This is a genomic window from Leptospira bandrabouensis (genome assembly GCF_004770905.1).
Lineage (GTDB): Bacteria > Spirochaetota > Leptospiria > Leptospirales > Leptospiraceae > Leptospira_A > Leptospira_A bandrabouensis.
On the sequence record NZ_RQHT01000012.1, the window covers coordinates 283,332 to 341,002 of the forward strand.

At 37.6% G+C, this 57,671-nt stretch carries 48 protein-coding genes and 1 tRNA gene (2 of these 49 cut by a window edge); 21 read left to right on the forward strand and 28 right to left on the reverse strand.

Going from position 1 to position 57,671, the window contains the following annotated elements; all coding sequences use genetic code 11:
• The 6 genes from EHR07_RS05045 to EHR07_RS05070 all read right to left on the reverse strand — a co-directional run.
• Nucleotides 1–530, reverse strand: the start of a protein-coding gene (locus tag EHR07_RS05045; protein ID WP_135744071.1) for a TRAP transporter large permease. 772 nt of this gene lie to the left of the window's left edge; the window shows 530 of its 1,302 coding nt (coding positions 1–530); it begins with the start codon at nucleotides 528–530; its stop codon lies beyond the left edge, outside the window.
• Entirely contained in the window at nucleotides 530–1,225 is a 696-nt protein-coding gene (locus EHR07_RS05050; protein WP_135744072.1) for a TRAP transporter small permease, read from the reverse strand. The genes EHR07_RS05045 and EHR07_RS05050 overlap by 1 nt, the downstream gene beginning before the upstream one ends.
• 21 nt (nucleotides 1,226–1,246) lie before the next feature.
• Nucleotides 1,247–2,254: a TRAP transporter substrate-binding protein DctP gene (gene dctP, locus EHR07_RS05055; protein WP_135744073.1), complete on the reverse strand. Its 1,008-nt coding sequence runs from the start codon at nucleotides 2,252–2,254 to the stop codon at nucleotides 1,247–1,249.
• 22 nt (nucleotides 2,255–2,276) lie between these two features.
• Nucleotides 2,277–3,179: a TRAP transporter TatT component family protein gene (locus EHR07_RS05060; protein ID WP_135744074.1), complete on the reverse strand. Its 903-nt coding sequence runs from the start codon at nucleotides 3,177–3,179 to the stop codon at nucleotides 2,277–2,279.
• A 170-nt stretch (nucleotides 3,180–3,349) separates the two neighbouring features.
• Nucleotides 3,350–3,832, reverse strand: a complete 483-nt coding sequence (locus EHR07_RS05065) for an LIC11661 family lipoprotein (protein ID WP_135744075.1) — start codon at nucleotides 3,830–3,832, stop codon at nucleotides 3,350–3,352.
• Nucleotides 3,829–4,449 carry a DedA family protein gene (locus EHR07_RS05070; RefSeq protein WP_135744076.1) on the reverse strand — a complete coding sequence of 207 codons (621 nt, stop codon included), beginning with the start codon at nucleotides 4,447–4,449 and terminating at the stop codon, nucleotides 3,829–3,831. The genes EHR07_RS05065 and EHR07_RS05070 overlap by 4 nt, the downstream gene beginning before the upstream one ends.
• Nucleotides 4,450–4,498: 49 nt before the next feature.
• Here EHR07_RS05070 and EHR07_RS05075 point away from each other — a divergent pair, with 49 nt between their 5' ends.
• Together EHR07_RS05075 and EHR07_RS05080 are read left to right on the forward strand one after the other, a co-directional pair.
• Entirely contained in the window at nucleotides 4,499–5,659 is a 1,161-nt protein-coding gene (locus EHR07_RS05075) for a deoxyguanosinetriphosphate triphosphohydrolase (RefSeq protein WP_135744077.1), read from the forward strand.
• Nucleotides 5,660–5,713: 54 nt separating this feature from the next.
• The gene (locus EHR07_RS05080) at nucleotides 5,714–6,325 is read left to right on the forward strand and encodes a glutathione S-transferase family protein (RefSeq protein WP_135744078.1); all 612 of its coding nucleotides are present in this window, start codon (nucleotides 5,714–5,716) and stop codon (nucleotides 6,323–6,325) included.
• Here EHR07_RS05080 and EHR07_RS05085 read toward each other — a convergent pair.
• Nucleotides 6,311–6,907, reverse strand: coding sequence for a nucleoside phosphorylase-I family protein (locus EHR07_RS05085; protein WP_135744079.1), 597 nt, complete (start codon nucleotides 6,905–6,907; stop codon nucleotides 6,311–6,313). The genes EHR07_RS05080 and EHR07_RS05085 overlap by 15 nt on opposite strands.
• Nucleotides 6,891–7,916 (reverse strand): N-acetyl-gamma-glutamyl-phosphate reductase, encoded by a 1,026-nt coding sequence (argC, locus tag EHR07_RS05090; protein ID WP_135744080.1) that lies wholly within the window; start codon nucleotides 7,914–7,916, stop codon nucleotides 6,891–6,893. Before argC ends, EHR07_RS05085 begins: the two co-directional genes overlap by 17 nt.
• Before the next feature lie 181 nt (nucleotides 7,917–8,097).
• On the opposite strand from argC, the gene EHR07_RS05095 reads away from it, so the two are divergent.
• The 3 genes from EHR07_RS05095 to EHR07_RS05105 all read left to right on the forward strand — a co-directional run bounded on the left by EHR07_RS05095 (nucleotide 8,098) and on the right by EHR07_RS05105 (nucleotide 14,864).
• On the forward strand, nucleotides 8,098–8,661 hold the full coding sequence (locus EHR07_RS05095) for a Tll0287-like domain-containing protein (RefSeq protein ID WP_135744081.1): 564 nt from the start codon (nucleotides 8,098–8,100) through the stop codon (nucleotides 8,659–8,661).
• Between the two features lie 24 nt (nucleotides 8,662–8,685).
• Nucleotides 8,686–11,397: a PAS domain S-box protein gene (locus EHR07_RS05100; RefSeq protein ID WP_135744082.1), complete on the forward strand. Its 2,712-nt coding sequence runs from the start codon at nucleotides 8,686–8,688 to the stop codon at nucleotides 11,395–11,397.
• Between the two features lie 305 nt (nucleotides 11,398–11,702).
• Nucleotides 11,703–14,864, forward strand: a complete 3,162-nt coding sequence (locus EHR07_RS05105; protein ID WP_135744083.1) for an efflux RND transporter permease subunit — start codon at nucleotides 11,703–11,705, stop codon at nucleotides 14,862–14,864.
• Nucleotides 14,865–14,953: 89 nt separating this feature from the next.
• Here EHR07_RS05105 and EHR07_RS05110 read toward each other — a convergent pair whose 3' ends face one another.
• Nucleotides 14,954–15,286 (reverse strand): YkvA family protein, encoded by a 333-nt coding sequence (locus tag EHR07_RS05110; RefSeq protein ID WP_135744084.1) that lies wholly within the window; start codon nucleotides 15,284–15,286, stop codon nucleotides 14,954–14,956.
• A gap of 385 nt (nucleotides 15,287–15,671) precedes the next feature.
• Between EHR07_RS05110 and EHR07_RS05115 the strand changes: the two genes are divergently transcribed.
• On the forward strand, nucleotides 15,672–16,133 hold the full coding sequence (locus EHR07_RS05115; RefSeq protein WP_135744085.1) for a VOC family protein: 462 nt from the start codon (nucleotides 15,672–15,674) through the stop codon (nucleotides 16,131–16,133).
• Here the strand turns inward: EHR07_RS05115 and EHR07_RS05120 are convergent, their stop codons facing one another.
• From EHR07_RS05120 to EHR07_RS05145, 6 genes are read right to left on the reverse strand one after another with little or no spacing between them, the layout of a single operon-like run.
• Entirely contained in the window at nucleotides 16,134–16,754 is a 621-nt protein-coding gene (locus EHR07_RS05120; protein WP_135744086.1) for a lipocalin family protein, read from the reverse strand.
• Between the two features lie 44 nt (nucleotides 16,755–16,798).
• Entirely contained in the window at nucleotides 16,799–17,755 is a 957-nt protein-coding gene (locus EHR07_RS05125; RefSeq protein ID WP_135744087.1) for a lysylphosphatidylglycerol synthase transmembrane domain-containing protein, read from the reverse strand.
• Between the two features lie 10 nt (nucleotides 17,756–17,765).
• Entirely contained in the window at nucleotides 17,766–18,110 is a 345-nt protein-coding gene (locus tag EHR07_RS05130) for a histidine triad nucleotide-binding protein (protein WP_135744088.1), read from the reverse strand.
• A 1-nt stretch (nucleotide 18,111) separates the two neighbouring features.
• Nucleotides 18,112–19,008 carry an ROK family protein gene (locus EHR07_RS05135; RefSeq protein ID WP_135744392.1) on the reverse strand — a complete coding sequence of 299 codons (897 nt, stop codon included), beginning with the start codon at nucleotides 19,006–19,008 and terminating at the stop codon, nucleotides 18,112–18,114.
• Between the two features lie 2 nt (nucleotides 19,009–19,010).
• The gene (locus EHR07_RS05140) at nucleotides 19,011–19,682 is read right to left on the reverse strand and encodes an ABC transporter ATP-binding protein (RefSeq protein WP_135744089.1); all 672 of its coding nucleotides are present in this window, start codon (nucleotides 19,680–19,682) and stop codon (nucleotides 19,011–19,013) included.
• Complete coding sequence (locus tag EHR07_RS05145; RefSeq protein ID WP_135744090.1) at nucleotides 19,682–20,290, reverse strand: ABC transporter permease; 609 nt, start codon at nucleotides 20,288–20,290, stop codon at nucleotides 19,682–19,684. Before EHR07_RS05145 ends, EHR07_RS05140 begins: the two co-directional genes overlap by 1 nt.
• Between EHR07_RS05145 and EHR07_RS05150 the strand changes: the two genes are divergently transcribed.
• The gene (locus EHR07_RS05150; protein WP_135744091.1) at nucleotides 20,284–21,828 is read left to right on the forward strand and encodes a tetratricopeptide repeat protein; all 1,545 of its coding nucleotides are present in this window, start codon (nucleotides 20,284–20,286) and stop codon (nucleotides 21,826–21,828) included. The genes EHR07_RS05145 and EHR07_RS05150 overlap by 7 nt on opposite strands.
• A complete protein-coding gene (locus tag EHR07_RS05155) occupies nucleotides 21,828–22,460 on the forward strand; it encodes a hypothetical protein (RefSeq protein WP_135744092.1) in 633 nt (210 codons plus the stop codon). Before EHR07_RS05150 ends, EHR07_RS05155 begins: the two co-directional genes overlap by 1 nt.
• 1 nt (nucleotide 22,461) lies before the next feature.
• Here the strand turns inward: EHR07_RS05155 and ruvA are convergent, their stop codons facing one another.
• Nucleotides 22,462–23,061: a Holliday junction branch migration protein RuvA gene (ruvA, locus tag EHR07_RS05160; protein ID WP_135744093.1), complete on the reverse strand. Its 600-nt coding sequence runs from the start codon at nucleotides 23,059–23,061 to the stop codon at nucleotides 22,462–22,464.
• A gap of 165 nt (nucleotides 23,062–23,226) precedes the next feature.
• Between ruvA and EHR07_RS05165 the strand changes: the two genes are divergently transcribed.
• From EHR07_RS05165 to EHR07_RS05175, 3 genes are read left to right on the forward strand one after another with little or no spacing between them, the layout of a single operon-like run.
• On the forward strand, nucleotides 23,227–25,101 hold the full coding sequence (locus tag EHR07_RS05165) for a patatin-like phospholipase family protein (protein WP_167483356.1): 1,875 nt from the start codon (nucleotides 23,227–23,229) through the stop codon (nucleotides 25,099–25,101).
• Between the two features lie 23 nt (nucleotides 25,102–25,124).
• Complete coding sequence (locus EHR07_RS05170; protein ID WP_135744094.1) at nucleotides 25,125–26,372, forward strand: C40 family peptidase; 1,248 nt, start codon at nucleotides 25,125–25,127, stop codon at nucleotides 26,370–26,372.
• A 1-nt stretch (nucleotide 26,373) separates the two neighbouring features.
• Nucleotides 26,374–27,264 (forward strand): patatin-like phospholipase family protein, encoded by an 891-nt coding sequence (locus tag EHR07_RS05175; protein ID WP_135744095.1) that lies wholly within the window; start codon nucleotides 26,374–26,376, stop codon nucleotides 27,262–27,264.
• A 1-nt stretch (nucleotide 27,265) separates the two neighbouring features.
• Here EHR07_RS05175 and EHR07_RS05180 read toward each other — a convergent pair whose 3' ends face one another.
• Genes EHR07_RS05180 through EHR07_RS05190 form a run of 3 tightly spaced genes read right to left on the reverse strand, consistent with a single transcriptional unit; the run spans nucleotide 27,266 to nucleotide 32,956 of the window.
• A complete protein-coding gene (locus EHR07_RS05180) occupies nucleotides 27,266–30,013 on the reverse strand; it encodes a PAS domain-containing sensor histidine kinase (protein WP_238777755.1) in 2,748 nt (915 codons plus the stop codon).
• Nucleotides 29,922–31,379 (reverse strand): OmpP1/FadL family transporter, encoded by a 1,458-nt coding sequence (locus EHR07_RS05185; RefSeq protein WP_135744096.1) that lies wholly within the window; start codon nucleotides 31,377–31,379, stop codon nucleotides 29,922–29,924. Before EHR07_RS05185 ends, EHR07_RS05180 begins: the two co-directional genes overlap by 92 nt.
• A gap of 38 nt (nucleotides 31,380–31,417) precedes the next feature.
• The gene (locus EHR07_RS05190) at nucleotides 31,418–32,956 is read right to left on the reverse strand and encodes a hypothetical protein (RefSeq protein WP_135744097.1); all 1,539 of its coding nucleotides are present in this window, start codon (nucleotides 32,954–32,956) and stop codon (nucleotides 31,418–31,420) included.
• 99 nt (nucleotides 32,957–33,055) lie between these two features.
• On the opposite strand from EHR07_RS05190, the gene EHR07_RS05195 reads away from it, so the two are divergent.
• The 3 genes from EHR07_RS05195 to EHR07_RS05205 are packed head-to-tail and all read left to right on the forward strand — an operon-like array spanning nucleotide 33,056 to nucleotide 38,311.
• Entirely contained in the window at nucleotides 33,056–34,282 is a 1,227-nt protein-coding gene (locus EHR07_RS05195) for a M48 family metalloprotease (protein WP_135744098.1), read from the forward strand.
• Nucleotides 34,279–36,447 (forward strand): adenylate/guanylate cyclase domain-containing protein, encoded by a 2,169-nt coding sequence (locus EHR07_RS05200; protein WP_135744099.1) that lies wholly within the window; start codon nucleotides 34,279–34,281, stop codon nucleotides 36,445–36,447. Before EHR07_RS05195 ends, EHR07_RS05200 begins: the two co-directional genes overlap by 4 nt.
• A 58-nt stretch (nucleotides 36,448–36,505) precedes the next feature.
• Nucleotides 36,506–38,311, forward strand: a complete 1,806-nt coding sequence (locus EHR07_RS05205; protein WP_135744100.1) for a methyl-accepting chemotaxis protein — start codon at nucleotides 36,506–36,508, stop codon at nucleotides 38,309–38,311.
• Nucleotides 38,312–38,405: 94 nt separating this feature from the next.
• On the opposite strand, the gene EHR07_RS05210 is transcribed toward EHR07_RS05205, so the two are convergent.
• The 5 genes from EHR07_RS05210 to EHR07_RS05230 form a co-directional block, all read right to left on the reverse strand.
• A complete protein-coding gene (locus EHR07_RS05210) occupies nucleotides 38,406–39,215 on the reverse strand; it encodes a PhzF family phenazine biosynthesis protein (RefSeq protein WP_135744101.1) in 810 nt (269 codons plus the stop codon).
• Nucleotides 39,216–39,324: 109 nt separating this feature from the next.
• Nucleotides 39,325–40,329, reverse strand: coding sequence for a PAS domain S-box protein (locus EHR07_RS05215; RefSeq protein ID WP_135744102.1), 1,005 nt, complete (start codon nucleotides 40,327–40,329; stop codon nucleotides 39,325–39,327).
• A 147-nt stretch (nucleotides 40,330–40,476) separates the two neighbouring features.
• Entirely contained in the window at nucleotides 40,477–41,046 is a 570-nt protein-coding gene (locus EHR07_RS05220; RefSeq protein WP_135744103.1) for a hypothetical protein, read from the reverse strand.
• A gap of 2 nt (nucleotides 41,047–41,048) precedes the next feature.
• Nucleotides 41,049–42,419: a Kelch repeat-containing protein gene (locus EHR07_RS05225; protein ID WP_135744104.1), complete on the reverse strand. Its 1,371-nt coding sequence runs from the start codon at nucleotides 42,417–42,419 to the stop codon at nucleotides 41,049–41,051.
• Complete coding sequence (locus EHR07_RS05230) at nucleotides 42,419–43,327, reverse strand: LA_3334 family protein (RefSeq protein ID WP_135744105.1); 909 nt, start codon at nucleotides 43,325–43,327, stop codon at nucleotides 42,419–42,421. Before EHR07_RS05230 ends, EHR07_RS05225 begins: the two co-directional genes overlap by 1 nt.
• 85 nt (nucleotides 43,328–43,412) lie before the next feature.
• On the opposite strand from EHR07_RS05230, the gene EHR07_RS05235 reads away from it, so the two are divergent.
• On the forward strand, nucleotides 43,413–50,441 hold the full coding sequence (locus EHR07_RS05235; RefSeq protein WP_167483353.1) for an RHS repeat-associated core domain-containing protein: 7,029 nt from the start codon (nucleotides 43,413–43,415) through the stop codon (nucleotides 50,439–50,441).
• A gap of 31 nt (nucleotides 50,442–50,472) precedes the next feature.
• Entirely contained in the window at nucleotides 50,473–50,931 is a 459-nt protein-coding gene (locus tag EHR07_RS05240) for a hypothetical protein (protein WP_135744107.1), read from the forward strand.
• Nucleotides 50,932–51,192: 261 nt separating this feature from the next.
• Here the strand turns inward: EHR07_RS05240 and EHR07_RS05245 are convergent, their stop codons facing one another.
• From EHR07_RS05245 to EHR07_RS05255, 3 genes are read right to left on the reverse strand one after another with little or no spacing between them, the layout of a single operon-like run.
• The gene (locus EHR07_RS05245) at nucleotides 51,193–51,933 is read right to left on the reverse strand and encodes a UDP-galactose-lipid carrier transferase (RefSeq protein WP_135744108.1); all 741 of its coding nucleotides are present in this window, start codon (nucleotides 51,931–51,933) and stop codon (nucleotides 51,193–51,195) included.
• Nucleotides 51,930–52,685, reverse strand: a complete 756-nt coding sequence (locus tag EHR07_RS05250) for a polyphosphate kinase 2 family protein (RefSeq protein ID WP_135744109.1) — start codon at nucleotides 52,683–52,685, stop codon at nucleotides 51,930–51,932. The genes EHR07_RS05245 and EHR07_RS05250 overlap by 4 nt, the downstream gene beginning before the upstream one ends.
• Nucleotides 52,686–52,744: 59 nt before the next feature.
• Entirely contained in the window at nucleotides 52,745–53,101 is a 357-nt protein-coding gene (locus tag EHR07_RS05255; protein WP_135744395.1) for an HIT family protein, read from the reverse strand.
• 32 nt (nucleotides 53,102–53,133) lie between these two features.
• Between EHR07_RS05255 and EHR07_RS05260 the strand changes: the two genes are divergently transcribed.
• From EHR07_RS05260 to EHR07_RS05275, 4 genes are all read left to right on the forward strand, one after another.
• Complete coding sequence (locus tag EHR07_RS05260) at nucleotides 53,134–53,976, forward strand: hypothetical protein (protein WP_135744110.1); 843 nt, start codon at nucleotides 53,134–53,136, stop codon at nucleotides 53,974–53,976.
• Nucleotides 53,977–53,994: 18 nt separating this feature from the next.
• Nucleotides 53,995–54,069, forward strand: a tRNA-Arg gene (locus EHR07_RS05265).
• A gap of 853 nt (nucleotides 54,070–54,922) precedes the next feature.
• A complete protein-coding gene (locus tag EHR07_RS05270; RefSeq protein WP_135744111.1) occupies nucleotides 54,923–55,450 on the forward strand; it encodes a hypothetical protein in 528 nt (175 codons plus the stop codon).
• Between the two features lie 750 nt (nucleotides 55,451–56,200).
• Complete coding sequence (locus tag EHR07_RS05275; RefSeq protein WP_135744112.1) at nucleotides 56,201–56,413, forward strand: hypothetical protein; 213 nt, start codon at nucleotides 56,201–56,203, stop codon at nucleotides 56,411–56,413.
• Nucleotides 56,414–57,236: 823 nt separating this feature from the next.
• Here EHR07_RS05275 and EHR07_RS05280 read toward each other — a convergent pair.
• Entirely contained in the window at nucleotides 57,237–57,494 is a 258-nt protein-coding gene (locus tag EHR07_RS05280; protein ID WP_135744113.1) for a hypothetical protein, read from the reverse strand.
• Between the two features lie 85 nt (nucleotides 57,495–57,579).
• Here EHR07_RS05280 and EHR07_RS05285 point away from each other — a divergent pair, with 85 nt between their 5' ends.
• Nucleotides 57,580–57,671 carry the 5' end (the start) of a MarR family winged helix-turn-helix transcriptional regulator gene (locus EHR07_RS05285; RefSeq protein WP_135744114.1) on the forward strand. It continues 379 nt past the right edge of the window, so only the first 92 of its 471 coding nucleotides appear in the window; its start codon is at nucleotides 57,580–57,582; the stop codon falls past the right edge of the window.

A 57,671-nucleotide genomic window follows, 5' to 3' on the forward strand; every position in this document is an offset into this window, starting at 1 on the left:
AATAGATCGGTTACAGAAACTCCCACCATAATCGCATACACGATCATAGGAATACTCGGAGGGATGATGATCCCAAGAGTTCCCCCAGAAGCGAGTAGACCCATAGAGAATTGAGTAGGGTATCCTGCTTTGGTTAGAGAAGGATACATGAGTCCACCGATCGCAATGAGTGTTACAGGAGAAGATCCAGAAATAGCCGCAAAGATCCCACAAGAAAAAACACCTGCGATTGCAAGTCCTGCAGGGATGGGAGCAGTCATGGCTTGTGCAATCCGAATGAGTCGTCTTGCAATACTTCCATGAGTCATTAAGTTTCCTGCAATGATAAACAAAGGAATCGCAAGAAGGATTTCTTTATCTCCCGCAAAAAACAAATCCCCGATGATACTATTCAGTTCTTGTAAAGACTCAAGAGGTGGATCTGGTAAAAAGTAATAACAATACACTGTGATGGCACCCATCAGTACAATCAGTGGTTGTCTAAGCAGAATTAAAGCAAGTAAGAGTAGGAGTATTCCCCAAGAACCCATTATTGATTCCCCCGTGAATTAGATTCGGAAAGTTCTTTTTCCGCAAGTTCCAAAGCTTCTGTGGCTTCATTGATGTCGGAAGGAATGAGGGCAGGAAAAATTCCATAACACAAATGTCTAAAACCCATAGAGAGAAAGATATAAGGGAAAATCAATTGAACTTTCCACAAATGAATTTCTGTAACTGGATTCACTTCATCTAAACTAATACTTTCTAGAACATAAATGACAGAGAGATAAGCTAAGAATAAAAAGAAAAAAGAGATCACCCACTGTTCGATTACCTTTATATAAGGTAAAAAATTCTTTGGTAATACTTTATCTGCGATTTCTGGGCGTAGGTGAGAACCTTTGGCACTAGCGAGTGCAGATCCGAAAAGACCACCCCATAACATAAAATAGAGGGAAAGTTTTTGTGCCCAAATGATTCCACCAAGGCCTAACCACTCTAAAAATCCGGAAGTTCCTCCGTGAATGGATTCGGCAATGTAAACACTCCAATCACCAACAAAACCGGCAACACTAGTGTTCGGATAGGCTTCTGAGATTTTCATTACCCAACTAAGAACTTTATCGATGACTTCCCTTTTGGAAACGTCAGCAATCATGAGAAGTGTGAGCAGAAGGAAACAAATTCCCCCCGCCCATTTCTCGCCGAAACTCAAAGTATTTAGAATTCGTTCGACGAATTTCATTTATCAATATCCTTCCTTAACTTATCCGCCGCAAGCTGCTTTTGCTTTTTGGATTTTGTCGTAGATCATTTTGGACTGACCACCGATTTTACCTACCACTTGGCCGGATACCGCATTCGCAGCAGCTTTAAATCCCGCCAAATCAGCATTAGAAGGTTCGTATACTTGAACATCTGCTTTTTTAAGCGTAGCAATCATGTTCTTTTCGATCGAACGAACTGCTTGTCTTGCGCCTGGAGCTAGTTTATTTCCTTCACCCATAAGCGTTTTCTTTTGTTCGTCATTCAGAGTGTCCCAAAACTTTTTGGAATAAAGAATCGCTGCTGGTTGGTAAATATGGCGAGTTAATGTGAAATATTTAATCGCTGTTTGCCATTCTGCTGCCAAAGTAAAGAGAGGAGTGTTATCGAATCCTTCTACCACACCTGTTTGGAGGGATGGAAGAACTTCTGGGATCGCAATCGGAATTCCACTCACACCCAATTGTTTCCAATAGGCTATATGAACGGGAGACTCTTGGATTCTGATTTTGATTCCTTTTAGATCATCAGGAGTTTTAACAGGAGCAGATTTGGTTCCAATGGAACGGTATCCATTTTCTGCCCAAGTCACAAAGATGAGTCCTTTGGATTCAAAAAGTTTGCGAAAGTCTTCCTGTAAGTGATCATCAAGAACGCAATCTGCTTGTGCATAAGAACTGAATAGGTAAGGAATTTCCAAAACATTGAGTTCTTTGACTGTATTGGCAAGTGCCCCTGCAGTAAGACCAGCACCTTGCAGTTTTCCTCGGATGACTTGTTGGAGGATTTCGTTTTCTCCACCCATTTGTCCACCAGGGTAAATTTTAAACTTAATTTGACCTTGTGATTCCGTTTCAATTTTCTTTTTGATTTTAGCAAGTTCGTTTGCCCACGGAGATCCTTCCGGTGCCACGGTTGCTAACTTAACGGTTGTTTGAGCAAATAAACCCCCACTGATGGTGAGGGTAATACTTACACAAACTAAATACTTTAATTGTTTTAAAAACATCTAGTTCTCCTAGTAAATTTGATTATAGTTCGTCGAGTAATTTCTTAGCTTTACGTTGTTCTACAATTTGATCTGCTTCGATTTCAGGAAGGGAAGATGCTTTGCCTTTGATTACAAATTCTAATTGTTTTTTGAATTTGTCTTCATTTCCTTTGAGGCGGCTTTCTGCATACAATACACGTACGGCAAAGTAGTTAGGATGTTTTGCAATAGCTTCTTCGAACAATTTGTCCGCTAGTTTTTTATCTCCAGTGGGAGAAAGTGCGTTACTTGCTGCATCATATCTAAGGGTTGCTGAGTAAAAATACTCTTTACCCATTGCTTTTTCGATTTCTTTTGCACGGTTGATCATTGCTGAAAATTTAGAACGATTGGATAGAAGAGTTGTAAAACCTACCATTCTTGACCACTTTGCAAGAGATGCATATCTCCAATAAAGAGCATCGATATCTTGTGGTCCAAGCGCATCCAATGCTTTTTCGATCTCTAGTTTTTCTTTCACAACTTTGTCACGAAATTTAGGATTCATCGCGAGAGCGGCTTCACACCAAGTCACTGCAGCATCGTAGTACTGGATGGATTCTTCTTTTACTTTTTCATCTGTATCGGCATCACCTGTAAGTTTTAACCAAAGGTGTCCGTCACTTAAGAGATAGTTTCCACGGCAAAGTAAGACTTTTACATCAGAGTACTGAGGGTTCTCTAAAGCGAATTTTTCTAAACCAACAAGGGCTTGTCTTAGGTCTTGTTCGTTTTGACGGTTCTTCCAAAGTTTTTCAAGGTCCGCTGGAAGTTTTGCTGGGGTTGTTGCTCTTTCTACATTTGAGTCAGAGATTTTTACCGATCTTGATTTTCCACAAGCAACCACAGACAAAAGTACGAGACCTGCCATTGCTATTTTTGACCAATGTTTTGTTTGGTACATTTTGTATCATCCTCCAAAGATTTTTGGGATGGAAACATCCCTTTCTATTTGTATCCTCATGTTTGGACTTTGGGGCAAAAATTTAGAAAAATTCTAAAAAAAGCACAAAGAATTCCCATGATTCCGGAAAAAAATACATGCATTTGACTTAAATGCAAGAAAGTTTTATTTTAAGGGACAATAAGAGCATTAGAGGAAGGGGAAACCTTAAAGGAACTATTGCTATTTTGGAGATTGACAGCAAGGCCCAGGGTTCGCATGGCGATGTAGGTTCCCGGCGTCAGCGTGGCAAAAATCCTACAACTGACTCCTGTTGCATTGTCCTTTTGTGAGGGATCAATCTCAAACGTGTATTCCACTGGTTGGACGATCGTAGAGGAGGCCAAAACACAATCGGTTCCTAAGTTGAGATCAGTGGGGTTTTGGACTTCTTTTTCCGAAATCCCAGAGTAGAGACGGTATCCCTGGAAGATAAATTCAGGGTTTTGGGCTCTGACTTTGATCGTAAAATTGGAGTTTCCATTATTGGTAATGGATATGAGAGTCGGGGGGGCTTGGACCGAGGCCGTTGTGGAGTAGTTTGTACATCCAAACCCGAAAAGGAACACTAATACCGCAAATGAGTAGCGGGAAAAAAAAGATACAATCTTCATTTTTCTCCTCTTTCTTCCCGGTGTTTCCTCCGCCACCATAAGAAGGCAAGGACTAGAATGGCTAGGGCCACAAGACTGAGGATGATGGTTTGGCCGTTTCGAACCCAACCCATTAGTTCTTCAAAATTATGAGCAAAATAATATCCCAAGTAGACCCAAATGGGGACAGAGATGAGAGCAGCAAATCCGTCCGTCAGTAAAAACAATAGAAAACTAATTTGTTTGGAAGTGCCGGCGGTAAAGAAAATAGGCATTCGCAGTCCTGGCATAAAACGTCCGAAAAAGACCACCCAACGACCATATTTTTTGAATTGTTCACGCACTTTGTCAAATCGTTCGGGATGGAGGACAGTTCTGAGTATGGGAAGAGTGAGGGCTTTTTCGCCGTAGTAACTACCTAACCAAAATACAAAACTATCTCCAAGAAGGACACCGGCCATTCCCACAAAAAACATAATGTGAACATTGGCATAACCTAGGCCAGAGATGACTCCGCCGGCAGTAAGAGAAATATCTTCAGGAACCGGAAGACCGAATCCACAAAGGATCAGAATTCCAAAAACGGCAAAATAACCGTATTGCATAAAAATGGAAACTAGAGTTTGTAGAAAGTCCATGAGGGATTTATACTGATTTTATGGTTTCGTTGAAAAAGGAAAGAGATTTATGAAGAAAGGGAGAAACTGGCTCCTAGAGGAAGAAGAAAAAATCCTTGCTCCTTATGCTGTGCACAGCAAAAATCCTGGAGAAAGGGAGTATTCTGAACCGGAACATCCCTACCGACTTCCTTTTCAGAGAGATCGCGATCGTATCATCCACTCACATGCCTTCAAACGTTTGGAATACAAAACACAGGTTTTTGTTTATTCTGAAGGGGATCATTTTCGTAACCGACTTACCCATACATTAGAAGTGGCTGGAATTTCTAAAACCATTTCCAAAGTTCTTGGACTCAATGAAGATTTAAGTGAAACCATTGCTCTTGCACATGACCTAGGCCATTCTCCGTTTGGTCATGCCGGCCAAGAGGCACTTTCTGATTTGATGCGAGGTAAAGGCGGGTTTGAACACAACAAACAATCACTGCGTGTGGTTCAGAAATTGGAACGTCGTTACCCTGATTTTCCTGGCCTTAATCTTTGTGGAGAGACATTGCTTGGAATCATGAAACATGGTGGCGATTATGAAAAATCGGAACTACTTGATGTTAGGCGTGGATTCGGTCCTTCTTTAGAAGCAATGGTGGTCGATTGTTCTGATGAAATTACTTATAGTGCACATGATTTAGAAGATGGATTGGAAAGTGGACTTCTTAAACTCTCCGATGTTAAGGATTTAAAAGTTTGGAAACGAATGGAAGATTCCCTTCCTAAAACAAATCTTTCTAATATCAATTCTATTTCTCGATCTGCAGGACGGGTAATACTGAACCTAATGGTTTCTGATTTAATTGAAAGTATCGAATCTCTTTTACAAAAATATTCTATAAATTCAAGAGAAGATGTTTCTTTGGCATTTCAAAACCAATGGAAGTTAGTCCAGTTTTCAGAAGAATTTCAAATCGAATTTTTGGAGCTTAAATCCTATTTGTTTTCAAAACTCTATCGCCATCCAGAAGTATCTCGTATGAGTGAAAGAGGGAAAGAAACAATTCACTTACTCTTTAAACATTTTGAATCGAATCCAGAATCCATTCCCGAATCTTATCGGAATCGTGAAGATGAAGAAGGAAGGGCGCGAGTCATTTGTGATTACATTGCAGGAATGACGGACCGGTATGCTATTGAGAAATTAAAACGAGAAGGGATTCTTTGGTTTCCTTATTAAGGGATTAAAATCATAGGTAGGATTATCGAATTTTATTTTTTTGGAGAAATTTGAATGTATCAGTTATATGCTCATCCCCGTTCCACTTATAGTATGCGTGTACATATCTATTTGCGATATAGAAATCTTCCTTATGAAACGATAACGATTGCTTTAGACAAATTAGAAAATAGGAAAAGACCATTTTTACAAATTAATCCTTATGGGAAAGTTCCCGTATTGAAAGATGATGATTTTTTACTTGCAGAATCTTCAGCTATTATCCGTTACCTGGAAGAGAAACATTCATTTACGAATCCTTTTTTTTCGGAAGATTTGCGGTCAAGAGCACTTCTCAACCAAGCCATCAACCGTTGTGAGTCAGAGTTTTGTTTTCCTGGTAGTGTTATTTATTTTTCTAAAAAATTTGTTTCACCTGAAAAATGGGATACAAATCGGATGAAAGATTCTTCCAAACGAATCGGAAGGCATTTGGATATTTTAGAAGGGATTTTGGAAACAAATGAGTATCTTCACGAAAACCAATTTGGGTTTTTAGAGATTCTTTATGCTCCTTTTATCAAAAATATAGATATGATGGAAACTAAACTTCCACTTCCCGTTGAAAATTGGATCAAACGAGTGTTAGCAAATGAAAGTGTCAGTGAGGTTTTAGGTAAGGGATAGAATTTTATTTTGTAATGAGTGGGAGAGACTTTTCCAGTTTTTGACCCAATCATTGGATCCATTTGGCCCCACAAGATTGGTCACGGCTAAATAGGCTGTTACGGTCACGGAAAATTTACTGGCAACTTTAGAAATTCCAAAAAGTTCCAAATTTTCAATTTCTAGATTTTTCCACGATTCTTCTGGAGGATTTTTTAAATCGATTAGGGTGATGGTTGTGGGAGCATTACATGTTGTGATTTGTAGCGATTTGTCTGGTGTCATCTCGTAAAATTCGGGAGATTCAGGGATTTGTTTGGATAATTTTAGGGCATGGGAAATTTCTTTCGAATATACTCTGTTTGGTGAAATAAAGGATCCGATTCTGATTCCACTCCATTCGTAAGCACCACAAGATCCAAAAAAAACAATGTGTCTGATGTTTCTGTTTTTAGAAATATATTCTGAAAGTTGGACTGCCGCTTCTAAATTTCCAATTCCCATTACCTCTAAATAAGGAAACTGATTTGAAGCCTTAAGGAGATTAATTTCTCCTTCAAAGGCTCCAGTAACAAGTGTTTGGTTTTTAATAAAGGGTAACAAGTCCCTCTGTTTCTGGATATCCATACATCAAATTGAGGTTTTGTAGTGCTTGGCCTGCTGCCCCTTTCACTAAATTGTCGAGTGCTGAGGTAATGACCAGTGTGTTCCCTTTGATGCGATATCCTAAATCAAAAAAGTTAGTATTTTGTACCTTTCTGATTTCAACTTCTTCCGGAGTTTTGTATAACCTAATAAAGGGTTCTTTCTCATTTGCAGTTTCCAATTTCTCTTGGACTTGTTCTGCGCTAATTCCCTTGGGAAAGGAAATGTAAATGGTTGCAAGGATTCCTCTGTAGATTGGAAGTAAATGTGGTGTAAAAAGAATTTCTTTTTCTTCGGTTCCCACAAATCCATATTCTTCCATTTCTGGTTCATGTTGGTGGGTTAAAATTTTATAAGCACGGAAATTTTCATATACATTGGTATATGCATATTTGATTTCCTCAGTCCTTCCTCCAGCACCGCTGACACCCGATTTTGCATCCACAATGACAGGTCCTTGGATTTCTTTTCTAAGATTTCCAAGTAGGGCAATGGGTAAAATAGCAGAGGTCGCATAACAACCAGGATTCGAAACAAAGTTCGCATTTTTTAGTTTTTCTCTAAAGAGTTCTGGTAACCCGAAAACCACTTGGTCCATCAAAGAGAACTGTGTATGAGTAAACTGATAGGCTTTTTCGAATTTGTTTTGATTGTGGAGTCGGAAGGTTCCAGAGAGGTCGATTACCTTTCTTCCTTCGTTTAAAAACTCAGGTGCTTTTTCAAGGGATACTTCATTGGGAGTGGCAAGGACAATTCCAACATCCTTAGGAACCGGTGTATCATGTTTATGAAATTCTAAATCAGGTAAATGGCTTAGGTCAGGAAAAACTTCTCGAATGTGTTTCCCGTTCACTTGATTGGATGTGACATGCACCAACTCAAAACCGGGATGATGAGCAAGAAGTTTCGTAAGTTCTTTCCCGGTAAGACCACCAGCACCAATGATTGCAATTTTTGTTCGTTTCATAGAGGGAACTTAAAGTCAAGATTTAAAGATTGGTTTGTGTTGTCAAACGGCTCTATTCTCGAATTGTGTTGATTTTTTTAATACTTCCTGTCTTTTCAAAGAGTTTTTGAAACAGCTGGGGCTTTGTATTTAAACTTGCAGAAGAGAAAAAAAGGATTAAGATTTTATTTGAGAGGTTGGGATGAATAGAAATTCGAAAAAAACGTTGGGATCTGTGGTAACGGTTTTTATCCTTTTGGCAAACTTCGGTTGTCGAAAGCCAGACTATGAGGCAATGGCAATGGATATCACCAAAGAAGCCAAAACCAATTTGGTCCAAAAATTAACGAATGCGCTTGCCGAGGGTGGCACCAAACAGGCCATCCCATTTTGCAAACAAAATGTTATGGCTTTTACCAGTAACTTAGGTTCGAAAAAAGGGGTTCTTCTTCGTCGAATCTCTGATAAACCAAGGAACCCTATGAATCTTGTTACAGACGAAGAAAAAAAAATATTTTTAGAGATCAGTGGAAACCCCACAAAGGAAGGTGAGTATCCAGTAAAAACGGTAACAGCGGATCATACGGTCACCGTTTATGTTCCGATTCCTACTGTTGGTTTGTGTCTACAGTGTCACGGGGAGCCAAATGTAGACATCAAAAAAGAGACCTTAGATGTTTTACAAAAAGAATATCCTGGTGATCTTGCACGTGGGTACAAGGTAGGAAATTTACGAGGACTATTTTCCGTGCAGTTTACCAGGTAAAGTTACTATCGCAAAAAAGTAACAATGAATCCAATTACATTAATTTCAGGCAAACAGGAGTTATGTGAACTTGTTTTAGAATATGGTTTACATGGGTTTTTGGTATGGGATACATCCATTGGAGTGGTGTATCCAAGTCCTGTGGCCTCCAAGTCTATGGGACTTCCCCGCGAACAGTCTTTTCCTGTAGAATGTATTCTGACTCATTCAGGTGTTTTATTAGATACTGCTTTCACAAATAAACAATCTCTCATTGGTCGAATTTGTTTTGATCCAAGTAATAGTGCAGGTTTTCCCTATCGTTTTCATTCCAAAGAATTTATGGAAGCTGGGAAAAAGTTTATTCTTCTTGCTTTGGACACAACGATCGATGGTTCAATAAGTCAAGATCCGCATATCATTCAATCAACTGAGTTTTCAAGGGATTTGTTCTCCTCTTCTTTTCGTAATTCCAGTATTGGTATGGAAATTGAAAATCCGCATGGAGAAGTGATTGAGGTAAATTCAACTTTTTGCCAATGGCTTGGATATACGGACAAAGAATTAAAAACAAAATCAATTTCTGATATAACGCATCCAGAGGATTTAGATTTAGAACTTTCTTATTTAGAAAAACTAAGTCGTGGTTTGATTCAGAATTTTCAGATTAAAAAACGTTACATTACAAAAGACAACCGATTGATTTGGGCAGTGTTGAATAAATCGATCATTCGCGATTATTTAGGAAATCCTGTTTATTACCTCTCCCAAATATTAGATATTTCTGAATCCTTACAAGCAGAGATGGAGTTACAAAATATTTCTAGGTTACTCGACCAAGTTGCAGGTCTTGCAAAAATTGGAGGTTGGGATTTAGACTTAAGGACGAATAAGGCAAATTGGACAAACGTAACAAAACAAATTCATGAGGTAGATGAAAATTATATTCCGAGTGTGGGTGAAGGTCTTCAGTTTTTTCAGTCAGAAGAAAGTAAACAAAAGATATCAGATGCAGTTTCCTTACTTCTTGCGGAAGGAAAAGAATACGATTTAGAATTGGAAATGGTCACTGCAAAAGGGAACCAAACTTGGATACGAACCATTGGGCGTGCCGAGTATGAAGCCGGAAAAATTGTAAAAATTTACGGGATCATCCAAGATATCAATGAACGTAAAAAATGGGAAATGACATTAGCTGCCCAAACATCGATTTTGTGGTCTTTTGTGGAACATGCACCTGCCGCCGTAGCCATGTTAGACCTAGAGATGCGTTATGTTGCACTCAGTCAAAGGTGGATTGAAGATTATAAAATCCCCCTTTCTAAAGAAGAAATCATTGGAAAAAGTCATTATGAAATTTTTCCAAATATTAGTCAGGAATGGAAAGAGATCCACTCTAGAGGTTTACGTGGAGAAGTTTTAAAAAGAGATGAGGATGTATGGAGGCCACCTGGTTGGGATAAAGACCAGGTGATCCAATGGGAAATTCGTCCTTGGAGTAAACTTGGTGGTGGAGTTGGTGGGATATTAATGTTTACGCGAGATATTACCGAAGCGTATGAAACCAAACTAGAGTTAAAAGCTGCTAAAGAATTTGCAGAAAAAGCATATAGTGCCAAATCAGAATTTTTGGCAAATATGAGTCATGAAATTCGAACACCTCTCAACGGAATCATTGGTTACTCCGATTTACTTGCAGAGACATTGGAAGATTCTTCTTATAATGAATATGCACAAATTGTAAAACAATCGGCGCATGCCTTATTAAATATTGTTAACGATGTTTTGGATTTTTCCAAAGCAGAAGCAGGTAAGTTAAAACTAGCAGAAGAACCCTATAATTTGAAAAAATTAGTTTTAGAGGCAATCAAAATTATGAATATCCAAGCCCTCATTAAGGGACTTGATATTCATTTTCATATTGATGAAAATATTCCGCCACTTCTCATGTTTGATGCGAATCGATTAAGGCAGATTCTTTTAAACTTACTCGGGAACGCCATCAAGTTTACAGAAACAGGTTTTGTTGAATGTAAAGTAACAAATCTAGAAAATTCAGATACTAAATCTGTAAAACTTAGAATCTCTATTCGGGACACAGGAATCGGAATCGCGAAAGAAAGCCAGGAAAAGATTTTTGATTCTTTTACTCAAGAAGATTTCTCCACCACACGTCGGTTTGGTGGTACTGGTCTTGGGTTAGCAATTTGTAAACAATTACTTGCGCTGATGAAGTCTGATTTGCACTTAAAAAGTGAATTAAATCAGGGTAGTGAGTTCTATTTCGATATAATTTTACGAATTCCTGAATTTGATCCGCAACTAAAACCAACAGAATCACAAAAAAATGATTTGCAACTAAGTGGAAATCATTCGAACGAAATGGATGGAAATTCAAAAATCTTAGTGGTGGAAGATAATCCCGTGAATTTGGGACTTATGCGAAATTTTATCAAAAGAATTTTTCCTGAGGTGAAAATTTTAGAGGCGCAAAACGGCGAAGAAGCCATTCAAGTTTTTTTAGAAGAATCTCCATCGCTCATCCTTATGGACATCCAGATGCCCGTGATGAATGGATATGATGCAACCAAAGAAATTAGAAAACTCCCAAATGGTAAAAATATACCAATCATTGCGGTGACCGCAGGGATCATTGCCGGGGAAAAAGAAAAATGTTTTCAATTGGGAATGGATGATTACGTCAGTAAACCCGTTCATAAAGAAACACTAAAACAAACCCTCTTAAAATGGTTATGAACTTTAATAACCTTTTTTTTCGAAAAATGGAAGATAAAACAAAAACACCAGGACAGAAGTTTCCTTTGTTCAGTTTATGAAACAACGACTAAAATCAGTTTTGTCGATTTGCTAAATTACGACAAAGAAATGACACAACTTGCTTTGTGGACACTTTAGGACACCGTGTTTTCCTTTGTTTTGACCCTTAATGTTCAGAAATTCCGTTCCAAAAAACAAAATCTGTTGTTTTTCCAATGTTCCATTAAAAACTGACTAGTTAGTCAACATTTTTGTTTTTAGATACACTTTTTGGGAAGTAGCGAATGCAGAACATTGCAAAATTCATTACCGATAAAACTCTTATCGTTCAGTTCATTTTAGTCCTACTCGTTTTGATTGGACTTTCCCGTTTACTTTCAATGCATAGGGAAGCATTCCCGAATGTGGCTCTAGATAAAATTGTCATCGAAGCACCATTACCGGGAGCCACTCCTGAAGAGATTGAACGATTGGTTGCGATTCCCATTGAAAAGAAATTACGTGCTGTCGCAAAGATTGATAAAATCAGAAGTTATAACTTAGAAAATGTTAGTGTGATTATGATCTTCATTGTAGAAGGGACAAAAAACACAAAAAAAGTTTTGGATGATGTGAAAGACGCCGTAGATTCTGTGCGGCTTCCCGATAACGCACAAAAACCTAAGGTGCGAGAAATTACCACTGAAAAACAGGAAGTTATCAGCCTTTCACTTACTTTAAAAGATAACTCCAAAGATTCAATCGCCGATTACCGCGTGTTACGTGATACAGCCAAGGCTTTTGAGGATAGATTTTTCCAGGTAAAAGAAATCGCCGAAATTGAAAAAATTGGATATCGGAACCGTGAGTTCCTTGTAGAAGTAGATCCAAAAGTTTTAAACGCAAAAGAAGTTGGTTTGAATACGGTTCTGAATGCCTTGGGTTCACGGAATATAAACATTCCTTCTGGAAGACTTAAAGTGAATGGAACCGAATATCTTTTGCGTACCCGAGGGGATTTTGAAGAAGCGAAAGATATGTTATCTGTTCCGATTCTTGGAAATGAATTTGGTTTTGCTACCGTTTTAAAAGATATTGCTAAAGTCGTAGATGGTTTTGAAGAAGAAAAAACTTATGAAAAACTAAATGGAAAACACAGTATTATTTTGAGGGTTTGGAAAACAGACCAAGCGGATATCATTACCACTGCCGATACAGTGAAAACTTTAGTAACTTCGATGCAGGGAAACTTCCCAGATGTAGATATTCAAATCTATGATGACAAAAGTAAGGACGTTCGTCGCCAACTTGGAGACTTAATTTTAAATTTTGAGACAGGTCTTGTTCTCGTACTTTTATCACTGATTTTTATATTAGGAATGAGATTAAGTTTAATGATTAGCGTTGCGATCATATTTATTTTTCTCATAGCATTTATCTTTTTGAAGCAGTTTGGTTTTACGATCAATACGATTACGATTTTTGGAATGGTAATGGTTTTAGGTATGATGGTAGACAATTCCATTGTTGTAGCTGAAAACACATACCGGCTCATGCAGGAAGGAAAGGAAAGGCGAGAGGCCATCTTACAAACATTTAAAGACGTACTCGTGCCTCTTTTAGTATCGTTTTTAGTCATTTCTGCTGCTTTTTTCCCACTTTTGTTTATGAGTGGGGTGATCGGAAAGTTTATTTTAGGAATTCCAGCCGTTGTTCTTGTAACGCTTGCTAGTTCTCTACTTTTTGCTCTAGTGTTTTTACCAAATTGGCTGAATTTATTTTTGCCGAAATCATTTCAAGGAGCCATCAAAAAGAACGAATCAATCGAAGAGAAGGAAGGGGCATTTGGATATGTCATTTCTGCTTACAAACGAACTATGGGTTTTGCTCTAAAACATAGAGTTTTTGTTCTCGCTATTTTTACTTTTATCTTTTTCTTCACTTTGTTCCTTGCGGGAAGATTTTTACCTTTTGTGATGTTTCCGTCTGGTAGCGAAGAAGATATCGAAGTTAAAATTTGGATGCCAATCGGAACCACACTTCAGAAAAACCTTGATATCATTGAAAAAATGGAACCTGTGATTACTACAATGGCAGGTAAAGATTTTGTGCATCTTCGTAGTCGAATTGGAATTCATGAAAATCCGATTACAGATCCAAAACCTGGACAAGAGGTTCATAGATCTCACCTAACAATGAAACTAGTCACTGCTGCAGATAGGAAAGAATGGGAAGATGCAAGGGCTCTTGTAAAAAAAATTCGCGATTATATTGAAGAAAACAAAGTATCGGGAAACTTCCCTAAAGACATGATTTATGATGTGAATGCCAAAATCAAAGGACCACCCGTTGGAAAACCTGTGAGTTTGGAGATTCGCGGTGCTGAGTTTGGTGTCATTCAGGAGATTGCAGATCTTTATACCAAAGAACTTAAAAAAATGGAAGGCGTTTCTGACATTCGGATCGACCTGGAACTTGGAAAAGAAGAATACCGATTCTTTGTTAAAGATGAAATTGCTGGTAGAACCGATGTAAGTGCAAGAGATATTGCAAGATCGGTTCGCACTGCCTTTAACGGTGAAGTTGCCTCCACGATTAGTAAAGGGGAAGATAAAATTAATATTTTAGTGAGGTTCCCTGAAAAAGAAAGACAGTCTGTTTCTAGTTTGAATTTAGTAAAAGTGGAAAACAGAAACAGAAGGTTGATTCCTTTAAACCAAGTGGCGTATTTTGAAAAGGATCGCGATTATTCGATGATCAACAGGCAAGATTTACAACGTGTCGTTCGTTTGGAAGCTTCTGTTGATACAGATAAAACGACTTCACTTTTTGTGAACCGACAACTAAAGAATCTTGTGAATATAGATAAATATACTGCGAAATCTTATTCGGTGATTTTTGGTGGGGAACAAGAAGATGCGGGTAAGTCATTTCGTGATTTAGGAATTTCCATGTTACTTGCAGTGGCTGTAATTTTTGGAATTTTTATCGTGTATTTTAATTCCATAGGAACAACGACAGTGATCATCGGTTCCATTCCTTTTGGAATTGTGGGAGTTCTTTTTGCTCTTATGACACATGGAATGCCACTTAGTTTTATGAGTACTTTAGCCATTGTCGCACTCAGTGGATCGATTGTTGCCAACACTCTTATTCTCATTACCTTCATCGAAGAACTTAGGTTACAAGGAATGTCGATTGAAGATGCGATCATCAATGGTGGAGCCATTCGTTTGCGTCCCATTTTTTTAACTACCATTAGTACAGTGATTGGTCTTGTTCCAAGTGCTTACGGAATTCCGACTTTGGATCCATTTGTCCAACCGTTATCACTTGCTTTTGGGTGGGGATTGTTTTTTGCCACAGGTGTGACTTTGATTTTTGTTCCGGTGTTGTACAGAATCAAAGAGGATTTTAAACATATTTTTTCTAAGATTTCTTTTGCTAAGTTTGTAAGAAAAGTTTAGAATCTGATTGGTAAGAGAAAATGACTTAGAGAACTAGTCCCTTGTTTCTTTTCTTTGGTGAGAAGAAAAGGGGACTAGTACAATAGAATTTATTTTTCTTTATCTTCCGAAAGAGCTTGGTCTGCCTTCTCATAATGTTCGGTCTTTAGTTGAGATTTGATGAGTAAAAGGGTACTTGCAATCACTCCTGCATCGTCCGTATAACCTAAAGCCAAAATGATATCGGGAATGGCATCCACTGGGGAAATAAAATATAACAAAGCGAAGGCTATGGATGCTTTGGCTGTGAGTGAAGTTTTTTCATCCAACAAACAATAATACATGGCGATCACATCCCTTACAAAGGGAATCTTTTTTCCTGTGTCTTTCACCTTTTTCCAAAAATTGGCTTTGATGAATTGTAGTTTTTGATTTTCGTCCATAAATTCCATTTATGATATCGGCTTCTCGTTTGTGAAGGAAATTCGGTAATGAAAAAAATTCAAAAAAGAAGGAAGCTTCGAAACGAAAAAAATCTTTCCATTTGATTTCGGTTCCATGGAAATTTTTGCAAGAGGGATACGGAGGGCATTGGTCTGCCTTTTAGGCAGACGGGAGCGAACGCGAACCCCGAAGTAGCCCGGCCCCCGCTTGGAAGATTTTTTATTTAGTCAAAGGCTATGAAAGGTTTTCTTACGAAATGAATCGGGGACTTGCCCAGAATTCAGAAAAATAGGGTAGAAAAATAATTTTCCAAACAAGGTCATTCAAAGAAAGTGGTGAGGTAGAAATTATATTTTTTGCAAATGAAAACAAGCGAGGTAAGTCATGTCCCGTCCTTTTAAAGTATTAGGAATCCAACAAGTTGCCATTGGTGGTGAGTCAAAAGAAAAATTATCCAAGTTTTGGGTAGATGTTATGGGACTTACGAAAGTTTCAGATTACAAAAGTGAAAAAGAAAATGTGGATGAGGACATTTTGTCAATGGGGAATGGTCCATTTAAAGTAGAGATTGATCTGATGCAACCCATTGATCCAAACAAAAGCCCTAAAGTACATGATCCAAAACTCAATCATATTGGTTTGTGGATTGATAAATTGGAAGAATGTGTAGAATATCTCACCAAACAAGGTGTTAGGTTTACTCCTGGTGGAATTCGTAAAGGTGCTGCAGGATATAATGTTTGTTTTATTCATCCCAAAGGAAATGAAGAGTTTCCACTTTGTAGTGAAGGGGTTCTTGTGGAACTTGTACAAGCACCGGATGATGTGATTAAAGCTCTCAGTTAATTATCGAAAAGGTAACAATCGATCGGTGAAATACCCGATCGATTTTGCATATTGAATGTAAGAAGTTTCCACTTCTATCGGAAGGGAATCTGTCCTAGAAAAAAGCCAAAGGAAATTGGGATCGGGGCCTCCGATCAGTGCGGTTTGGTATCCATTGCGGTCAATTTTCAAAATCAAATAATCACCAAAAAAGAAGGGGTAAAAAAAACTTACCTTAAGTTTTCCCACCTTGGGATTGGGTAGGAGTGCCTTGCCAACGAGTACATTTGTTTCACCCGTTTCTGTGGTCCCTTGGTTTGTTACACGGATCGAACCATCTTCTAACAGGCTGTAGTCTGCTGTGACTTGTTTGAGCCCTTTTTGAAAACTGGTATCAATGCGTTTGATTTCTTTCCATGTTCCTAAAAACCGGCTCCAATCGATATCTTTTTCGGCATAAGAATCAAAGTCAGAAGTAGAAAGATAAGTGAGTACACCGATGGTTAAAAAAGGATAGAGGGGATTTTCTTCCAAAGAATTTTTTTTGTCTTTGGGGATAGAGAAGTTTGTACAACCAGATACGAGGAGAATGGAAAGAGATCCCTGTATGATAAACTTTAATAAATCGGATCGGTAAACCATCTCTCTTTAGAGAGAGTTGGTTTACGAAATGAGGGTTAAAAATTTTATTTTAAGGAATTTTTTTCATGGGTCCATTTCCAATAAAAATAGGCCACAAGTGCTAAACTCGTTGTGATGATAAACTGTGTGAGATGGACCACTGTTGCATATACAAGTCCTTCGCCGGGATCTCGTCCAAGGATGATAAATCCAGAAATAATGGCCGCATGGAAAACTCCAATTCCAGAGGGGGCTGAAGGAATGGCGACACCCATTCCCCCCAGGAACATAAAAAGGAGAGCCTCTGGAAATTTAAGAGGCATGTCTATGAGTAAACCCGCAAGGGAATAGGAGATGGCATAACCCAAAACCCAAGTGGGAATGGAGTAGAGGACGGGTTTTAATAATTTGTCACCTTTTAAAAAGGATGAGAACTCCACTAAATGATGGTCTAACTTTTCTTCGTATAAACCATGTTTGCCGATGATTCCAAATATTTTTTTTGCCAATTGGCGTAATGGTTCTAAAAAATAACGAACTAAAACTAGGCCCACAATCATTCCTAAAATGACTAACGTGGAGATCAGTAAAAGACTTAAGTTTTTGGATTGCCCAAGTCCCATATAAAAAAGGGCAGCGGCTCCAATCACCACAACAGAACCCAAATCCATAACCTTCTCTAAAAAGATTCGGCTAAATAAATGCGTGAGTGGAAGTTCTGTATCTCGTTTGTTCATAATGAGTCGAACAAGATCTCCTCCTCTGGCAGGAAGCACCATATTGAGTCCCACACCGATGATGGCTGTGGTAAAGGCTTGCGAGAAACTAATTTTTTTCTCTAATAAATAATACCAACGAATGGAGAAGGGAACAAAGGCCCATAAATTGGAAAGAAAGAGCAGTGGAAAAATCCACCAATTGATTTTTCCTTCCAATCGTTCAAATTCGGTTAGGTCAAAGTTTTTTGAAAGGAAATAAACCGCGATGCCTGAAACTAAGATTCCAAATATTAATTTTCTCATTCTGTCCTTTTTAACCTGGTGGCCATTTTAGGTGACGACCACCTAGCAAGTGAAAGTGGATATGGTTGACTGTTTGGCCACCAAAATTTCCACAATTGTTTACCAATCGATATCCTTTTTCCGAAATTCCATTTTGTTCCGCAATTTTGGGAATGGTTTGAAATATTTCTGTAAGTATTTTGGGATCTAATTCTCCAATTTGATTCATACTTGTGATATGCATTTTGGGAATGATTAAAACATGGAACGGAGCTTGTGGAGTAATATCATGAAATATTAATATGTTTTCCGATTCGTACTCTTTTTTACTTTGGATTTCTCCACTGGCAATTTTACAAAAAAGACAATTTTCCATACTATACTTTCTCCTTTGAGAACACGAGAGATGCGGCACCTAAGGCTCCAGACAAACTTCCTCCCGCACCAATTTTTAATCTTTCATTTAATACAGGAAAGATGGAGGATCTGATTTCGGTTTCTAGTAATTTTCCGAATAGATCGTAAGATTTTGTAATTCCACCAACAAAGACCACCGCTTCTGGATTGAGTAAATGCACGGCATTTCTTACAGCATGGGCGAGGGCCAAGGTTCCAAAATGCAAAATTTCTTTGGCGATGGGATCTTCTTTTCTGACCAATTGAAAAAATTCCTCAGCATTCGCCAGGGACTTACCTGATTTTTCTAAATACCTACCAAAAAATCCTTTGGTAGAAAAATAACTTTCCACGCAGCCCTGAACCCCACATCCGCAAAGGGCTCCCCCAATGACAGAGGTAGTATGACCTATTTCAATTCCATTTCCCAAATATCCAGAATACAAAATGCCTCTGTTGACGAATCCACCACCCACACCGGTTCCTAAGGTCAGGATGAGTTGCGATTCTGTATTTTTATAATCCCCGAAGTAGGCTTCGCCTAAGGCCGCACAGTTGGCATCGTTTTCATACCAAACGGGAAGAGAGAATTCTTTTCTGAGTGATTCGGTTATGGGTAGGTTTTTTAAACCTTGCATATTGGCACTTGCGATCAAAACCCCTCGTTCATTGTCTAAGGGACCGGGCGAACCTACACCAATTCCTATTCCTTCTTTTGCCAGAGGACGGATGGTATCTTTTAAGATTTTTAAAAAACTTTCATTGTCTAAATGAATGGGTGTGGGAGAAATTTCTGTTTTTTGTTCCTTTCCTGTTTCATCGAAGAGGCTCGCACGAATGCTTCCCCCGCCGATATCCACTCCAATGGCTTTTCGCAAACTCATTCTCCTTTAATGACCTGCGAAAACTTTCCATTTTTCATTTCGTAAACCGTTTGAGCATCAAATGCTAACTTCATATCATGTGTGACAAGGATGATGGAATGATTTCGTTTGTTGTATTCTGCAAGCAGGAGTTGGACAAGATAACTGTTTTCAGGATCCAAATCTCCTGAGGGTTCATCAGCAAAAAGAATCGCCGGATCATTGATGAGGGAACGGGCAATAGCTGCCTTCTGGATCTGTCCCCCAGACAAGGTTCGGGGAATGGAATTCTGAATGTCACCTAACTTTAAATGTTCGATCAAATAATCGCATTTACGAATATAGTCTGCACTAGAAAACTTACGAGTGAATAGTCCCGGTAAAAGAATGTTTTCTCTGATGGTAAGATTTCCTACCAGTTCAGAGAACTGAAAAACAAGTCCAAGATCACGTGCTCGAATTTCTGCCAGGTTTTGTTTGGAAATTTGAGAAAGTTTGATTTGGTCATAAAGAATGTCACCTTCTGTGGGGGATAACATTCCCGTTAACATCGATAACAAAGTGGTTTTACCCGATCCAGAAGGTCCAATGATGGCCACATAGTCACCTTGGTTCACATCGAAACTGACTGAACTTACGGCTTCGTCTTTGCCGAATCGTTTGGTTAAGTTGTGGACACGGAGTAACATTATTTCTGTCTCCGGATCGATTTGTAAGGATCGATATAGGAACTAATTCCAATTGTGGGAACTGAAACTAAAAATCCAAGGGCAATAAAAAGAACCAAACATGTGAAAATGGATTTGATTTCGTTGGTCAATCCAAAGTCAGTAGGTGAATTTATATATCCAATGTTAATCATGATTGCCAGTAGGAAACTGGGTAAAAATAGGAAAAATAAGGACAAAGAATGAAGCCAAATGCAACCTAATCTGTTTCCTCCTATGGCCATCATGACTCCAATGTCACCCAGTCCGTGAAGGCAATGGAAGAAAAAGAGGGTCATCAAAGCAAAACTCGTAGAATAAAAAAGAATCTGCGGAGATTGGTCAAAGGAAACGATACTAGTAAGGGACACCCCAGAATACAAATGGAAGTGGATCCTTATAGCGAGTAAAAAGAATGTAAAAACCAGGGCTCCGACGAGGCCATAGGCCACCGAGTAGAGTCGATCCCGGAAGAGAAGTCGCAGCGCAAAGGAAATGTAGGTGAGTTGTATCACTTCCAGGACAGAATTGACGTAAGACTCTTTTTTACCAACTAAAATAGGAAAATAGGAAGTAGGCGAATTTGGCATTTTTTATCTTTGTGGGAGCAGCAGTGATTATGCTCGGGTTTCTCTTGACCTTCATTGTCGGTCAGAGACGGGATAGTTATGCCAAGGCTTTGAGCCTTGCCACTCTTGGGAACTTTTTAGATGCGAGGGCTCTAGTTCGGGAAAAACTCGAAGAAGACCACCAAAACCCCTATGGTCACTACGTCATGGCAAAGATTTATGCTATGGAGAACGATCCCTTAAACGAAGCCAAACACCTTGAAATCATTAAAAAGAACAACCGGTATACAAAAGAAATCGATTCGGTAACGGTTTCTAACCGCATTGCAGATATATATTATAACAAAGATTTTTTTGAAGAGGCCTTCTTTCATTATTTGGACACCATCCAAGCGGACAGATCCAACCCAGTGGCCTGCCTGCGTTTAGGGTTTATGGCTCTCGGACAAAAGGAATTTAAAATTGCAGAACATTTTTTTTCACGGATTCCGGAAGAGAAAATCAACCTTTCCTCTTACTTCATTGCCCGAGGGGTGATCTCCGGTGTGACCGGTGGGGGAAAGGAAAGAGAGTATTTTGAAAAAGCCTACAAACTTGAAAAATCACCTGTTTCCGGTTTTTTATATGCCCTCTCTTTATCTCGGGAGAACAAACACAAAGATGCTGTAAAAACTGCTGTTGCTGTCAGCGAGCAGATTGAAGACGAGTTTGTTCGGTTTACGCTCTTTCAGTTTTTAATGACAGAAGCCATTCTTATGCAAAACTTTCCAGAGGCTTTAAAGTATGGACGCCTTTGTATGGAAATGGCCAGACTCAATGCCTGGCCAAGTGAAATTATAGAAACTAGCATCCATTTTGCGATGATTACCATTTATATGGGTAGGCTCGATGATGCTTCCGAATATTTGATTGAAGCAGAAGCGGAAAGGTTAGATGACCCTGATGTAGTGGCTCTTGCCAATTTAAAATATAGATTGGAACGAGGGACTGGAACTGTTGAATCCCTAACTCATGAATACGACCTAACACGCGAACTTAATTTATTATCTGTGAACTTATTTCCGAACTCTCGTTATTTTGAGTTAAGCGGAATGCGTTCTTCCAAACCTTTTAATATCAAAGGGATGGTGGACGACAGTGGAAAAAAACTTACTTCCAAACTTGATATGTTGGGTTTGGATAAATTCGAAAAATTCATTAGCCTTCCTGGAACCAATTTTAAAAACCAAGCCACACGAATGGTAATGAGTTTGGGATTTCGAGTCACAAAAGAAATTTCGAATCCAGAAGCCGATGGTGTAAATTTACTGGCGTCATCCAAAGAAGATGTAAACAAAAGAGCGTTATTCCGTGTACGTAAATGGAAAGATGCAAAAGTATCTGATGTATTTTTACGTGAAATGACAAACCAAATGGAAGAGTTAGGTGCAAGCAAAGGATATGTGATTGGAAATTTTGATGTCACCGAAGCCGGTAAAAAAATCATAGCTGCCAGTAACGGTGCCCTTGAGATGTATAGCGGAGATTTGTTTGAGGACCTTCTCAACAAAACAATGTAATGCGATTTCAATACAAGCGAATTTGTCTTTTCGTTTTAATTTTACCTGTTTTTTACCATTGCCAAATCCAAACGAGTGAATCTGCAAAGGAAATTAACAAACTTCCGAAGTTATCGGAATCTAAAAACCTTAATTCTTCAATAAATTCTGAAACAAAAGAACTAAACTGTTTCATACCTATCAGAATGGGAAAGGTGTATGGAACTGGTCTTTCTAAATTTGACCAAACTTTTATATTAACCGAACTAAAAATTTTACTTTCTGATCTTTGTGAAAAGAAGTTTAGTCATCTTATTTCTCTTATCCATCCGACCCAAGGTTTGTATGTCGATGCGAAAGGGTATTGGACCATTGAGGAAGTAAAAAATGACCTAAAGGATCCGAATGGATACTTTCAGGTTTATTATTTTGACCAAGAGAAGTTGGACCAAAAAAAAGGAAGTGCGGGGAATTTGACGGTTCGCGAGGTTTTTATATCCGCAAAACAAGTATTTGTTGATTTTTATGTAAGTTCTAGTGAAGAAGTAGAAGTGAAATTTCGGTTTGAGGAAAATCCGAAACTAGAAAGGTATTTAATTAATCCCAGTTTTATGAAATCGGAGGGGAATTGGTATCTCCTCCGAATGTTTTGATTTAACGACTTCCTGTAATCACTTGTTTGACAATTTCAGAAGCAGTTGCTAGTGGATTGAGTTTTTTAGCATCTGATACTTGTTTTGTGGCCGTTTTTTCATCATATCCTAACTGGATGAGGGCAAGAGTTGCCAAATCCGTTTCTCTGTCTTCTTGGTCAGGTTTTTCCGATTCATCACTTAAAAAAGTTTCTAGTTTCTTTAAGTTTTGTTTGATTTCAAAAAGTATTTTTTCAGAAGTTTTGCCTTTCACTTTGGGAATTTTTTCCAAAGTTTTTCTATCATCTTCTTTTGCGATTTTATACAAATCATCCGCTTGAAAAAAAGATAAAATTTTTAAGGCAGTGAGTTCTCCGATACCGTGCAATGATTTGATGAGTTGAAAAAGTTCACGGTCTTTTCTTGTAGAAAATCCAAACAAACGTTGTCCTCTGTCTGTGATGGAATGAAAGATATGTAAAAATATCTCTTCTTTCATTTTATCCTTACATTCTAAATGTAAAGGGAAAGGAATATGGACTTCGTATCCGACACCTGCAACATCAAGGACCAGGTGATCCATTTCTAATTGAATTAATTTTCCACGTAAACTTGCAATCATCGTATTGGTTCCGCTTCCAAATTCTAGGAATCCATCTCTCTGGCGACAACTCTTTTGTTTCCTTCACGGGAACAATAGGACTACCGAAACATGTGGTTCTTCTTTGCCTGGTTTTATATAGAAAAGGAGGTTGAATTTTTGTCTTTCTTTAGTAAAACTTATGGAGTGAAACGAATCCGGTTATCAAAAAATCCAAGTCTAGCACAGTATCTGACTTTGGCAGACCTATTTAAAAATTTACCACATACGGTTCTTCGGGAAATGAAGGACAATACAGTTCGGGAATTTTTAGCGGGTGGTGAGGTATTATTCGAAGAAAATTCGGAAGGAAACGATTTATATATTTTAGCTGCGGGTAAACTTCGTTTCGAAAAACGGGGAGCTGATGGTTCGATTATCGATGTAGGTGAATTCAAAAGGCTTGATATCATTGGAGAACTTAGTTTATTCACGGGAGAAAAACGTTCGGCCACAGTAAAAGCAATCCGAGATTCGGAACTCATTCGGGTTCCGCGAGATGTGGCTTTGTCCATCTTACTCAAATACCCCGAAAGTCTTTTGCAAATTACAAAAATCATCGCAGAACGTTTGGCAAATGCCAAAAAAGAAAGTAGAGGATTTGTTTCGCTTCCCCGCACTTATTCAATTTTATCTGCACTTCCTAAAAATGTTTTGGATGAAATCATTCACAATCTTGGCCTTGTTTTTCTTCGTTATGGATCTTTTTGTGTTGTGGATGAATCTTTATTTTTAGATAGAACTAGCGAATTACAATCATTAGCTGAAAAAGACAGGGAACCATGGATCATTCGTTTTTTCTCTCAAATGGAAGCAGAATATGATTTTGTTTTTTACCTCTTAGAAGACAAAAAAGAATTTACCACTTGGGCAGAAAGAGCCCTTAGACAGTCCGATTCCATTCTATTTATCAAAGAAGCAACAGCAGATCCAAACTGCATTCAGTTAGAATCTTTATTAGATAAAAAACAAATCAAAGATAGAAACCAAATACTAGTGCTTCTCCAACCAAACCCAGTGGATGTGGTACAAGGAACTATCAAACATTTAGAAAAGAGAAAGTTCCATCGCCACTATCATGTACATTTTGACCGGTTGGATACCTGGGAAAGATTGGGGAGAGGGTTACTTGGAAAATCCGTGGGCCTTGCTCTTGGCGGAGGTGGTGCCAAAGGGTTTTCTCATTTAGGCGTGCTACGGGCTTTGGAAGAAAACCAAATTCCCATTGATATGGTTTCTGGAACTAGTGCGGGTTCCATTTTTGCTGCATTACTCGCAATGGGTGAAACGAGCAAAGGAAGTGAAGAAAAAGCCAAAGCCTTTTGGATCTCTAAAGACTTGTTAAATGAATATACGGTTCCTGTGTTATCTCTGACCACAGGAAAAAAATACACAGAAGCCATTCGGCAATTTTTTGGATCCATTCAAATTGAAGATTTATGGATTCCATATTATGCCATTGCCACTAATTTATCTCATTCAGAAATCACTGTGTTTGACAAAGGGGATTTATGGAAGGCGATTCGAGCAAGCACATCCATTCCAGGTATAGTACCTCCCTTTGTGGAGGAAGGAGTCGTTTATGTGGATGGAGGAGTTCTTGACAATGTGCCTGGAATTGCCCTAAAAGAACAAGGGGCAGGGAATGTTATCTCCGTAGATGTGTTTGGTGATATTTATCCTGACCAAGACCGGGAATTGTCTTCTTATTTTGACAAAACAAACCCAGGTGTGATGGCAAACCCATTCACTCAAATCACAAACCTAATCAACTTTAATGAAATCCTTAGGCCCAAGTTTCCACCCATTGGCGACATCATCATTCGTTCCATCCTTGCATCCAGCAGGGAAAGAATCCGACAAACAGAAAAAATATCTGAATTGTTTTTACAAATTCCTACTAATAATTTTGGGTTATTGGATTGGTTATCTTATGAACGACTCATTGAACTCGGATATATTTCTTCTATAAATAAAATCAATCGTAACAAAGAGAAATTTCTAAATCCTACTTTACAATAGATTTGATCTGTTATCATACAAATATGATTCAGAATCTTATTTTACGTTTGGTTTTTCTTTGTTTTTTATTATTTGGTTCGGTAACTTCAATATTTTCGCAAAACTTGGATTTGCTGGTAGAATCAGTTTATAATAAACAAGAATCACTACTAGTCCGTAATGAAATACGTAAACGTTTGGGCGATCGTGCCAATGATCCAGCCATCAAAGAAATAGTAAAATCTCTTCGAGTTTGGGCAGCATTTGAATCGATGCCACCATCGGAGTTTGCAGAGGATGTAGAACGATTTGTGATCTTAAAAGATTACGGTTTCCAGTGGGAAGACACAGAAGAATTAATTCCTTATTTTATCACTGCAAAACCAAATAAAAAAGACATTCCTTACTTAGGGAAATTTTTTAAGGAAATGAATCTTTCGAAAGTTTCTGAAGATTCAGTTCTAGAAATCTTACGAGTTGCTAAATCCAAACAATGGAGTGGTGCCTCAGTTCTTTTAGCTGGGCGGTTAGTTGTTTTATCTCAAAAAAAAGTACCAAATTCAATGACAACTATCAAAAGTTTGGAATTGGTACTTCCCAAACAATTTGAAACTTTAAGTGATACAAAAAAAACAAAGTTTCTAAAAGACTGGTATGCGGCATCTCCAAGTGCAATTGATGAAAAACAGTGGGAGATTGTTGCAGCAGATACCATTCAATTGAGTTCTAAAACTTTAGCAAAAGAAACCTTTCAATCCTCAGAAAGACGAACAGAAATTATTTGGAATGAACAAGGGGAATGGGTCACCAAAGAACGTCCCAAACTCGATCCCAATCTTATTTTTTTAGAAGAACAAATGACGAGTCCTTTATCAAATACAGCCAGCGATAAGGATAAACGTAAGTTAGTTGATCCTATAGGTCGTCAGTGGATCGGCACTCCTTACCTATATGGTGGGTATTCGAGAAGAGGTGTCGACTGTTCTGGACTGACAAAATCAATACTCACCGATCCAAAAATTGGTATGAATGAAAAAATAATTCCTCGTTCTGCCAGAGACCAATCACAGATTGGGAAGTCTGTTTCAAGAGAGAAACAACAGATTGGTAATTTAGTATTTTTCTCTGCTTCACCAAACACGAGTAAGATTACTCATGTGGGGATGGTTTTAGACAATGGCAATTTTATTCATGCCTCCACAAGCCGGGGTGTAGTCATTCAATCCTTAAACGAAAAATGGTGGAAAGAAAGGTATGTGACGGGCAGAGATATTTTTACGGTGGGAAAATAGTATGGGAAAAAAAAGAGCACTCGTTTTATCAGGGGGAGGTGCGAGAGGTGCTTACCAGGCAGGTGTTTTGCGGTATTTAGAAGAAATCCATTGGAAACCAGACATCATTTGTGGAACCTCTGTTGGTGCCATCAATGCTTGTGCCATTGGTTCGGGAATGGATTCCAATAGATTGTCTGAGTTATGGCTTAAACTCAACCAAAAACATATTATGAGGTATTCCATTTGGAATATGTTAAAAGGATTATTTCGAAGAAGATATTATCCTTTAGTGGAAACTGATCCCTTAAAAAAATTTATCCATGAGAACTTGGATTTTTCAAAGTTAAATGAATCTAAAACAAAAATCATCATATCTGCTGTGAATATTTTAACATCAGAACTTAAATTTTTTGAAAATCCCAATTTAAGAATTGAACATATTTTAGCATCCTCAGCCATACCAATGATTTTTCCTTGGCAGATGATTGATGGAGAACCTTATTGGGATGGGGGAGTGATGGCTAACACTCCGATCCTTCCTGCGCTCACTCATGAAGCTTCAGAAATTGTGGTAGTTTTACTTTCTCCTGTGGGAGGGGTTCAAATGATGGATGTTCCAGAAACCAAAGACGAGGCCTTAGAACGATTGTTTGAATTGTATCTTCTCGGTTCATACCGAAGCATAGAACAAGGTTTGGAGTATCGAAAGGCTGTGATGAAAGGCCTTACTCCCATTGAGAATTTTTTATTAGGTTTACGAACCCAGTTTAAAAATGCAAAAATTTCAGTCATTGCCCCCAAACGAATGTTAGGGCTAGTGAGTATTCTTAATTTTAAAAAAGAGCAGGCAGAATTACTACTGCGACATGGTTATGAAGATGCCAAAGAATTTTTTTTAACGAAACCCTAGTTCAGAGTATAGTTTTTGGGAAGGTTAAATAAAAAGTACAACCTTTCCCTAATTCACTTTTTACTTCAATCGATCCTTTCATGGCTTCTATTTGGTGTTTGGCAAGGAATAATCCCATCCCTTTCCCTTCGATGTCTTGGCGCAATCGGAAATTCATTTTGAATATTTTGTCGCCATGCCGACTAATATCAATTCCTGGACCATTGTCAGTGATTTCAATTTTTAAAGAATCTTCAGTTTCTTCATACGAAACAAAAATTTTGCAAACTTGATTTGTATTGGAATACTTAATGGCATTGTTTAGAATATTATTCACGATGCTATCGAAGTAGGCTTGAAAACCTAAAAGTTTTAGATCTTCTGGCAATTGATTGGTAAACTCTATTTCACGATTGGCTCCATTTTTTAAGAGTAAAAGTTGGGCATCGATACTTTCTTTGATTAAGATTGTTGATTTTGGAAGTTCCTTTGAATCTTTCTCAATATTCAATAGTTCATTTAAATTACGAATGATTTGATCCAATTGATAGGATGAAGATTCAATAAGACCTAATAATACCATATTGGAAGGTGTTTCCTTTAACATCGAAGTAAGGCTTATTAAATTAGCAATTGGTGCCCTGAGGTTATGCGAAGTAATATAAGTATATTCTTTTAATCTATCGTTTTGTTTTTTTGTAATTTGAACTAGGGATTCCAATTCTTTATTTTTTGTTAAAAGTAATGTTTCTTTTTCTAGAAGTGAGTCTTGGATGAGTTTTTGATCATGGATGTTTTGAATGGCTCCATAAAATCCAATACATGTATTTTCCAAAAATTTTGGTGTGGCAATGATTCGAATCCAAAATTCATATCCTGATCCCGCACGGACAAGGCATTCTAAATCAAAATTGTCCTTAGTTTTGATACAGTGACTTTCTTTTTGATTGATAATGGTTCGAAATAATTCCGTTCCGAAAAAACTTAAATCAGCTCCTTCAATGTGATTGGAGGACTGAACTAGGATTTCAGTGGCGACAATGGAAAGAGTGATTTGTTTTTTTGTTAAATCATAGTCAAAACTTCCCACTTTTGCCAAACGATTGGTTCTAAGGAGAAGTTCTTCCATCCTTTTTCTATCCGAAATATCTCGGTTCTGGATCACGATACCATCGTTAGTTGGCAAAACTTGGTGATAATAATAACCGGGTGCCACATAATTTCCAGGAATTTGGAATTCTTCTTCTAAAGGGGTATTTGTTTCTGCTACTTTTTTATATTTTTCAAAGAATCCGTTTTCACGATTGATAGGAAAAAGTTGGCAAATTCCTTTTCCAATTAATTCCTCTTTTTTCATTCCAAGTTGTTCTACAGCTTTTTCATTTACATCGGAGATAATAAAATCTATGATTTCTCCATCTCTATTTTTTGATGTTTCCAAAAAGTAAATGGCTTCCAGGGCAGATTTCATAGCCGCTTGGTATCTTTGGCTACTAGATATGTATTTTAATTCTGTTTCTTTTTCGGAAGTGATATCTTTGACAGCACCGATGATTGAATTTATTTTTCCTGTATCGTTTAGAATGGGGCGAGTGTAGTCACGTAACCATTTGATTTTTCCAGACTTGGTTCGGATACGGTATTCCACCACACCCGTTTCTCCCTTTAAAATTTTTGTCATTCGTTCGGCTAAATAGGTTAAGTCTTCCTTAAGTATGATATTAAACCAACCACCTAATTTACCTATTTCTTCAATGGAATATCCGGAGGTTGTTGTCAGTTCTTTGGAACTCCATTCCGCTACAACTTCGCCGTTAGTTATGTTTGCTGTATATATATAATCAGAGGTTAGTTCTGTAACTAATTGCAGTCGATCTTCTAAAACCAAAGTTTCTGTAATATCTCTAGAAACTCCCACAATTTCTTTGATGGCACCATGTCCATCTCGGATTGGATTTTTTACGGTTTCTAAAATCCTTGTGATATTATTTTTAGTGATATTAGGTTCTCTTCTTACATAACTTGTGATGCCAGTCTCAAAAACCTTCTGATCTTCAAAATTATATGCTTTGGTATATTCTTTTTTGTTGTAATCGACATCTTGAATTCCAATTAACTCTTGTTTGCTGACGCCGTAAAAATCAGCACAAGCTTTATTTGCATACGTAACTTTGAAATTTTTATCCTTACAAAAAACTAAATCGGTAATCGAATCTAAGATTTGTGAAAAATATATTTCTCGTTCTTTTAGATATTGTTCTAATTCTTTTGTTTTGCTGAGGTCTGAAAAACTGGCAAGTAGGTGAGTTGTATTTCCTTGTTTATCTTTGGAGCTATAGGCAGTAACCGCTATGTCAAAAGTGGTACCATCTTTCCTTTTGGCGGTAATTTCACCCGTCCATTGTGAATGGTTAAGTATTTCAGATAAAATAAGTTTTGTTTTTTCAACTTCATCTGTGAACTTAAGGGTGTTTTGACCAATCACTTCATCCAAGTGATCGTAACCCCAGAGAGAAAGGAAGGCTGGGTTAACGTATTCTAGGTTTCCTTCTAAATCGGAAATGACAATCGCTTGAACCGATTGTGTTAAAATGGTATTGATAAGTCTTTGGTCTGTAAGTTCCAATGCCATCTCCATAAAATTAGGAGACGGTAGCAATTGGACAAGTAAAATATAATTAATTTCTGGAGCTGACCATAAGATAAATGGAATGGGCACTGTATTCAAAAGATTGTGCCAGTGAGTTTGGATCAATCCTTGAATTTCCATATCCAACTTCTCTGATATAGGTAACTGAGATGGAAGATTTTGATGTCACCCAAGAAAATCCTAAACTGAGTCCCTTATTTCGGGAATATTCATTTCTAGGATTTGTTCCCGACCTTGCTAGTTTGTAAATTACACTGGTGTCACCAGAATTTGCTTGCACTTGATTTCCAAATGTGTTTTGCAAATACAAATCGACTGCTGACTCTGTCCAAGAGATTGGTTTTGTATTAGGTTCGTTTGTATAAATACCGCCTAACACAGAAAACGTGTCTGCTAAGTAGTATTCCATACCTGCTGCAAAATTGGTAGTCGATACCCTTGTCAATTCCCTAATTTCTGTATCGTTTATGGTGTAAGTGATCTTTCTACCGAAGGAACTAAATTCATCTTGGTTTCTTCTCGTTTTATATCCAGTTGTATGAATCATATCAAAGGATGCTAAAAACCGGGAAGTAGGGAAAAAAGCGATTCCAAACCGTAACTCAGAAGTTTGCGGAATGGATGTAGTAAGTTTTGGTTTTTGGGTTAAAACTCCCGCTTCAATGGAAGAAGCACCATCTCCTGTTCCTTCTATAAAATCGATAGCTGATGTCCCAGGCCTTCTTGTTGAGTCTGCGTAAACTTCATTGTAAAGACGATTTCCTCCGGTAACAAAGGTTCTGCGGTAACTCATTCCCAGGGAAACTTTTTGGGCTGGTTGGTATTGGATTCCAAGCACTGGCATAAGTGCAGAAGTACGACGGTTGTCAACGTAGGAACGCATTACATAACTTAGATCAGAGAATTGTTGGAATTGTGTTCTTGACACTTCCTTTGTATCATTTACATAATAGAGTGTGGCACCAAGTGAGAGTTTGTCGGATAGTAGATAGGCAGCACTTGGTCCCACTAAGAGTTGGTTATATCTTTCTTTGGTGTAATTTCTAGTTGAATTGATTGTGGGCGAAATCAAAGGATAATTGACTTGGTCTACTCGGTTATAGGTATAATTATAAGTGTTTACAATGGAGAAGGCAAATTTCCAACGATCAAAGTTTTTTAGTAAACCAATGAAGTTAGGATCAAACCCTTGGTGAGTTTGGTTGTAGATTTGACCTGGTGTGTCTATATTGATATAACTTCTTTTAATGTCTTTGAAATTGCTCGCAGAGATGGAAATTCGATCGTTATAAGTAAATCCAAGTCCTGCTGGGTTATAATAAGCACCAGAAGGGTCATCGGCAATGGCAGTAAAGGCACCACCGAGTCCTGCGGCCCTTTCCCCATAGAAACCTTGGATATTATGAAAGGGTTCCGAAGCAAACAGGAAACTTGGGTATAGGAATAAATAGGTTAAGAGATTTCGAATTTGTTTTTTATTTAACATGATTTTGTTTTAAATTATACTTAGTATCGTTTTCAATATTAAAGTTGGTAAATGGTATTGGTTATAGTAGGGGTGCCTACGTAGACTTCATTACCATTTGCATCTATCGTATACCGCCAAACAACAGAACCTACAACCTGGTCGGCTGTCCCGTAAAAATCTACATAATAAACAGGGCCGCCACTATTCACATTGTTAAAAAACTCACCCCATCCTATATACTCATCAGGATATACATTTGGGTCCACACCTGCCGGCATAATTACGAAAGCATCGTATTCGCTTCCTACACCTTGTCCCACTCCGCCACCAGGTAAAGCTATATTAAAATCAACAAAGGCATCCCATTCAAACTCGTAGGCGTTGGCACCTGATTCGTAAAATTGTCCATAGAGATCGCTGTCATAGTAACCTAACTCTTCATAGTCATTTGTAGAATTGCCAACATCATAATAATCGACGGCAAAATAACCCGTATCCCCATTTTCATCATAGGTTTCTTCTAAATAATATTCTTCTTCATTGTAATTATCAATGTATTCAGTAGTTACATAACCACCAAAATCATTGGTTTTTCCTTTGACTGTCGTTGTGATTTTATCTCCGGAGCTTGTATCGTAAACATTGCTATAACTGAGAGTCACACATTTATCTGTATTGGCTGTCGTATCTTTTTCACATTCTTCAAAGGTAAACCTGGTTGTGGATTTATCCACATTTCCAGAACCTGAAGTGACTTGTTTGATATTGAGGATGGCTTTATCTTTTTTTCCCTCTTGTGTGATGTATGTGATTGATGCATCCACACTCAAAGAAATTCCGAACACTTTTAAAGAGCGAGTGATGGAGCTAAAAATTTTTGATTTGTCTGATTTGAATTTGATACTTTTTTGAAATTTATTGTTAGCAGGACAAGGTTGTGGTGTTCCAATGGATTCAGCAAAAGAATAATCAACTTGCACATCGTATTCATTGGAAAGTTGACGGTATACCATTGCCGGAGTGGGTACCGCTTGTCCAATAAAAGGCAAAATACCTTCATTTTGAAGGCTGATCAGTTCGCCACGTGCTTCGTCAGCACTTAGACCCAACCTTTCCATTCCTTCTAAAAATTCGTCTTCCATAGATTGAGTGATGCGCACAGTAGAAGCACCACCGGGAATACAAACTCCAGGTTTCGATTTTGCAGTTTTATAAGCACCACTGATAAGAACTAAATCTCTTTTGGAATCTCGTAAGATCTCAGATACGATGGACGTTCCTTCGGTAAGAAAGGCTTGGCCTGTGAATCCCGCGTCAAATGTATCCTGGGCAATGCCTTTGGTTTGCGAGAGTGATTTTACCGATTTAGGTGTTTTTTTAAGCGAAGCTCCCAGACCAGAAGAAGGTTTACGAATGGAACGAGGGACTGCCACACTAAGATTGGATGGAAGTTCTGAGTCTATACTGGAGTTTAATAAACTTCGGATTAGAAAGCGAGTGATTAAAGCTTCTAAGGAATTACTTTTATCTTTTTCTTTTTTACAGCCAACAAATGCGATGGAAATGATAAAGAAAATTAGAAATAGACGATTCATCTCGCATTCATTCCATGTATTCGAAAGGAAATGTCAATTCTAAAGTCATTCAATAAAAAAAGAGTTTCCAAACCGTTACGAAAAAACATAATTTCTTGAATGAGAGCACTGTCTCACTTCTTTTTGTTTCTAATTTTTGCACATTCCGTTCTTGCCAAGGGCAATGTATACGTACAAAGCACAAAGGCAAAACTTCTTTCTCAGCCAAAACTGAGTGCCGATGGTTCCCCATTACAAATGGGTGAGAGTTTATCACCAGTCAGTGAACAAGGACTCTTTGTCCAAGTAAGAGCCGAAGGGAAGATGGGTTGGGTATCAAAACTATTTGTATCTCCACTCCCTCCTGGAAACCAAATCAAATTGGGTGTTACATCTAATTCCTCTGAAGCTGTTGTTGCCAGGCAAAGAGCTTCTGATTTTACAAAAACCGCAGCAGCAAGAGGGCTTTCGGAAACCCAAAAAATGCGTGTTCGTGGGGAAGGAGATCTGTATGACTTCGAATCCCTTCGCTGGTTAGAGTCCGTATCCTTTGACACAGAAAATACAAACACTTATGGGGGATTTACTAAGTTTGAAAATTCGAATATCCGAAATTTCTTTTTTAGTAATTCAGAACCAGAAGTTTTAAAAGAAACAAAAGCAGAAGTCAAACTGGGCAGGTCTCTGGCTGCCAGACTATTAAAAAAATACACATTGGTCAAAGATTCCGAGCTAACTAGTTATTTGAATGGAGTCACTTCCCGATTAGCAGCTGTTTCTTCCAGAAGAGATTTGAACTTCCGCGTAGGAGTGATCGAATCCCCTGAAATCAATGCCTTTGCCTGCCCTGGTGGATATATTTTTTTGACAACAGAAAGTCTTAAAAAGATTCAATCAGAAGTGGAACTTGCTGGAATCATCGGACATGAAATGGGACACATTGTACTCTTTCATAATGGAGAATTCCAACAATCCAATGAATTTATCGATGTTTTTTCAAGCCTACTTGCTCCCCCAGGGACAGAGGTGGTGAATGCAGCTACATCTACCCTTTTGGAGGAAATGGAAAAACAACTGTTTGAAACAGGACGCGATATGAAATTGGAATTAGAAGCTGATGAGGCAGCAGTTGGTCTCACAAGCCAAGCTGGATTTTCCCCCGTCGGATTATCGAGTTATTTAAATACATTATCCAAATCAGACGGGACAGATTCTTTCAAAAAGACCCATCCCGATACCACAGTTCGCATCGCCAAACTAGTGTTTTTTGAATCTACGACTACAGCAGAAATTCCTACTAATCAAAAAGACCGCTGGCAAGAATTCAAATCAAAATTAAAACCATGAAAAAACAAAATTTTTTTTATCCATTTTTCCTAATGGTAATTGTACCTGGAATCTTTTTAGGTATCATTTACTTATTAGGTTATTCGCAGACCTTAAATCGAAAATTATCCGACTCATTTTTCCATTTACTTCCTTCGCACCATAAACTTTCCAACGACATTGTCATCATTGATATCGATGAGCAGAGTATTGCAAAGTATGCAGACCATCCTGAGCTTGGGCAGTGGCCTTGGAAAAGAAACATTTATCCGACACTGATTGGTTATACAAAACTTATCACCCGTCCCAAAATCACCATTATTGATATTATGTTTACAGAAAGGTCAGACTATGATGATGCCTTAGTGGCAGCTAATATCAATTTGGGGGAAATTTCTCATGCGGCAAATTTTAGAGATGGTGGAATTGTTATACCTAGAAAAAATGAGGAAGATTTAAGTGAAAAATTTAATGTTCCTTTGCCCTTAGAAATCCCTTTTCCAAAGTATGAAAATGTTTCGTTTCCGATTGGAGAAATTGGGGAAACATCTCCAATGATTCATGTTGTTAATGTCATTCCAGATGGTGACGGAATCCTTAGAAGGTTTACACCATTTATTCGTTGGAAAAATAGACATTTTCCAACAGTTGCAGTACAGGCATTTGTTACAGGTTTACCTTACAAAACAGAATGGAAAGACGGTAGGTTTTGGATCGAAAGAGGGGAAATCAAACGGGAAATCCCATTAGGAAAAGACGGACTGGTTCGTGCCTATTTTTATACAGAAAAAGAACTCCGAAACATACCACGTTATTCTGCAGCCGGTATCATTGAATCTTTAAACCAGTTGAACACGGGTGAGGTAGAAGATCCAGAAAAACTTCTTGTACCACCTTCTCTTTTTGATAATAAAATAGTGCTTATCGGCACCTCTGCTGCCTCCACTCATGACGATGTGGTAACACCCCACGGGCTTTTTCCAGGTGTAATTGGCCAGGCAGTTTTTGCCTCCAATCTGATCGAAGGACATATGTTACGTGAACTTCCGGAAATTTATGGAGTTGGATTTACGTTGTTCATTCTATTTATTGGTGTTCTAGTTTTATTTATCAATCAATGGCATCTATTAAAGAACTTATATCCCATTTTTGCCGTATCTTTGTTTGTAGGGGTATTTTATTTTTTATACCGCATGGACATGGTAATTGCTAGTTCTTCCTTTGTGATTGCTTTTCCCATTTCTTATCTACTTGGATTTGCTTACCTTACATATACGGAAGGAAAAGAAAAAAGAAAATACAATAGTATCTTACGAAACTTAGTCGATCCAGGTGTTGTCAGTGAAGCTCTAGAAGATATGGACTCCTTAAAAAAGGGAGGAGAGTGGGAGATCACTGCTTTTTTCTCTGATGTGGCTGGATTTTCTTCTATCAGTGAAGAACTAAGCGCAAGTGATCTTGCTCGTTTGCTAAATGAATATCTTTCTGCCATGACAAAAATCCTAAAATCCAATTCTGGAACATTGGATAAATATATAGGTGATGCGATTGTCGGGATATTTGGTGCTCCCATCCAAAACCAAGACCATCCGAGACTTGCTTGTAAAACCGCATTAGAAATGTTAGTCGAAATAGAAAACCTTCGAACTCATTGGCAAGAGAAAAATGATTATACAGAATCAGCAAGAAACATGGCCTTTCGTATTGGTCTCAATTGTGGGCCGGCTAAAGTTGGTTTTATGGGAACGGATAGTTTAGCTTCCTATACAATGATGGGTGATACTGTCAATTTAGCGGCAAGGTTAGAAGCCGCTGCGAAAGATTATGGAGCCTCCATTCTCGTTTCTGAAAGTATAGAGTCGGTTTGTAAGGAAGAATTTCATTTCCGTTTTTTAGATTGGATTCGGGTGAAAGGAAAGGAAGCCCCTGTTAAAATTTTTAGTTTAGTTTGTTATTTATCGGATTTAAGTCCAACCATGTTAGAAGCAGAAAAAAAATATGAAGAAGGTTTTCAGTTTTATTTAAATCGAGAATGGGAAAAGGCAATAAATTCTTTCGAAAAAGTTTTGGAAATATATGGACAAAGGGATGTGGCAAGTAAACTCCTCATCGAACGATGTAAGTCTTTATTTAAAAACCCGCCACCTGTCGATTGGGATGGTGTGTTTACTAGAACCTCAAAATAAATAGAATCATTCTAAAAATAAAGCGAATGAACAACAATTGGAAAAGGAAATTATCACTATGGGCGAAAAGGAAACAAATGCAATTTGTTGGAAATTAACATTAGGGTTAGAATTGTTAACTTCAATACTTGCGGTTCCGATTGGCGTTTTGTTTATCGTGTCTGGCGGAGGATATAACTTAGAGAAGGCGATTTCTGTAGTTCTTGGAGCAACTATTGCTCTCACTATATCTTATATCATTCCAACCATTCGTTTTTTTCGTTTACGTAGGTTAATTTTAGAAACAAAACCAAATCATTTTTCGAATCAATCTTTGGAAGCAAAACAGGAAATCAAAACAAAACTTCTTAAGTTTCCAAAAAATAATCTTGGTTATTTTTTAGTACAGTGGACCTTTGGGATACCCACTGCAGCGTTAATTGCTTTTTTATTTTTCACACCTACGATAGTTGAAATCATTCCCTATATAATCCTACCTGTAATCATTTATCCCGTGTTAGGTGTCTCCCATTTTTTCCTTACAGAGCTTCGATTGGCGCCGGTTTTATCATTACCTGCTTTAAAAAATCTCCCATTGGAAGTAGGGAAGATTCCCAAAATCGGAATTTTTCCTAGAGTGTTTTTTACCATGCTTGCTGTTTTTAGTATGAGTATGACAACACTTGGTTATTTACTGGGAGCGCAAGTAACAGGAATCATTCAATTAAATAATGCAGCCCTCACAATTGGGTTACTCGCATTATTCATTTGTATCGCCATTTATATTTTGACCTCACTTTTTGTGAGGGCTATGAAAATGAATACCGTTCAAATGGTAAACTGTTATGAGGCATTAGCAAATGGTGACCTTAGGGAAAATGTTTCAATGATTTCTGTAGATGAGTTGGGTCATGGAACTTTATCTCTAAATTCCTTTATTGAAAGTATTCGTAAAATTACTTCTGGTGTCATAAAAGAATCAGAACGAGTTAGTAATGATTCCAAAGTCATTTCGACACAAACACAAGGGTTATCGCAAGCAATGATGGAACAAGCATCCTCTACAGAACAAATGTCTGCTGGTATTGAAGAAATGTCGGCAAGCATTCGTTCGACGGCAGTTGGAGCCAAAACACAAAATAAGATTACAAAAGATGCACTTCAGTCCCTCGTGGAAATGGAATCAGTTTTAGTGGAGGTGCATTCATCTATGGAACGTACCAATTCGGAAACTAAAAAAATGGAAGAAGAAATTGTTTCCGGACAAACTACATTAAGATCAACACTAATTGCTATGGAAGAAATTGAAACGAGTGTGGAACATACAGCCGATGTGATTCAGGTAATTAGTGATATTTCAGATAAAATTGGACTTTTGTCACTGAATGCTTCTATAGAAGCGGCAAGGGCAGGAGAAGCAGGTAGAGGATTTGCTGTTGTTGCGAGCGAAATTTCTAAATTAGGGGAACAAACCTTGCAAAATACAAAACGAATTTTAGAGGCAGTGGATAAAGCCTACGAGGCATCTAAACTCGGAAGGGCTGCCGTTTCTAATACAGAAAAAACTTTTTCACAAATTGGTAGTGCCGTAGAGACTACTGTACATTTAATCCAAACTTCATCTGAAAAAACAAAAAAACAAATGTTAATTGCAAAAGAGGTAAAAGAAGGATTTTCCGACCTTACACGTTCCGCAATGGAGATTGAACAAAACACGGAAGAACAAGCGCGCACTTCCTTTGAGTTATCACAAAGTGTCGCGACCATTTCCGAGGGAACAGAATACCTGAATCAATTTGTTGGCGAAATTGATAAACTATGTTTAACACTCTCCGAACAAGCAGATAATCTCAAAAAAGGAATTAGTTTCTTTCGAATCGAATGATGTTGGGGGCGCCTCGCCATTTGGCGACCGCGCTTTTCGCTCCTATCTTTCCCTACGGGAAAGGATATCCGCTGCAATCGCTGGCGTGAAGAATCTATATTGGTTTTTTGATTGTACCTTGAAGATACAAAACGGCAGATCCTCCAATGGATACTCTTTCGTTTTGTAATTCGATAAAAAATTCGGCTCCTCTATTTGATTTTTGATAAGACTTAAAAATATCTTTTTTTAGTCTCTCCGAAACGAAAGGAGCTAAACTACAATGAGCAGAACCTGTAGCAGGGTCTTCTGGAATACCAAGTCCAGGTCCAAAAAATCGAAATTCATAATCATCAGATGAAGATTGCGCATGGTTGATCCAAAGTGCAATATAACCTCTATTTGTTGGTAATTCTTTTAATTTATGGAAATCTGGATTTAAGATTTCTATGTCTTGTTTTGATTTGTAAAGAAAGATAGTATCTTTTCCTTCCCAAATTTCCTCTGGTTCCTTTCCCAAAATGGAAACTATTGTTTTTGGGTCGATACTGGTATTTTTATTAAAATTTGGATAAATGGGGAAATTCATATAAATCAATTCTTCTTTTATGGAAATGGGTAAATTTCCTGATTTGGATAAAAATTGAAATTTAAGTCTGGATTCCTGATAATGATTCTTTAATACGTAACTAGCTGCCAAGGTTGCATGACCACAGAGGTCCACTTCGACTTGAGGAGTGAACCAACGAATTCGGTATTCAGCACCTTCTTTTACCACAAAAGCAGTTTCGGAAAGATTGTTTTCTTTTGCAACGTTTTGCATCCATTCCTCTTTCGGCCATTCAGGTAGGATTACAACAGCCGCAGGATTTCCTGCAAACTCCGAATGGGAAAAGGCATCGACAATAAATAATCTTTGATCCATAGATTGATTTTATCAATAAAATATGAATTCACCTAGTATACAGTTTCAAAAATAAAAAGTATACAGTGACGATTCTTTTTAACGATCAGAAGGAATGTTTAATATTAGTTTAACGTTTCTCGGATTCTTCTAGTAAGCTATTGGCAGTTCTTTTTACAATATCGTTCACTAGATGGTCCAATTCCTTGGCCGATTTTTTTAAATAGGAATATATTTCGTTCGTCGTTTCTGGTGTTGTTTCTGAATCCAAAAGATTGATAAGACCTAAAATATTGGCAAGAGGGCTTCGTATTTCATGGGATTGGATTCTTGCTATTTCTTTTAATTCAAAAATTTGTTTTTGTATTTTGTTATCAGCTAAAACTTTTTCTGTAATGTCTACAATGATGGCTGAAACATAATTTGTTTGGTTAACTACAAAACTATTTAGGCTGACTTCTACTTGGATTTCCGTTCCATCTTTTTTGACTGCCGATGTGACTTGGTTTTTTCCAATTCGCATGGGTCTTGGAGCTTGGAAGTATCCTTCAAGCAACCTATCATGGCCTTTTCTATGGTGCATAGGAACAAGAAGTTCCACGGGTTGGTTGACGAGCTCTTCTCTTGGAAAACCAAAGGTATTTTCTGTTTCTAAATTGCAGTGGCTGATTTTCCCTTCTCGATCCACGATAAGAATGGCATTGGGTGCTGATTCAATTAAGTTTCGAAATTTTTGTTCACTTTCAGAAAGGGCAATTTCCATTTTTTTTCGTGCATCAATATTTTTACCACGTAGACAAATACCCATTAGTTTTTTTTCTTTATCATAAGTCGGATTCATTTTGTATTCGAACCAAATGGATATGGAATTGATACTAGCAATTCTTTCTATAATGATGCTTTGGCCCATAAGTGCCTTTTGAAATAATTCAAAGAATACGTCTTTGTCACCTGCAGTGACAAACTCTCGATAATCATCTCCAATATTTATGGTTTTTCCAGAATAGGCAAGGATGGTATCTTTTAGGTTTTGGTTAAAGGCAAGCACTGAATAATCGAGACCCATAAGCACAATGGCATCGGTCGAATTATCTAAGATCATTTGTGCGTAATTAGAAGAATCTTCAGGAAACATTGGTTATCTATGGCATTTTTTTCCCTGATCGAATTCAGGAAAGAAAATTTAAATGGGTGGCAAAGGCTAAGTTGCCTCATGCAGAAAAACTGCTGATTGTCTAATTAAGGTTTTAGATTAATTCTAATTGGATGGGGATCTTGTTTGTTATTTCTTTGTAAGTAAAATTATATTGATTATAATCTGTACTAATAAAAGAGCAAAAATGGATCCTCCAATTCCGTAAATGATTCTGGCTTTATTTTCTAATTCGTCTATACGAAATTGATTCATTAAAAAGTAAACATCTGCATTCGAGGTAATGTAAATAAATTCTTTTTCTTTTTCATCCGGTTCTCTGTTAGCTTTGAGTTTTATTGGAATTTTTGAAACATCTTCATCGTGAAGTATTTTTCCGGATAGCTCTATATATCTTTCCTTAATTAGTGGGTTCGTTCTCCACCTAACATATGCATCACTATAGAAACGAAAGGCGGACTTGAATTGTTTTCTGGAATAAAAGTCCTCTCCTTTAGCGATCCATAACTCAGTTTCTAATAGTTCTAATTTTGTTTGGTCTATTTTAGAATTTTGAAATTTGCTGAGGAGGTCTTCCGCTTCAGAAAATTTTTTTTCCTTTAAATTGTATCGAAATAGAAATGTATCTTCTTCGGAAACGGAATCGGCTATAATCATGGAGCCGAAAAGAAGTAAAAAAACTAAGCATATCTTTTTCATATTTATCTACTTAAAATTACCGCTTTGTGTCCGAATCTACTTCTCGGCATATTAACTGATTCTGGAACCCAAGGATTTCCACCTGCATTGGCTAAGTCCAAAGAATAGACTTGGTCTACGGGAAGGTTAAATTCTGATGCTCCCCCAAATAGATATAGTTTTCTTTTTTCATAGGAAACTTCCATAGCAGGATAGTATAAGGCTATGGGTGTATTGGAACCTGTAACAAATGCATTGGAAGCATTACCTAGGAAGGAGTATTCAAATCGATTTGAATTTGTAACGGCTGTGACTGGTTGTGATATATTGGTTCCTGTGGAACCGCCAACAACAAATATTGCTGGAGTATCAGTAGGGTAAGGATCTGTGGAAATAGGTCTGTAACAGGCATAACCTGATCCATGTCTTGCAAGAGAAATGGAGGCTTCAATTTTTCCAGAAGTTGAATTAAGTGAAGGGGCATAAGCATCAGTTGTTGCATAAGCTAATCCGTCAGAATAAAATCTTCCCCCTGTAAAAATTAAACTTCCGTTATAAGTACATCCTGCCATGTCGATACGAGGAAAAATATTGGTACTTGATAAGAGGCTAACCCATGTACCACTGTTTCCAATATTAGGGTAAAATTTATAAACAGTATTAAATATAGTACCGGTAGTCATATCCGTCGTTGTTGTTCCACCTAGGATAACAATTTCTTCATCGAAAGCACCTGCGACCCCACCTTGTAGAGTAGAGGGCATGTCTGCCAGACTCTTGTTCCAAGTATTGGTTAAAGGGTCGTATGCTTCTACAATTCTACTCATCGTATAAAAGGCACCATTTTTGATAATTCCACCAATGACATAGATTTTGTTTTTAAAAGATACTACTTGAGCATTAAGCCGGGGTGTGGGAACATTTGTAACCGCAGGATGCCAAATATTTTCTACAGGATCGTAATAATCTATTTCGCTGACTGCATTTTTGTCCGAACCTATTCCTCCTACAATCCAAATGCTTCGGCGAAATATGACAGCATTGTCAGATAGTGTTTTAAAAGTAGATGGAATTCCTAATCCTATTTCTTTGATTCCGCAGGAAGGTATATAACTGTAATCTGAATCAGTAATTAAATTGGAAAGAGAGACTGCGTGAAGTTCACTATCAAGAAATGAAGTATCTACATTATTATAATTTGGCCCTGTGGTGACTAAGAAACCTGGAACTTTCCCTGAACATTTCCAGCTAACAACTGCTGAGTTGGTGGATATATTTGTTACAAGTTGCCATTCAATTTTTGCTGTATTTGCTTTTCCTCCGTCCGTGAGCGGATTTGCACAATTCCATAGTGTAAAAAAGATAAAAAAGAAAAATGTAATTTTATATTTCATTAAAAATTGACTCCACCTGATAATTCTAATCCTGAGCCACAATGAGTTTTTTCTATTTCAAAAAAACATAAGTTTTTCCACCCAATTCGATAGAAAGAAGGTCCATATTTTAATCCCTGCCAACCTAACTCAATATAGGCAGAAGGGTTTGTGCCATTTTTTGCATTATTTTGGTCGAAACGATAGGTAACGGATGATGTTCCTATTCCGACAATTCCATAAAAATCTAATAAAGGATTGGATTGAAAGACTTTTGATTGGTGTAGATAAACATATCCAGATTGTGTAGTAACCTCTTTTAAAGGTCCAGTCGATTGTAAGTATTCAAATTTGAATCCTAATTGGTATGTGTTTTTAAATCTTAAAAATGCGGGTTCGGTAAAGGCAGAAAGACCAAAAAGCGGAGGAGTCTGGTTTCCTAAAGGTGGGAAAAGTGGTAAATAGGTAATGCTTCCGCCAACTCTTGTTTGGTTGTCCAGTTTATCGTTTGCTAAATAAACAATTGGAAATTCCGGACGATCGTCGGCTTCTGACACAGTGTTTTTAATTTCGCTTCTATTTATGGTTAAAAAACCAAGTTCAGATTTAATGATTACTTCATCTTTGTTTTTATCAGCGATCGTTCCTTTGATAACACTACCATTTTTTAATGATAAAATTGCGATTTTGTAGGAATTATTGGTTTGTCCATTGTTAACTAAATTATAATATTCTAGATCCTTTTTGGGCACTTTATATTCAGATCCCTTAAAACGAACAACTAGTAGACGTTCGTCTTCGTAAATAAATTCGGTATGAAAAACTTCACCATTAGGAAATCGAAGTTCTGCAGGATAGATTGAGATGGTGGAGATCCCTAAAATAAATATAATTAATGTTGTTAACAGTGATAATGTGGTACTTTTCATCGAATCTAACTTGTATTCGTTGACATTATTTTTAAATACTTGTTAGATGGCAACATTATATTCTCGTGTTAGTTGGATAAGTGTTATGCGGCAAATTATAATTAGATTAGTTCTTATTTCTTTGTTTTCGTTTTTATTTTTGTCGTTTTTAGGGGGACAAAAATTACCGCAACAAATGCCTGAAATTGGAATTGATCCTTCTGGGAATGCTTCTTTTTCCATTCCTTTGTCTATTCCAGTTGGTACAGGTGACCTAACTCCGTCAATTTCGCTGTCGTATAACTCAGGAATGGGTAGTGGATTATTAGGTAAAGGTTGGTCCCTTGGCGGTGGGGAATATATAAAAAGAGATTCGGTGTATGGAATCAACCTGACAAATTCAGATCATTATGTTTCCTCAGAATACGGGCAGTTAGTGGATAGTGATGGTTCCGGGCAGTTATTCTTTTCCAAAAATGAAAGTTTCGTTTCGTTTTACCCACAAGGTAATTATGGACTTGGGCCTACACAGTTTGTCACTTTTGATCAATCTGGAAATCGATCTACCTATGGCGGTGAAAACGCACAAGTTTTAACAAATAACGGAGCTGTTATGTTATGGGCGCTTTCCGAATTGAGGGACTCGCATGGTGAAACAATTCGTTATGAGTGGGAACTTAGAAAGGGCGAGCTTTACCTTTCCAAAATTATTTATGCCGGAGGAGCTAGGTATATAAATTTTGAATATGAAGAAAGAGAAGATTTTTTTAATGATTACTCCGAAAAACAACTAGTTGTCCGCGATTGGCGGCTTAAAAAAATCAGATTTTATTCTGATAATTCGCACGTACATACATATGAGTTTTTTTATTCTGCTGATTCCAAAACAAAAGACTCTCTTTTAACAAAAATCGATTTTGAAAAGGACAATTTGTTTTCGTTATCGACACACCTGCCATTGGAATTTGTTTATTCGATAAGTCATACAGGAGTGGAACCTAAACTAAATAGCGGTGCCAATCCTCTTTCTAACGGTTATGGTTCGGACCAAGATATCGGAGACAGGATGCTTGAGCTTTTAAAAAGAGCAATCTTTGAATATCTTTCCATGAAAGCATCGGAGCCTCCGAAAACTCAAACAAAACTTGCAAAAGCTTATAATAAAGTCCTACCCAAATCCATCCCAAGAGCTGGCGGCGGAACAGGAAATGGTTTTGATTATAATGCATTGAATGTTGAGATGCCAACTTATAATCCTGAAACGGAATTTGTTGGAAGGTATCCACTTGGGAATAAAAATAGAGATGCCTGCAATTGGGGACCTATTGCCTGTATATGTACACTTTTCCCTGCTTGCCCTCCCTTTGTTCGGATGAAATGTGGGGAGTATGCTTTTTTTGGTGCTGATGCTTGCAATAACGGTGTATTATCTGCAAATAGAGCTGTTTTACCTACTGATATAGATGGTGATGGAATCTCTGAATATTCGAGATTACTTGGAAAGGCAGATGGAGACCAAATTTATATTCGCTCCAATGATTATGTGAATAGCAGGGACTTTAGTTCGCCTAGTTTCCCAATTAAATATAATACTTATATAGATATTGCTGATATTGATGGAGATGGTCGGACAGACTTTGCTTATGAGAGGTCTGGAGTTTTGTATGTTGCCTTTTCCAATGGCAGTGGGCTCGAAAGTCCCACAGCTTTTCCCAATGTGACTTTGACTCCATATATTCAAAATTATACCCGCACTGCTAATTTAGCACCTAGAGATTACTTTGTTGATATGAATAGGGATGGTAGGGCAGACTTTGTCCATTTCTGGAATGATCGAATGTCCATTTATCTGTCTCAAGGTAGGGGTTTTGTCACTGAAAAAGTGATTTGGTTTGATGGTCATAGAAGTCCTCTCCAAGAAACGATGGATTCGAATCCATTTATCGCACACCGTATGAATCAGTTTACTGACATTGATGGAGATGGTATCCCCGAACATTTATTCGTTGTTAATGTAAATCCTCCCCCAGAACAGTACCAATTAGCAGCTCTAAAAGCACGTCATTTCCAAGAAGTAGGAGCCGCAGATGCAGAGAGATTATCCTATACTAATGAAATCTTATCCATATTTGATGGGGCTGAGGCAGATGGAGGTCGTAAGAATTTTCTTTCAGAGAGAGTTTTTCCTGATGAGAGGTCGTTGTATTGGAGTTTGGTAAACAACCCAGGAACAGCAACTTCTTCTCAAAAAGATACGATTACCAAATCGATTGATAGGCAATTTTTTGAAGATCGACTAAAGGAAATTGTAGATCGCCATGCAAATGAATTGGATATTGAAATTAGTCGAATTCGAAATGCTGATTTGAATGGCTCTGCGTATCAATTGGTTGTTACAAAGATTGATACAAACAATAAAACTCTTTCACAGACAATTCAAAATATTCCACGAAACGTTGTGGGTTATATGGGGAAAAACTGGCTCGTCGATATTAATGGCGATGGACTTCTAGATTATGTTTCTTTTACCAACCGTAATAGTCATTTTAATCCTTATGATTATGGAGTTGAGAATGCATATACCCTACATAACGAAATTAAAGTAGCATTCAACACTGGTGGCAAATTCGATTTTGATCATTATACTAATAATTACATTAATACTGTCGTTAGGCCAGACCGGTTCGCTGAGGATAACGACCCGAATGCTAATAAAGTTTCTAGTTTTGAATTCACTGATCTCAATGAAGATGGAATCGTAGATTTTATTGTAAAAGAGTTTAACTCTGCCAATTACCACGTATATCACGGGAAGGGGAATGGTTCTTTTGATAATCGATTTGATTTTAGTGTGGAATCAGCTGAGATTAATGGGAGTCGGTTTGAGGATAGAAATGCGGATGGTATTCCTGACTTCTTTTATCAATACGGAAAAAATAGTACCACTAGGCAAATTTTATCCGATAGTCCATTAACTAAAGGTGGCCTCATCACGAAGGTAATCAATCAAGTCAATGGCGTAGAGTCTCAGATTTCCTATATATGGAAAAAAGATATGCCAGGGGCTGTCGTAAAAGGTGGCAGTTACAATACATCGCTTCCGAACTTATCTCCTCAAATGTTGGTATCCTCTATCCGTAACTCCTCTGGTTTGGGATTTGCCGAAGAAAAAAAGACATACTCCTATTATAACACCCGTTTTAAGCCGGGGGATATAGATTCGAACGAAAATTACGGTTTTGAATCTGTCACGGAAAGGACATATGTAGATGGAGTTCTGAAATTAAGAGAAGTCACTCATTATTTACACAACCCAAACTTCCCTGGTTTTGTGGGGAGTGTTCAGGTATTCACGGGTAGTGATGTTTTGGTTTCGGAAGAGTCCAAAGGATATACAAAATTCACTCCACACCAGGGAACCAAATTAGTTTTACAAACTTCCAACGAATCAATCCGGTATGAAAATGGACAACTGAAAGACCAAGTGGTTAGTACCATGACTTACGATCCTAGTTTTGCTTATTCCTTAAATGTTTCTGAAGAAAACTATAATGGACGAATCACTCGGACTGAAATGAACTACCAAACCAATTCCGCTATGAAGATACTTTCTCTTCCCATTGAATCCAAAAAAACAGTGAACGGAAGTTTGGTGGAACATAAAAAATGGACTTACACTGGTGCCGATATGGCTTCGGAAAGTAAACTGGTAAGTTCGGGACAGTGGTATTCTATTTATTATTCCTATGATGCCATTGGAAATGTGACAAGCTCCACAGATTCTTTAGGTAGAACATTGTCTTATGAATATGGTGACATTACTCGCAGTAAACCCACTGTCACAAGGAATGCACTTGGCCAAACTAGTAAAAAAACTTACGATCCAAAACTGGATGTGGAGCTAAGTGTAGAAGATCCCAATGGGAATGTAGCCACCTTTGCATACGATGAATATGGAAGGAAAACTTCTAGTGAATTGGATGGGGAAAAACAAGAATCCATCGAATATTCTTTTGATGGTTCTTATTTTACTACGAAACAAACCACTCACTCTGCTGAGGGTGATGTGTGGACAAAGGATACAACGGATTTACAAGGAAAGATTGTTAAAAAAGAATCTCTTGTTGTGGAAGGCATTGTTTCTACTGTTGAAACAAAGTATGATACTCTTGGACGGGAGATTCAGAAATCCAATGCCTATTTTACTGGTGAATCCCCACGCTGGTCTTATACCTATTATTACACACAAGCAGAAGATGCTGAGGAACGACCTAAAGAAACCATTGCTGCTACGGGAGAAATTTCCCGAATAGTGTATGGACTTAGGACAAACACTGTGACAACCACAAACCAATCGGAAGTGATTCGCACAGAAACTCAAAACCTAGACAATTGGGGAAGGCTTGTTACCAAAACAACACAAGGGGAAACATTACAATATCAGTATGACAATGCAGACCGTATGGTTCAAATCTCTGATCCAGGGAATGGGATTACAGAAATTAGTTACGATATTGGTGGAAGAAAAACCAGGTATAGTGATTCCAATTCCGGAACCATTCATTACACATACAACGTAGCAGGAGATTTACTGACCCAAACCGATGCCCGTGGAATCGTGATTCGTAAGGAAGTGGATGGAATGGGAAGGATCACAAAGGTAATTCCTGGAAATGAAACTCCCACCATTTATGAATATGATTCAGGAAACTCGTTATCGAGTGCTTATGTGATTGGGAAGTTAACCAAAATGACAGATGGATCGGGAGTCACGGAACTGGCTTATGATAGAAAAGGAAATGTAACTGGCGAAAAACGGATCATAGACGACTTGCAGGTGTTATTCCAAAGAACCTACGATGCCTTTGGTCGCGTGAAGACTCTCACTTACCCGGAAGGGACACTCGTTCGTAACCATTATACGGGAACGGGCCAACTTGGCTTTTTGACAATGGACTCTCATGATGGGAATAGTTTGAACCATACGGTGGTGAGCTATGAAGGTCCAAAGATCGCGGACGATAAATATTACATAGAAAGAAAAACAGGAAATGGGATTGTTACAAAGATTGGCTACGACCCACTTCGTATGCGACCACTATCCCTCGTGACATACTTAAAAGATAGTTCTGTCGAACAAAGTATTAAGTATGATTATGATAAACGTGGAAATATCGCAACGATTACGGATCTGATGAATGAATCTCGTAACCAAAGTTTTGAATATGATCCTTTGAACCGAGTGACGAAGGCTATTGGAAAATACGGGGAAGAAAACTACAATTACCATAGAAATGGAAATCTTTTGAATAAAGGAGCGTTTACTTATTCCTATGAAAATGGAAATCATATCCATGCTGTGACAAGAGTGAATAGTCCAAATACTGGAATCGTTGGTTATGCCTACGATGCGATGGGGAATATGACTACCCGTAATGGGGATACGTTAGTTTATAATGCGCAAAATAAACTAATGCGCATCGAGTCGCTCGGCGGGGACAAATTCGAATATACTTATGACCATTCGGGGATGAGGATTAAAAAGACCTTACAGAATTCCAATACAACGACTTATAGCTTTGGTAACTATTATGAAATCCACCGAAGCCCCGGCCAACAAGAGAAACATACGTTATATGTGATAGGAGCAGAAGGGGATAAGGTTGCCCAGTATAGTCGAGGGGATGCCATTCTCTTAGGGCAAATGGCCTCGAACGAGTGGCTAGTGAATCCATTTTGCAAGGATGTAAACATCGATTGTGATACGTATTGGAAGAATCGAGTTGGGTTTTCCTTCGTAAGCATTTTAGAAAATACGAATGTGTATGTGGATGGAAAGTTAAGAGAAGGTCATCGAGCGTTACCTTGGGTAATGCTGTTAGGATTTCTATTTTGGGTGGTATACAAAACAAGAGACCAACAAGCTGGAATTGACTTAGCGAATAAAACTTCGGATATCTTTGGAATATCCATTTTACCTATCTTATCCAATCGATTCCAAAAACAGATTCCTCGATATGGAACAGCATTGTTTGTGGTTCTCTTTACTTTTACCACCACAGCGGGATGTTTCCCATTGTTACTCGGTAGCGGGGAGGCAGAATCTGGGACACCGATTTGGATGCTTAGTCTTGGAAATGGCATTCCTAATGATACACCATCTGTTGCCGACGAACCAGGCCAAGGTGGTGGTGGCGGAGGAGGTTCTTCCACAGGAAATGCGAGAGTATTAGGAATGTATTTTTTCCATCCAGACCATTTGGGAAGTATCACTATGATTACCGATGGAAATGGAAACGTTCTAGCGGGAGGGGAGAGAGGTGGTAAGAGTCATATCACTTACAAACCTTATGGAGAAATATTCAGGACAGATTCTTATGGACCTGACATTACTAAATTCAAATATACGGGACAAGAAGAAGACCAGGAAAGTGGTTTGTATTATTACAAGGCAAGGTATTATGATGCTGGCCTTGCTCGGTTTGTGAGTAATGATGGTATGGTTTTTCCCGATAAAGAACAAGGGATGAACCGGATGATGTATGTGGAAGGGAATCCGATAGCATTTGTAGACCCAGGTGGAAACAATAAATATATTCATATGTTTAATCGAATTGTGGGTCATGCGATGGGTAAGGATTTTGGCGGACAAGGAATCAATAAATTAGGTAAAAATATTTCCACGGGTATAAATAAAGCTGCAGTTAGAAATACCATGTGGGCTTCTGATAGATTATCAATCAGAAGGCATGTTAAATATATAGCAAGGGAAGGAGCTGAAAAAGGAATTGGTCATAGAAATGAACGGCTTAAGGATTATGCAAAAGACTACATTGAATCAAAAATTGAAACTCTATTGGTAAAAAGTCTTACGCGGCAACCCCTAACTGATAAAGATTACCAAATAGATGCTGAGGATTTTGTTATTGGCTTTGTAAGATCAGAACTAATTTATCAAGCAGGATTGACTTTTGCATCGAATATTGCAGGCAATGTATTAACAAATATAAAAGACAATCCATTTGATATATTTAAATATTACAATAAATATGAAAGAATAAGGAAAGATACAGATTTGGTAAAAAAAGTAAATTCTTGTAAGACAGGCTGGCTGGCCGCCTGTGTAGAAAAGTAAGGCAGTTTATTAATATTAAGTGAGGTTATTGATGATAAAATATTATGTATGTAAAGTCAATTTTCTACTGACGGTTTTCATTTTTTATTTCCATTGTAATGGTATCGGTGGGCCTTCTGTGATCCCCTACGAAAATTTTAAAAATCAAGCCGAAAGCTTTTTCTATATAAAAGTGTCTGAATGCGGACGTGCATATTCGGTTAATAGCCCCGATACGCAAAGTTCTCGAAGCGATGATGGCTTCTTATTAGGACTTTTATCGGGTGCTGCGGGCAAAGCTTCTGAAATTTTGTCTTACGCAGGTCCCATCTATGTGACGAAGAAAGATGCGAACTTTTGTTACAAAGCAATACTTGCAGTTCCTTGTGGGCAAAACATATCAGAATTTCTTGCCGCATATAGCGCGACTTACATTGTTCATTGTTCTCCAGAGAAAGCCTGTATGACAAGTCATCAAAACGGTATGCAAGGAAATTTTTGCAATAGGTGAAATACCCTTGCAAAACTAGAAATCGTAAAAAATTTTTTGGTAAGTTAACAACATTGCTACTAATGTTGATTTTTTTCTATCCCCCCTTCCTCAAGCGAGAAGGATACGTCGGGCTTGGTCCGTAGGACGGAAGCGCACGCGGACCCCAGAGTAGCCTGATCCCGACAAACAAGAGAAAAGTGATCGCCAAACGGTAGATAAGTTTTGAAATTGCTTCTATGTTCGGGACTCGCCCAAATTTTAATAACGCCAATATTCCCTTTACTCAAGTTCCTCTTGTAATCGATTCACTACTGTTTCTAAGACTTTGGTCCTTGCAAAATATTTATTGTTAGCCGGAATTAAAAACCAAGGGGCTTTGGGTGCGTCGGTTTTTTGGAACATTTGGTTGGCTGCTTCTTCGTAAAGAGGCCATTTATCCCGGTTACGCCAATCTTCGTCTGTAAGTTTCCAACGTTTGAGAGGGTCGGTTTTTCTAGTCTCAAAACGTAACAGTTGTTCATTGGAATCGATATGGAGCCAAAACTTAAATACGATGGTTCCAAAACTAATCAATTGTTCTTCGAATAAGGCGATTTCTTCGTAGGCCCGCGACCATTCCGATTCGGAAGCAAATCCTTCTACTCGTTCGACAAGAACACGACCGTAATAAGAACGATCAAAAATCCCTATATGACCTTTTTTCGGAATGCGATTCCAAAATCTCCAAAGATAATGGTGTTGGATTTCTTCTGCATTAGGTGCGGAAATATTATGAACTTCAAATAATCTGGGATCAATTTCTTGAGTGAGCCTTCGAATGGCACCACCTTTCCCTGCAGCATCCCAACCTTCGAATACAAATAAAACTGGTCTTTCTTTTTCTTTGGAAAGAAAGGTTAGGTCTCGGATTCGATTTTTTAAAACTTTCATCTTCACCTGGTATTCGTCAGGTGAAAGTTTTTCTTCCTGGTTCAATTGGTTTAATTGTAAAATGCGGCTCATAGATGAATTAGATTTCATGGGATAAGCTCCATACCATGATTGATGGATTGAAGTGCGGTTCGGGAATCATACTGCAAAACTCTCTCTAATCGTTCCAAAATGGATTCAAAAACCAGAAGTTTTGTATCTTCTTTTTTTTCACTGGTGATGATTTGCCAAGGAGAGTCAATGGTTCGGGAAGAACTCAAAATAGAATCAAAAATCTCAAAGTAACGATTGTAATGTTTTCCTTGGTCTTTGTCAAAGGCAGAGAGTTCCCATTCCTTTTTCTTTTTTTTAGAATCTTCTAAACGTTTTTTTTGGTCTTTTTTGGAAATATGTAAAAAGAATTTATGAACGATGATTTTGTCTTTGGATAAGATTCTTTCTGTATTTAGAATGGAGAGAAGCCTGTGGTCGTATTCTGATTGGCTGATTTTTTTTTCGGAACGAAGGAAGGCAAGGCGACTATAGTAAGTATTTAAATAAAACAAAAACTCCCCATAACGAGGAACCACTCGCCAGAAATTCCAAAGAAAAGGATAACCTCTATCCTCTGACAAATGAACATAAGGTGAATACACTTTAAATTTTCTCGGGTCCAAACGAATCGTTAACGACTGTAAGATGGAACCTTTTCCCGTAGAGGAAAATCCCTCTAACAAAAAAATATGGGCAATTTTTTGTTTGAAACTTTCTCGTTGTAATAAAAAAAACCTTTCTTGTAAATCAGTCAGGTCACTTGCCGAATACTTGGGAACTTGGTTGGTTGGATGTCTTTCTAAAACCACAAAGAAAAAGAGTAGGTAAGTTTTTAAAAAAACCTACCATTTTTTCTATTATTTTGGGCTTACATGGGTTTGGGAAAACCGGGTCCCGTAGCTTTTGCGATATGATCAAGGCCTTTGTCTTGGTTTTCATACCTAGGAATTAAGTGCACATGCAAATGAGGAACTCTTTCGGCAATGGCCACAATATACATTTTTTCTGGATTGTATTCTTTTAAAATCTCCGTTGCTTTGTGGAGGGCGCGGCCGTAATTTTCAAACTCCGAAAGAGTCAACCCAAACCAGGAGTCTACGTGGTTACGGTGCTCCATATACAAATACCCTTCCAAGTTTTGGTCTGCTTTTCTCAGGACCCAATTTTCATTTTGGTAGACAATTTGTGTTTCATTTTTGTGCGCATCACAGATGGGACAGTTTATCATTCTTCCCAATTTGGCCGATAGGTAAAGAGATGAGAATCTATTTTTTGATCCTTCCCTTTCTATTTCTGATTGGTGCAGAAAGAACTTTTGCACAAACAAAAGGTGATTCTTCAGAGCCCATTACCGAATTCATTTATTCTATCTCAGAAACCGTTTTTGCCAATCCCTTCCGCAAAGAAGAAACCGAAATCCGCAAACGAATCCATGAATCCAATACTGCCGAAGTGCGTGAGCTCCGCATCCATCTAAAAAACAATTTACGCACCCTTGGTTTAACAGAAAAAGATATCCAATCCAAAAACAAAAATCTATCCATGTTCGAAGAATCTTTGGAAACTCTTCCCAGTCTCGGTGGATTTTTATGGAAGGGGGAATCAGGAATTCTTTATCAGTGGGGGGACTGGTCTGATTTTTATGAAGATGGGTATAGTCGGGACAAACTCAGGCTCGAAGGACAAATTCCCTCCTTTCCTATAGACCAAGGAACTATCTATTTTTTTGTGCGAAACCCTCCTGGTTCCCTTCCTGCGGAATTTGGATTTTTAGGTTGGGAATCACATTTTTACGCTTTTGGAGATGAAGGTTCCTTACGTTATACCAATGATTTTCATTTAGATCCATCAGAAAGACTTGGTGATTTTCGTAAGGCCTTTGACTCTATTCGAAAAAAAATCCCTGGCTCCCAAATTCTCACTGCCAACGATTTAACCATCTTTATTGTTCCCGGTGAATCCAAACCGATTTACTATATCTTTCTTTTCCTTCGGTTTTTTCTCATTGGTTGGACCATCCTGCTTGCCTTTTACATCATTCGTATCAGCCTCTCTCCTCCAAAAAATCATTTGCCCGAAGACAGGCCCCGCCTATCCTGACATTACATCCATCACCATGCCCTGGTAGTTCAACGGATAGAACATCGGTCTTCGGAACCGACAGTGGGGGTTCGATTCCCTCCTGGGGCACCAATTTAATTAACACAAACAAGTCCATCTAACAGAACAAAGTCGGGGATCGAACCCTTTGGTTCACTCTCCCGAAATACAAATCTCTCCTTGACCGAAGTTCTGTTTGTCACCCATACAGGCAGTTTTTGGGTTACAATAGAGTAAATTTGTCGTCATTATATTTTTTGCCGATTCACCTTTCGTTCTGCCGCACGGAACGCTATATAAGGCGTTATAACAAAAATGGGCGTCTTTATTGGTAACATGGCTTTTAAAGAATCCAAGTTGATAAAGCGAAGATTCGGGGAAAAGGAGAAGAAGAAATAGATTATCTTCTAAACTTTCCTTATTATTTTTTTCGTCCATTCCACATTGAACCAATTTTAAATTGATTATTTCTCTTTTTTCTTTTTCAAATTCTCTTACATCCTTGACTTTCCCTCCATCAAAAGAACAAGACAGTATAAAAAACAAAAGAAAAGGAATTCTTACTTTAAACAAAGGGCAAAATACCAATACAGAAACCAAAAGAATTAATAATCGGATTCCAAATCATCTCTATTGATTGACTCCTTCTTTGGGGCAAGTCCCGAACATAAAGCTAAAAAATAAAACATCACCTCTGTTTGGCGAACATTTTTTAACCTCGGGACCGGGCTACTCCGGGGTCCGCTGAACGCTTCCGTCTGCACAAAGTGCAGACCAAGGCCCTGCGTATCCCTCTTGCATATACTGACACTAAAATACTAGGTTTGCTAAAAAATTTGATTTAGATAACAATAAGGATTGTTATCTAAATCAAAAGCCATAAAAGAAATCTAGCGATATTATGATTTTTCACTAGACAAGTGTAACAAAAAGTTAGTTGCTATTTATGAAAGTTGCTTTTTTATCCAATAAATCTGCGTTATCTGATAAAAATGTATTTTATAAAGAAATGAAAAAATTAATTTTGTTTTCCATTCAAATTTTACTGGTAATTCATTGTATCAACTTAGAAAATCTGAGTGAAGAGAAGACGGAAAATAAAACCCTAAAACAAATCACTGTTTTACTTCTGATTACAAATGAATATTTGGGAAATTATATTTCCGGATTGCCTATGAACAATATGTATTTCCGTTATTCGGTAATCGATACCCAAAATATAACCTTAAGTTTGAGTCACTATTGTGTGAATGTATATACTTTAGTCGGAATAGATCCAAATAAAATCATCACTGAATGGCAATCTTTAGCAAAAAACCCGACTAAATGTAATCTAAATTATCCCGAGGATTTTAAATGTGTATCTTCGAATATCTTTTATGTGAATGAATTTATTCTACCGGCTTCCATGGGTATAACTAGCGCAAAAAATGTATGTAACAATGAAGCGAAAGGCACAATTTTAGTGTATTAGTCGTATTGGGTATGGAATCAGTGAATCGAATATTAATTTTCATTCCTTTTTTTTAATATTTTGTTTGTACATTCCCAAATCCAATACAAACATCGAAAAGAAGTATATTTTACCGGAAACGTATAAACAAAAAATTAGATATTTATATCTGCCAAAAGTATGTGGGACTTACGATTCATCCTTGGATTTCCGAACCACCGAAATTTGTTCCATTTTGCTTTTACCATTTTTTTGGATCAATTTTGTAAATGGTGATTTTAGAGACGATTATTTTGAAACGTTTTTGCTATTTCAGAATGAATTGGCTAAAGAATTAATCGATAAATCATAGTGTCTTTGGATAGGCACTTTGGAGGAAAATACATGATTTATAAAAATTTAGTCTTCATAATGATTCTATCTTGTTTTCTTTGTTGTCGAGATAAAACAGACCAAGGCGATCCAAAGAGAGATTTAGCCTTGTGTGCTTTAGTTGCCGTGAATTCCGAATTGAATTCGGTGCCTATCACTTCTGATTCAGTGACTTTTACTCCTGCACAATATCTTGCCTTGTGTCAGCATATATATCAATGAACATTGAAAGTGGGTTTTTTAAATTATTCTCAGATTTGAATAGGCTTTCGGTAAATGAATGATGAAAATACAATGGGAAAAAATCTGTCAGTATATGCCAGCAAAGTATCATTTTTCACCATGAAGATTTATAGGATTAAAACTCAAATTTTTTGTATTAGCTCATGCAGCGAATTAATGGATATTGATGGTTTTCGAAGTTACCAAATTCCTTCGGGAGCCTATGACAAACAATGGATCAATAGATATTTTCAAAAGAACGGAAACATTCAATTTCTAAATCCGGCAAATGTAGATTCTTTTCGTTCTACTACACTTAACTTTGGATATTTTAACTCTTCAGACAAGGAAAGGGGATATTTTGAATATTTTATCAAAAATGATCAATAGATTTGTGTTTGTAACTTTGGCTATCGTGATAGTTTCGCAAATTTTTTGCATTCCTTCAAAAAAGAATACACACACCAAAGAGGGAAGTTTTGCGTATATCTACCTTTTGTATAATTTCGAGAGAAATCTGAATGAGCCGAACAACTCTTTTGACGAAGCAAAATGTATCATAGTCTCGGGATATTTGAAAATCTATCCTGAGAGTGATGTGGATTTTTTTAAATTTGAAACTACGGTTAATAACATTAACTTGTTCATCGGTGATTATCAGAGTTTTGTCAGTCAAAATAATCTTGGATTCCAGATTTTTAACAACTCTAGAATTTTGATTTATGATATAAGTGATCCATCCTTTGAAGCAACGAATTCCAATATAATAGTAAATAAAACTTTGACCCAATCAGAATGTCTAATCGAATCTTGTATTCCATTGACTAGTTATCGTTATCTTGAATTTTCATCGAATATCAAACAGATATATATTAAATCATACGCATTCAACGAGGCTAACTATTTTGAGCAAACTGCCATTAGGATCGATTCTCAAAGTAATCGAAATCGTATACCTTTGGATCCGCGTAAATTACCAAGTTCTCTCGGCTCATATAACAAGAATATTTTCATTTCTAATTATTCTTCAGAATGTACTTTTTAAGTATCTAACTCTGCCATGAATTTTGCCGATAAGATCATTTTTTTACTTTGTATATTAGTTCCTTTTGTTAACTTTGTTCATCTGATCTCTCCCTATCAAACATTAGCATCCCGCAGCTTACATCAGTAACTTTCGGGTTAACCCAACTAACTACCCCAAAGTTTAAAATCATTGATAGTCTTTTGGTCTAAATTCCATAGAAAAAAAATAATTCCCCATTTTAACTCGATAAGAATGTACAAGTGTCACTTCGTTCTCTCGAAAGAGTTTCATATCTGGACTCGATTTGATTGTATTCAAAATGACTGGATATAGATTTTTTTCTAAAGTCAGAATGTCAATTTCAGATGCAGAATAGGTAGCGATTCTGTAATTGTATTGAAAACGTTTGTCTTGAAAAACAGCTACATTCTCTCGCTTACTCAAATAAAAAATCTAAAAAGGTTTTATGAGGTATAATTCGCCATTTAATTTCCTTGACAATAGTTTCTTAGGAAACTAATATCCTTCTATGCGGAAAAAACAAAATTTAGAACCAAGCCATCTTAAATCCCACCTGGGATACCATTTGCGTGTGGTTTCCAATGCGGTTTCTCATTCCTT

Bases quoted from the DNA above. Each gene is read 5' to 3' on its own strand.
- EHR07_RS05170 (WP_135744094.1), top strand. From the start codon at position 25,125: ATGATTCAGAATCTTATTTTACGTTTGGTTTTTCTTTGTTTTTTATTA.
- EHR07_RS05080 (WP_135744078.1), top strand. From the start codon at position 5,714: ATGTATCAGTTATATGCTCATCCCCGTTCCACTTATAGTATGCGTGTA.
- EHR07_RS05070 (WP_135744076.1), bottom strand. From the start codon at position 4,449: ATGGACTTTCTACAAACTCTAGTTTCCATTTTTATGCAATACGGTTAT.
- EHR07_RS05200 (WP_135744099.1), top strand. From the start codon at position 34,279: ATGAAAAAACAAAATTTTTTTTATCCATTTTTCCTAATGGTAATTGTA.
- EHR07_RS05065 (WP_135744075.1), bottom strand. From the start codon at position 3,832: ATGAAGATTGTATCTTTTTTTTCCCGCTACTCATTTGCGGTATTAGTG.
- EHR07_RS05205 (WP_135744100.1), top strand. From the start codon at position 36,506: ATGGGCGAAAAGGAAACAAATGCAATTTGTTGGAAATTAACATTAGGG.
- EHR07_RS05140 (WP_135744089.1), bottom strand. From the start codon at position 19,682: ATGTTACTCCGTGTCCACAACTTAACCAAACGATTCGGCAAAGACGAA.
- EHR07_RS05230 (WP_135744105.1), bottom strand. From the start codon at position 43,327: ATGAAAAGTACCACATTATCACTGTTAACAACATTAATTATATTTATT.
- EHR07_RS05275 (WP_135744112.1), top strand. From the start codon at position 56,201: ATGGATATTGATGGTTTTCGAAGTTACCAAATTCCTTCGGGAGCCTAT.
- EHR07_RS05155 (WP_135744092.1), top strand. From the start codon at position 21,828: ATGCGATTTCAATACAAGCGAATTTGTCTTTTCGTTTTAATTTTACCT.
- ruvA (WP_135744093.1), bottom strand. From the start codon at position 23,061: ATGATTGCAAGTTTACGTGGAAAATTAATTCAATTAGAAATGGATCAC.
- EHR07_RS05180 (WP_238777755.1), bottom strand. From the start codon at position 30,013: ATGGAAATTCAAGGATTGATCCAAACTCACTGGCACAATCTTTTGAAT.
- EHR07_RS05225 (WP_135744104.1), bottom strand. From the start codon at position 42,419: ATGAAATATAAAATTACATTTTTCTTTTTTATCTTTTTTACACTATGG.
- EHR07_RS05220 (WP_135744103.1), bottom strand. From the start codon at position 41,046: ATGAAAAAGATATGCTTAGTTTTTTTACTTCTTTTCGGCTCCATGATT.
- EHR07_RS05060 (WP_135744074.1), bottom strand. From the start codon at position 3,179: ATGTACCAAACAAAACATTGGTCAAAAATAGCAATGGCAGGTCTCGTA.
- EHR07_RS05210 (WP_135744101.1), bottom strand. From the start codon at position 39,215: ATGGATCAAAGATTATTTATTGTCGATGCCTTTTCCCATTCGGAGTTT.
- EHR07_RS05075 (WP_135744077.1), top strand. From the start codon at position 4,499: ATGAAGAAAGGGAGAAACTGGCTCCTAGAGGAAGAAGAAAAAATCCTT.
- EHR07_RS05270 (WP_135744111.1), top strand. From the start codon at position 54,923: ATGAAAGTTGCTTTTTTATCCAATAAATCTGCGTTATCTGATAAAAAT.
- EHR07_RS05125 (WP_135744087.1), bottom strand. From the start codon at position 17,755: ATGAGAAAATTAATATTTGGAATCTTAGTTTCAGGCATCGCGGTTTAT.
- EHR07_RS05100 (WP_135744082.1), top strand. From the start codon at position 8,686: ATGAATCCAATTACATTAATTTCAGGCAAACAGGAGTTATGTGAACTT.
- EHR07_RS05145 (WP_135744090.1), bottom strand. From the start codon at position 20,290: ATGCCAAATTCGCCTACTTCCTATTTTCCTATTTTAGTTGGTAAAAAA.
- EHR07_RS05185 (WP_135744096.1), bottom strand. From the start codon at position 31,379: ATGTTAAATAAAAAACAAATTCGAAATCTCTTAACCTATTTATTCCTA.
- EHR07_RS05130 (WP_135744088.1), bottom strand. From the start codon at position 18,110: ATGGAAAATTGTCTTTTTTGTAAAATTGCCAGTGGAGAAATCCAAAGT.
- EHR07_RS05120 (WP_135744086.1), bottom strand. From the start codon at position 16,754: ATGGTTTACCGATCCGATTTATTAAAGTTTATCATACAGGGATCTCTT.
- EHR07_RS05245 (WP_135744108.1), bottom strand. From the start codon at position 51,933: ATGAAATCTAATTCATCTATGAGCCGCATTTTACAATTAAACCAATTG.
- EHR07_RS05115 (WP_135744085.1), top strand. From the start codon at position 15,672: ATGTCCCGTCCTTTTAAAGTATTAGGAATCCAACAAGTTGCCATTGGT.
- EHR07_RS05175 (WP_135744095.1), top strand. From the start codon at position 26,374: ATGGGAAAAAAAAGAGCACTCGTTTTATCAGGGGGAGGTGCGAGAGGT.
- EHR07_RS05215 (WP_135744102.1), bottom strand. From the start codon at position 40,329: ATGTTTCCTGAAGATTCTTCTAATTACGCACAAATGATCTTAGATAAT.
- EHR07_RS05050 (WP_135744072.1), bottom strand. From the start codon at position 1,225: ATGAAATTCGTCGAACGAATTCTAAATACTTTGAGTTTCGGCGAGAAA.
- EHR07_RS05190 (WP_135744097.1), bottom strand. From the start codon at position 32,956: ATGAATCGTCTATTTCTAATTTTCTTTATCATTTCCATCGCATTTGTT.
- EHR07_RS05240 (WP_135744107.1), top strand. From the start codon at position 50,473: ATGATAAAATATTATGTATGTAAAGTCAATTTTCTACTGACGGTTTTC.
- EHR07_RS05095 (WP_135744081.1), top strand. From the start codon at position 8,098: ATGAATAGAAATTCGAAAAAAACGTTGGGATCTGTGGTAACGGTTTTT.
- argC (WP_135744080.1), bottom strand. From the start codon at position 7,916: ATGAAACGAACAAAAATTGCAATCATTGGTGCTGGTGGTCTTACCGGG.
- dctP (WP_135744073.1), bottom strand. From the start codon at position 2,254: ATGTTTTTAAAACAATTAAAGTATTTAGTTTGTGTAAGTATTACCCTC.
- EHR07_RS05235 (WP_167483353.1), top strand. From the start codon at position 43,413: ATGCGGCAAATTATAATTAGATTAGTTCTTATTTCTTTGTTTTCGTTT.
- EHR07_RS05110 (WP_135744084.1), bottom strand. From the start codon at position 15,286: ATGGACGAAAATCAAAAACTACAATTCATCAAAGCCAATTTTTGGAAA.
- EHR07_RS05260 (WP_135744110.1), top strand. From the start codon at position 53,134: ATGAGAATCTATTTTTTGATCCTTCCCTTTCTATTTCTGATTGGTGCA.
- EHR07_RS05195 (WP_135744098.1), top strand. From the start codon at position 33,056: ATGAGAGCACTGTCTCACTTCTTTTTGTTTCTAATTTTTGCACATTCC.
- EHR07_RS05105 (WP_135744083.1), top strand. From the start codon at position 11,703: ATGCAGAACATTGCAAAATTCATTACCGATAAAACTCTTATCGTTCAG.